Below are 56,384 nucleotides of genomic sequence, written 5' to 3'. Positions count from 1 at the left end.
TGCGGCATGCCGCCGGAGCGGAGGTGCTGGCTTGCTACGACTTCTCCGCGCAACTCGTCGGCCGGAGGGAAGTCCGCACGCAGGGCGCCGAACATCTGCCCTTCCGCATCACCGGTGGCGCAGACGAGGTCCTCTGGGAGTTCGAGGGACTTCGCGCCCGGGTGGATCTGACGGGCGTGAACGAGTTCCACGCGCATCTGCTTCTCAAGATGCTCATCAACATCCATTCCACCCTCGTCATGGGCCGTCTGGGCCGCTATCTCGACAACCTCATGACCTTCGTGAAGCCGAGCAACAACAAGCTCATCGACCGTTCCGTGCGCTATGTGCGCCTGCTCGCGCAACGCCGGACCGGCAAGCTTCCCGGCTACGAACGGGTGACACGCACGCTGTTTGAGGAACGTGCAAAACTACAGCCCGGCGAGCCCATCGTGCTCAAGACGCTCGCGGCGCTCGGCGTCACGGTGTAGCGCGTCCTATTCGACCAGGTAAAGAATGCGTCCGCAGCTCTCGCACTGCGTGAGTGATTCGGACTGCTTGAGCGACTGGATGACGCCGACGACCACCTTCATGTGGCAGCCGCCGCACTGGGCGTTTTCCATCGGCACCACGGCGGCGTCGCCCTTTTTGGTGAAGATGCGGGTGTAAAGGTCCAGCGTGTCCTCATCGATCGGGGTGGCGAGTTCCTTGCGCTCGGCATTCAGCTCCTCCAGGCGCTTTTTGGTGCCCTCGGCCCGCTCGTCGAGGGCCTTGAGCTCGTCGTTCACGCGTTTCTGCGTTTCGGCCAGCTTGGCCTGGGCCTCCTTGAGCTTCGCCTTGGTGCCTTCGAGCAGTTCCATCTGCTCCAGTTCCCCGTCTTCGAGCTTCGTGACGTCTTCCTGGTAACGTTTGATCTCATGGCCGAGGGCGGCGAATTCGTCGTTCTTCCGCGTCTCAAATTGCTGGTCCTGCAGGCGTTTGATGGTCGTCTGGCGGGTCTGGACGTCGAGCTGGATGCTCTTGATCTTCACCTCCGTCTCCTTCACGGCCTGTGTGTCGGCATCGACAGTCGCCTGGTCCCCTGCGAGCTGCATCCTGGCCCGGGTTTGCTGGTTGGGCACGTCCTTGAGGTCTTTTTGGAGCTGGCGGATGCGCTGGTCGCGCTCTTGAACCTGGAGAAGTTTCGGAATGGCCGGATGCATGTGGCCGCATGTAAGCCGAGTCGTGGAAGAAGCACAAGTTCACAGTTCTCGGTTCGCCGTTCGCCGTTCGCGGTTTCTGGGAACTGAGAACAGCGAACCGGGAACCGCGAACTTCTTGACCAGTCCGCCAGCCCACGAAAAGGTACGCCCTCACCTTCCTCTCACGTCATTAATGAAACCCACCCTTCTCATCCTCGCTGCCGGCATGGGCAGCCGTTACGGCGGCCTGAAACAACTCGATGCGATGGGGCCCTCCGGGGAAGTGGTGCTGGACTACTCCGTGTATGACGCGATCCGCGCCGGCTTCGGCAAAGTGGTGTTCGTGATCCGTCGCGACTTCGAGGAGCTTTTTCGCACGCAGATCGGCTCGAAATTCGAAGGCCGCATCGCGGTGGAGTATGCGTTTCAGGATTTGAACGACCTGCCAGAGGGCTTCTCGGTGCCCGAAGGCCGCACGAAGCCCTGGGGCACGGCGCATGCGCTGCTTTCCGCCGCGAATGTGGTGAACGAGCCTTTCCTCATGATCAACGCCGACGACTTCTACGGCCAGGACGCCTACAAGAAGATCGCCGCCGACCTCGTGCAGCCGCGTCCGAACGACGGGAAGAGCCATTGGTCCATGGTGGGCTTTTACTTGAAGAACACGCTCTCGGATCACGGCAGCGTCTCACGTGGCGTTTGCACCCGCGATGCCAACGGCATGCTCACCACCGTCCTGGAGATGACGAAGATCTTCAAACACGGCGACGTCGCCGAAAACCGCGAGGTGGAGGGCGCTTATGTGCCGCTGACGGGCGATGAAGTCGTCTCGATGAACTTCTTCGGCTTCACGCCGGACATCTTCCCGCAACTGCGCAAAGCCTTCGTCGAATTCCTCTCCAAACGCGGCACCGAACTCAAATCCGAGTGCTACGTGCCCGCCGAAGTCGATGCGCTCATCAGCGCTGGCAAAGCCGAGGTGCGCGTGCTTGAAACGACTGGCAAGTGGTTCGGTGTCACCTATCCCGAAGACAAAGCCGAGGTCGTCGCCAGCATTCGCGAGCTGATCGATGCGGGCGAGTATCCGCAGTCGCTGTGGGGGTGAAACAAGGAGCGGGGGACTCTGTCCCCCAGGATCGGAGGGGATCAGGAGATCCCCACTCCATGGATCAAACGCTCCACACTCCGCTGCGTCGCACCTTGATGCGCTTGCAGCGCTCGTTGGCCAGCTTGTCCCATCTGGATCGCCTTGGCTGAGTCTTGAAGCAAGGCGAGGCAGGCGGTGCCGAGTTCGTCGAAGTTCCCGACCTGCTGCGCGCCTTTCTTTTTGAGCAGCAGTTCGACGAGCGGTGTGAAGTTCTCCATATGCGGGCCGAAGAGAACGGGTTTCTCCGCCAGCGCGGCCTCGGCAGGGTTTTGACCGCCTTCGGCGAGGAAACTTTTGCCGACGACGACGAGCGTGGCGAGGTGCTGCCATGCGGCCAGCTCGCCGGTGGTGTCGATGATGAAGACGGATGCGTTGGGATCGACGCGTGAGGCGGGAATGCTGCGCAGGGCAGTGGAGAGGCCGATGGTTTTGAGCGCGGCGGTGATCTCAGCGCGGCGCTCGACATGACGCGGCACGATGAGCAACGCGAGGTCGCGGATTTGTTCGCGCAGGCGTTGGAAAACGCGCGCGAACTCGATTTCCTCGCCTGCATGCGTGCTGGCGGCGAGGAGGATGGGCTGTGATGTCGAAATGCCGGTTTGCGTGAGCACATTGCGCAGTTCCTCGATCTTCGCAGGTGCGACGCTCGCACCTTCGGGATCGTATTTGATGCTGCCGGTGAGATGAATGCGCTCGCGAGCGACACCCAGACCTTCCCAGCGGGCGATGTCGTCCTCCTCCTGCACGAGCACCTGCTTGAGCATGCGGAAGATCGGACCGGTCAGCCATTGGAACTTCCGATAGCGACGCTCGCTGCGCGGTGACAGTCGAGCGTTGACGAGCGACACTGGAATGCCAAGGCGCCCGGCGGAGTTCGTCAGATTCGGCCACACTTCGGCTTCCACGAGCACCAGTTGCGTCGGCTGAATCCGCTCCAGCATGAGACGGCCGACGCCGGGAAGATCCACGGGGCTGAAGATGGCGACGAGGCGGCCCGCGTGTTGTGCCGCCAGTTCAGCGGCGAGCGCATGACCCGTGGGCGTGGTGGTGCTGAGGACGATGCCGAGATCTGGCTGCGTTTTGAGCAGACGCGTGATGAGTTTTTTCGCGACGTTGACTTCGCCGACGCTGACGGCGTGCACCCAGAGGCGTTCGCGCTGCGGCAGGGCGTTGATGGCTTTCTGCGTCGTCTCATCAAAACAACCGACTCGTTGTGCCAGATCACGCCAGCGGCCGTTGCGACGGCGCATCTTGATGATCGCGCCCGGAAGCATGAACACGAGACCAAAGGGCAGCAGCAGGTTGTAGAGGGTGAGGCTAAGCGCTTTCGATGCCATGCGTGGGTTGATGCAGCCAGACGATGCGGGTGGAGCCATAGGTGCGGTCGGTCAGCACCTGCCAGCCGGGCCAGCTTGCGGTTTGTCGTTTGGAAAAGAGGCTTTCGAGAATGAGATGGCCTTTGTCAGTGAGGAGCGATGGCAGCGCCTCCTGGGTGAGCAGTTTGGCCGTGAGGTCTTCATCATCGGCACGATGCGCATAAGGCGGATCGGCGAAGATGAGGTCAAAACGGCGGCCTTCATCGCGCAGCTGGGGCAAAATGCGGAACACATCGCCCTGGCGCACCGTTCCGCCGCTGAGGCGGGTTTTGGTCATGTTGCGACGGATGACTTCGCAGGCGTTGCGGTTCTCATCGACCATTACCACCGATTTCGCCCCGCGGCTGAGGCATTCGAGACCGAATGCGCCCGTTCCGGCGAACAGATCCAGCACCTTCGCGTCGATCACGAGCTCACCGATCATCGAAAACACCGCCTGCCGCACACGATCCTGCGTGGGCCGCGTGACGGTCTTGGGAACTTCGAGCGGGATGCCGCCTGCTGTGCCGGAAATGATGCGCACGCGCTGTCTTTAGCGGTGAGGGAAGGGGATGCAAGGCGTGAAGCTAGCGGAGCCATGTCAGGAGTTTGCCTGCCCATGTGGAAGCATCGACGTGGTTTAAAATCAGGCCGACGGCAGTTCCCGTGGCTAAAACGAGATAGCTCAGTGAACGAAGAGTGGCAGGCAGGTGTGGTCCCAGCGTTTCCATGTAGCGTCGGTGCTGCTCAGGAGTCCAGGGGCGACGTTTTGTTTTCATCGCCGCATCAACTATACACCCTCGATGAAACGGCAAGGATATTGAGCGGGAAAATCCGGGTGCTTAACTGCAATGTGGTTACTTCCCATTCTTGAAGGCATACAGGACGCCGTCGTCCGCGCCGATGAGGATGTGGTCACCGGCGATGGCGGGGTTTGTTTTGACGGGGGCACCGATTTCGTTGTGCCAGACTTCTTTGCCGGTGGCGAGGTCGAGGGCGTAAACGTAGCCGTCGTCGCAGCCAAAGAGGGCGGTTTTGCCGGCGCAGATGACGGCGCTGCTGTCGATGCGGTCGCGGGCGCGGAATTCCCAGAGCTGCTTGCCGGTGACGCGGTCGATGGCGTGGAAACGCTTGTCTCTGCCGCCGACATAGACGGCTTTTTCCCAGATGGCGGGGGCGGCGTAGTATTCGAATTCGCGTTCGCCGTATTCCCAGACCTGCATGCCGTCGGCGATGCTGTAGGCACCGACGCGGTTGCCGTAGTGGCTGACGTAGATGACGCCGTCGGCGATGGCGACGTTGTTGCCGATGTAGGCGCCGACTTCGATCTGCTTCTCCTCTTTGCCGGTTTTCACGTCGTGCACATGCAGGACGCTGTCGCAGCCGCCGAAGACGACCTTGCCTTCGCCGATGGCAGCGCCGCCGTTGACGTAGTAGCCGGTTTCGGCGGCCCAGTCCTGTTTGCCGGTCTTGGCGTCGAGGCAATAGACCTTGTAGTCGTAGGAGCCGATGATGATCTTCTGCGCTTTCGTGTCGGGATCGGTCCAGGCGTTGGCGGCGGCGTGGATCTCGGCCTCGGTTTCGAACTTCCACGCTTCTTTGCCGGTGTCGGCGTTCCAGGCATAGACGAAGCCGTCCTGGCAGCCTGCGACGACGAGATCGCCCGCGAAGGCGGCGGCACCGTCGAAGGCTCCTTTGGCGGAGTTTTTCCAGAGTTCCTTCCCGGTGGCGAGTTCGAGGCAGAAGAAGTGGCCGTCCTTGCAGCCGACATAGACTTTGCCGGCACGCACGACGGCGCTGGAGACGAGCATCTCGGCCTGGCCCTTCGGTTTGTCCATGAGCTTGAACTGCCAGGCGAGATCGAGCGGGAATTTGAGCTCCACAGGCGAGGTGCCGGTCATGGCGGCATTGCCGCGTGAGTCGGGCCAGTCGGTGTTCTGGGCGTGCAGGCGGAGAGTGAGTGCGAGGAGCAGGAAAATCGTGGAGCGCATGAGTTTGAACTGTGAAACTGGTCTGAGCTGGGCTTTGTTGCAAACAAGCCGATGTCTGATCACGATCTCCAGCAGCCGCCGCCGATCCCGCCTGAACTGGGATGCGAGTACGAGGAGCGTCCGTTCCAAAACTGCACGCGCTGTGGCGAATCGCTGCCGGATTTTCCAGGCGGATTTCAGATCTCGAAGGCCTACAAGCGTGGCGAGTGCGTGATGGAGTATGCGCTGTGCGACCACTGCCGCACGAAGATGATGGAGGAGTTTTCCCAGGAGTCGAAACAGCGTCTGGCGCAGTTCCAGAATGACGAGGTCACCCTGGATCGCGGGCTGGAATCCTGCGCGGTGTGCGATGCGCGGCGGGATGCGCCCGGGATGGATGATTTTGTGATCACAGGCGTGTGCGAGGGCATCTCCCTGCTGCACAGTGTGATGATCTGCGGGAACTGTGGCGACACGGTGCAGGGCATGATCTCGCAGAAGACGCGGGACACTTGGCGGCGCTTTGTGGACGACAATTTTCCGGGTCCGCCGCCGGTGGATTCGCTGCCGGAGCCGGATGAGAGGTTCAGGCGGACGCCGGTGCCGGTGCTTTCGAAGATCGGGTAGGAATGACGATGGTGCATTGCGAGGTTTGGGCGTTGGGCCTTCATTCGGTATTTTCTGCTCTGCTTGGCATCGGGAGTTGAATCGTCCCGGTCGTTCGTTATCACAGTCCGTCCATGGAACTCATCAACAATGCTCCCAATGTGCCCGCTGCGGTCGGACCTTATTCGCAAGCTGTGAAGCAGGGCGGTTTTCTGTTTTGCTCCGGCCAGATTCCGATCGATCCGGCGGCGGGGAAGATTGAGGCGACTGACGTGGAAGGGCAGGCGACGCAGGTGCTGGCGAACATTCGTGCGCTGCTGGAGTCGCAGGGGCGGAAGATGAGCGATGTGGTGAAGGCGACGGTCTTCCTGACCTCGATGGCGGATTTTCCGAAGGTGAATCCGCTCTACGACGCGGCGTTTGAGGGCCACAAACCGGCGCGTTCGACCGTGGCGGTGGCTGGATTGCCGCTGGGGGCGCTGGTGGAGATCGAAGTGATCGTGGCGCTCGACTGAGCACCTTACAGCGCACGTTGCAGGAAGGTTTTTTCCTCCGGCAGCAGCAGCACGGGCGGGACGCGTTCGATCAATCGGAAAACGCGGCCTGCATCGCCCTTGGAAAGCTTCAGCAAGGCGGCGTACACGGTGCGCTGGCCGGGCGGGAGGTTTTCAGGCCGGGTGATTTTGGGCATGGCCGCGAGCATGTCGTCAGCGTGGCCCTGGCGATAGGCGGCGAGGGCATGGAGCAGATGGATGAAATCGGTGCGCTCCGCCGGGCCGGTGAGAGCCAGCTTCTGCAGGCGCTGCGCGGCCAGCTCGATCTCACTGCCGATGACCATCTGGAGGTAAAGCTGCTGCAATTGGAAGGCAGCGCTGTCCGGCTGAAACTCCAGCATGGCCGTGCAGGCCTGAAGCATGGCCGCGCCATCGTGCTGGAATTCGGCCAGTTCATAAAGTTTGGGCAGCAGCGAGGGCCGGAGCCGCGAGTGGCGGGTGACGACCGCCTGGTAGCAGCGCTGCGCCAGGTCCCAAAGATGAAGGCTTTCCGCGAGGCCGCCTGCTTCGAGGGCTTCTTCCGCGTTTTCTCCGCGTCCGGAGTCCTCCAGCACCTGTGAGAGACTTTGACGGGCCTGGGAGGCATCGCCTCCATCCAGGTGCCACCGTGCCTCGGCCCGCCACAGACGGATTTTCTGCACGGGGAAGGCGGCATCGATTTTTCCCGGTTTGAGAAGGCGGTCCAGCTCGTCCCAGCGTTTTTCGCCACGCAGGGCGGTGACGTAGCCCGGAAGCAGTCCGGTGTGGCGGGCAGCGGTCGCCGCAGGGACGAGACGGAGGAGGCGTGCGTGTTCGCGCTCGGCGGCCAGCCAGTTCACCAGGGGCTCCGCCTCTGCGGGGGAACGATGTGCCCAACGAGTGAGTTCCTGCTGGAGAATGTCGGTGCGCAGGTGAGGGCTGACGCGCATCTGGGCGGAGAGCACGTTCAGCCGGCCGGGAATTTTCTTTTCTGCCTGGTCCGGGTGCGAATCGATGAGCTTGAGGAGTTCGCCCGCTTGCGGTGCGGTGAGGTCCTTCGTGCCGGCGATGAGATCGATGGCAGGGAGCGCCAGATCACCCGTTTCACGGGCCGCCTTCCAGAGGCGTGCGCGGATGTCATCGCGCCGGGCCGGATCTGCACTGGTCAGATCAATCGCGGCCAGACGGAGAAGGATCACAGGATCACGCTCCAGGTCCGCCAGCATGGCGGCCCGACGGACTTCCATGGCATCATCCTTTTTTCCTTCCGCAGCGAGGAGTGATGCCTGCAAACGGAGAGCCTCAGGCCGGCTGCGATCTGCCGCTGGCAAGGCCTCATAAATCGCGCGTCCTTCACCTGACTGGCCGGAAATGACATGCAGCCGGCCCAGCAGAGCGAGATCCTCGGAGGTCGCCTCACCATTGTCCCGCAACTGGCGGACGAGCGAAATGATGGCGCGTGGATCGCCATTCGCGGCCACCATGACATCAATGCTGGCGTGGATGACGGCGGGATCATCAGGAGCCCAGCGCCGGGCAGCACGCAGAGCCGCCGCCGCCGCAGGCCAGTCCCGCTTTTGCATCGCTTCGTGGGCCGCTGGCACGTGACGGCGGCCGAGCCAGCCTTTCACGGCCGGCGCCACGTGCGGAAAAGCCAGCCAGACGCCCAGGCCGCCGCCCATCATCGCCAGGGCAAACAACAGCAGCCATCGGGCCTCCCGCCGCGTCTGTTGCGTGGCGTTGCTGGAGTCGTCTGGCGACGCGGAGGTCATCGCTTGTAGGTCAGGTCATAGCGTGCCCAGATCGAGGACACAACGGAACCCGAGGTCGGCGCGGGAGGAGTTTTTCAGAGCGTGGCTGCGGGCGGAGGTGAGCAGCGCGTCCTTGTCAAAGGCCAGCCAGCTTCCACCACGGATCACCCGTTCCTCGGGAGCACCGGGCCAGGCGTCCACGCACCATTCCGAGACGTTTCCGCCCATCTCATGCAGTCCGAGGGCGTTCGGCGTCGAGCTGTTGACCGGAGCGGTGTAGGAGTAGCTGTCCGCCGTGCCTGGGATCTTGGTGGCGTCGAGGTTCACGGCCAGAGTCGGCGGCTTCCAGTCACCGGCTTTCGGCGTCCACGGATAATGGGACTTGTCGCCGAGATGACGTGCGGCGGGATCGGCCCCCTGCTCGGACTTCAAGCCTGCGGCAGTACTCCATTCAGTGTCCCGGGGGAGACGGTAGCTGGCGTTGGCCGGAATGAGCTTGCTGGCACGGTCACGCTCCGTCAGCCAGGCGCAGAAAGCGGTGGCATCCTCCCAGGAGACACTGGCAGCCGGGTGATTTCCACCGAGCAGGAAGGACGGCCGGCTCGGCCACGACCTGCCAGTGTCCCGCAGCCAGGCCTCGAAGTCGCGCACGCTGGTCTCAGTGGCGCAGATCAGCAGCGGGCTCTTCTCGTCCAGCGGCACAAAACGCATGCCCAGGGCGTTCAGGAAGGTGCTGCCATCGGCCGCGGCCGGTTTCAGGCTGGCGGCATCGGGCAGGGCGTCGTCGCCTCCTTTGCCCTGCATCTTTTTGCGCAGTTCCTCGATGGCGGAGCTGTCCACCTTGCGGCTTTCCGCCATGGCTTTCATGCGTTCCTCCACCGCCTGTTTGTCGGCGGCGGCCGTGGCGGCCAGCAGGCTGGCGGTGCGGCGCTTGTCATCAAACACACAGCGGAAGCCGGTGGTCGGCGCACGTAGATCGACCGGCACGACGTATTGGTAGGCGGACGTGAGGCATTCCGCGCGGAAGTAGGCCCAGGAGCCGCCACGCAGGATGCCCGTCGGCTGGGCGCGGATCTCCGCCGGCTGTGTCCACTCCCAGACATTGCCAGCGAGGTCGAACAGGCCTTCTTTCGACGGGCTGAAACTGCCCACGGGCGAGGTGTAGGGATAACCATCTTTGTAACCTGGAATCTCGCCATCGGCGAAGTTGCCCGCCTTGTCAGGCGGCGGCCATTCCTGGCCCCACGGATAGATGCGGTCATCCTGCAGGTGCTCCTCGGCCGTGAGGCCCAGTTTTTTTCGTCCGCGGGCCAGTCCGACGGCGGCGTCCCACTCGTCCGGCGTGGGCAGGCGATAGGCCTGGGAGCTGTCGATCACTTGCTTCGCGCGCTCGGTTTCGGTCAGCCAGTTGCAGAAGGCCACGGCGTCCTGGAGATTCACGCCCACGACGGGATGCTCGGGCGTCTGCTGGAAGTGCGTCTGGTAGGACCAGGGGTGCTTCCGCTGGCGCAAAAACTCGGTCCACTCGGACAGCCGTGTCTCCCAGATCGCAAACATCACCGTGGTGCCCGGAACGCTGACAAAACGTGTGCCGAGGCTGCTGGTGTGGGGCGGGACCGGAGCGGCGTCGCCGGCGGGGGCGATCACCTGCGCCCGGACGGCTGAAGCGGCGGCCAGCGTGAGAACCAGGACACCCAAACCTGACATGAAGGATTGCATGGCGGATTTGCTACATGGAATGCGGGGGGAGTTCATCTAAAAAAAGCGTTGGAGCAGGTCTGACCGGCAATGTGTTCCGGCGAAGTTTGACAGGCCAGCCCGGGATCGTGTCAAAGAGTTAACGCACCCGGTGACTTTATGCTTTGCGCTGTAAATGAGCATGGTACAGTCGCGCTCTTTTTCTTGAAAATGCCGCTCCAGCCCCGGCATCCACTCCCGGCCGCACGTGGATGCGACCGATGGCGGCAGCTTGTCCGGCAGGCAGATGTGAAGCCTTCTGGCTCTGGATTCCGGTTCCAGGCGGGTTGGTTTTTGGCATCTAACACACTGTGAAAGGCATCATCCTTGCAGGCGGAGCAGGTTCCCGCCTTTACCCGCTGACGCAGGTTGCCTCGAAGCAGCTTCAGCCGGTGTATGACAAGCCGATGGTGTATTATCCGCTCACGGTGCTCATCGCCTCGGGCATTCGCGAGTTCTGCCTCATCTCGACTCCGCAGGACATCCCGCGCTTTCAGCAGCTTCTCGGCGATGGAAAACGCTGGGGCATCTCCATCGAGTATCGCGAGCAGGCCAGGCCCGAAGGCATCGCGCAGGCTTTTTTGATCGCCGAAAGCTTCATCGGCAGTGATCCCGTCACCTTGATCCTCGGCGACAACCTCTTTTTTGGTGGCGACGCCTTCCCACGCGCCGTTGCCGATTTCAAATCGGGCGCGACCATCTTCGCTTACCATGTGAACGACCCCGAGCGCTATGGGGTGGTCGAGTTTGATGCGGAGGGACACGTGATGTCGTTGGAGGAAAAGCCAAAGGTGCCGCGCGGCAACTACGCCGTGCCCGGTGTGTATCTCTACGACAACGACGTTGTCGCCATCGCCCGCGAGTTGAAGCCGTCGGATCGTGGCGAGCTGGAAATCACCGACGTGAACAAGGAATACCTCCGTCGCGGCACCTTGCGCGTGCAGCGCCTCAGTCGTGGCACTGCGTGGCTCGATGCCGGGACCAGTTCCAGTCTTCACGAGGCCTCCGCCTATGTTCAGACGATTGAGAAACGCCAGGGCGTGAAGCTTGGGTGTCCGGAGGAGGCTGCGTTGCATCGCAAGTTTCTCAGCCGGGACCAGTTTGAGAGCGTGGTCAGCGCCATGCCGGAATGTGAATACAGCAGCTATCTCAGAAGTGTGATCGAACAATCGCACTGGCTGCCACAAGGGCGGCCGGAATGATTGCGGTTCTCGGTGGAAACGGGCATGTCAGCAGCGCATTTGCGGCCGAACTGGAGCGCCGGGGACTTGCATTTCGGGTTCTTTCCCGGTCGGAGCTGGACTACACCTCGTTCGCCGCGCTCACCCGTTTTCTCCGCCGCGAAAAGCCCCGGTTTTTGATCAATGCGGCCGGTTACACCGGCAAACCCAACGTCGATGCTTGTGAGACAAAACGCGCTGATGTGCTGTTGGCCAACGTGGTGTTTCCGCAGGTCGTCGCGAATGCCTGCGAGACCGCCGGAGTGCCCTGGGCGCATGTTTCGTCCGGTTGTGTGTACTCAGGCGGCCGCATCTTGGAGGACGGCTGCTTCCGTGTGGAAAAGAACCTCGCTCTTCCGCACCTGCGCTGTCTTGTGGACGAGCGGCCTGAGTGCGTGGCTGGTTACCGGGAGGAAGATGTGCCGAACTTCAGTTTCAGGGAGCCTCCGTGCAGCTTTTACAGCGGCACCAAGGCGCTTGCGGAGGAAAGCCTCGCTGGCGCTCCCGGCGTGTACGTCTGGCGCCTGCGCATGCCGTTCGACGAAGTGCCGGGACCTGCCAATTACCTTTCCAAACTGCTGCGCTACGAGCGGGTTTACGACAACGTCAACTCGCTCTCCCACCGGGGCGACTTCGTGCGTGCTTGCATTGACTTGTGGGAGCGGCAGGCCGCGCCAGGCATCTACAACATCACCAATCCTGGATTTGTCACCACCCGTCAGGTCATCGCCTGCATGCAGCGGGTCTGGAAGCTTTCGCGGCCGTTCGCTTTTTGGGAAGGTGACGAGGAGTTCTACCGCCATGCCGCCGTGGCTTTGCGGTCCAATTGCGTCCTGGACTCCTCGAAGCTGCTCGCCGCCGGCGTGCGCATGCGACCGGTGATGGATGCGGTGGAAGATGCCCTCGACCGTTGGACCACCGGACGCCCGGACCTTTGACTGAAATGAATCTTCTCATCACCGGAGGCGCGGGCTTCATCGGCTCCAACCTTGTTCGCCAAGTCATTGACAAGGGCGGCATCGCGAAACTGGTCAATCTCGACTGCCTCACGTATGCCGGCCGGCTTGAGAACCTCGATGGCATTCACGGTATTCATCCTCGTTACGTGTTCGAAAAGGTCGATCTGCGGGACAAGGGCGAGGTCATCCGGGTTGTCCGTGAACACGACATCACTCATGTCATGCACCTGGCGGCGGAATCGCATGTTGATCGCAGCATCTCCGGTCCGGCGGATTTCATCACCACAAACATCAACGGCACCTTCCACCTGCTCGAAGCCTGCCGCGCTCACTGGTTGGATTCGTCATTCGACATTCGTCATTCGACATTGAAGCCCCGCTTTCACCACGTCAGCACGGATGAGGTTTTCGGCTCGCTCGGCGAAACCGGCTTCTTCACCGAAACCACGCCCTACGCGCCCAATTCACCTTACTCCGCCTCCAAGGCCTCCAGCGACCTGCTGGTGCGTGCCTACCACCACACCTACGGTCTGGCGGCGGTCATCACGAATTGCTCGAACAACTACGGGCCGCGTCAGTTCCCGGAAAAACTCATTCCGGTCGTCATCCAGAGCATTCTCGCCCGCAAACCGGTTCCTGTTTACGGCGATGGCATGAACGTGCGTGACTGGCTTCATGTGGGCGACCACTGCGAGGCTCTGTGGACGGTGCTGACCACCGGGAAAGACGGTGAGACCTACAACATCGGTGGCTGCAACGAAAAGGCCAACCTCGACCTCGTGCAGCAGATTTGCGACCTCATTGATGAGTTGAAGCCGGAACTGGGAGGCGATTCCCGCAACCTCATCACCTTCGTCACCGATCGCCCCGGGCACGACCGCCGCTATGCCATCGATGCATCCAAAATTGACCGTGAGCTGGGCTGGAAACCAGCTCACAGCTTTGAGTCTGGCATTCGCGAGACAGTGACGTGGTATCTGACACAGACCTTGTGAGGGCAATCGCCTCGAAGAAGAAAAACATGATCCCTGCGAAACTAGTCAACGGTCTCCGGTTGCTTTATCATCTCTTCCGTGACTACAGGCATGCGCCCCGGTGGCTGTCTGACCGGCTGGTGCGGAAAGACATGCTCGACCGGCGGATTCCGTGGCTGACCTGGGGGGCTGTGGATCATCTGGGAAAGGTCGTGCGTCCCGGCATGCGCGTGCTCGAGTGGGGCGGCGGCGGCTCCACGTTGTATTTCCTCGATCGGGGCTGCCGTGTGACCACGATCGAAACCGATTCCGGCTGGGCAGAGGGCCTGAGGTCTCGCTCCAAGTCCAGCGGAACCTCCGGACAGCTCGAATTGCGGCTGATGGCTCACCCGTCCGCAGGCGAGGCAGCGGCTACGGCCTACCTCCAGGCGGTCGAAGATCCTGCCTGCTGGGATTTGGTGCTCGTCGATGGCCCGGGAGAAATCTCCCGCGTTGAGTGCATCCGACGTGCCATGCCTTTCGTGAATGCCGGTGGGTTCATTGTGCTGGACAATGCCGACTGGCCCGCCTTTGCCGACGCACCCAAGCTCCTGGCGGGCTGGGACCGGAAAGTGTTCAGCGGATTGATCCCCTGCGCCCGGGGCACGGGCCAAACGGATGTGTATTGGAAGCCGCATTCCGCCTGCACATCCGGTTAAGCATAGCCAATTTGGTATATTTTCCTGGTAATTATCTTTTGCCACGAAACAGCCCAAACGGTTTTCTGAGGCACTAGTGAGCGCTTCCAGATAGATGTCTGCCACTCGTAGCATTTTCTTCGGCGCAACCGCCAGTTGGTTTAGTCGTGGCGTAACGATCCTTCTTGGACTCGTTCTGCTGCCTGTGCTCTTTCGCACACTTCCCAAGGAGGAACTGGGTGTGTGGTTGCTGCTCGGACAAACTTGGGCTTCATTCGGCATTCTCGACCTCGGCTTTGGGGTGACGTTGACGCGTCATATCGCATTTGCCAAAGGCAAAAGCGGTTCCGATCCGAACACACGCCTCACCGCTAGTACTCTGCAGGAGATCGCCGACCTGCTATCCACTGGCTGTCGAATCTATCGCGTGCTTTCCGTCGTCTCGCTGCTCCTGGCCTTCACCTTGGGAGCTTTCTACCTGCGCACCCTCACGCTCATTGATGTGCCCGCCGTCTCCGTCTGGAGCGCCTGGACGATCCTGTGCGTTAGTTTTGCCTTAAATATCTGGGCAACCCCCTGGACGTGTCTACTGCAAGGTGTTGGCTACGTCGGCTGGGATGCCCTGCTAAACTCGTTTGTCAACGCCCTTACCCTCGTCGGTCAAATCATCGCCGCCCTCCTCGGAGGCGGGCTCGTCAGTCTGGCCATTATCGCCGTGGCGGGCGCGTTGGCACAACGCTTTGTCTTTTTTGCGTTCGCCCGCCGTAATCGGCCGGAGCTATTCCATCTCAAGGGCACGTGGCAGGCAGACGCTTTTCGTCACATGTGCCCCCTCGCCCTGCGTGCATGGGTGACGGCAGTGGGTGGATCTTTGATTCTCTACACAGATCAGTTTGTGATCGCTTCACTTGAGGGCGCAGCAGAACTTCCTTCCTACCGGGCAGCGTGGGTGTTAGTTCACAACCTTACCATTGTGGCAATCACTTTTGGTGCCGCCTCGAGCGTGTTTGTGAGTCACCTTTGGCAGGAGCAGAAGTTTGCACAAGTGCATCGCTTGCTCCTGCGTAACATTAGGCTTGGTTGGCTGGTAATGCTAGGAAGTTCAACGGTCTTGTGCTTTGCCGGCAAATCGTTGTTTGACATATGGCTGGGGCCGGGACATTTCGTCGGCTTGCCTCTGCTCATCGCTTTTCTGATCACTGAGACGCTTGAAACTCAGTGCTATATCATCGCCTGCGCCACCAGGGCAACCGGTGATGAGGCCTTCCCGTTCTCTTCTCTTGCTGCAGGTCTGGTGAAGATCGTCCTGTCTGTCAACCTCGCTGCGCGGTTTGGCCTCTTGGGCGTAGCGTTTGGCACTCTGTTCGCCTTGCTCGTCACCAACCATTGGTATGTGCCATGGCGGGGACTCACTCGGCTGCGCTTTTCAAAGTCCCAATTCCTGCGGGACGCGGTTCTTCCCTGTGTCGCCTTCACTACGCCAGCTGCACTTCTTGTCGCCCTCTTTCAGAATCAAGTCGGCGAAGGAATGCCAAGGGTTCAGTTGGCGATTACGGTCCTAATCACAGCATTGTGTTTTGTCATGGGACTTTGGTGGCTGGTATTGGAGCGGTCTCATAGGGAACGTTTCTGGCAATGGTGCCGACGTACGCCTGTTGAAACATGATCACCCTAAGTCAACTGCGTCGCATCCGTGGTCACGCCCTTTGGATCACCCCACTAGATGCCCAGTCCGTAATCGTGGACGCCGGCGCACATGCCGGACAGTTTAGCCAAATCGTCCACGATATGTGTGGGGGACGCTGCGTATTAATTGAGGCTAACCCAGTTCTGGCCGGGCGCTTGGCGGCACCACCTGGCGGTGAAGTGGTCCACGCAGCCCTCGGGGCTGTAGATGGTGAGGCATCCTTCGTGTTTCGAGAGAATCCCGAGGGGGGGAGCATAAACAGTCGGTCATTTGATGTGCATTATCCTACCACTCCTGTTGAGGTGATTTCGCTCGGCACCTTGCGTCGCCGTTTCAATTTGAACCGGATTGATGTATTGAAACTTGACGTTGAAGGTGCCGAGTTTGCGCTGCTGGATCAGACGCCAGACCATATCTTGTCTGACATTCGCCAAGTCACCGTTGAGTTCCACGATTTTGTTCCCGAATTCCAAGGGCAACGTTTCTATGAACTTGCCCGCGCCCGCCTCGAATCCCTGGGCTTCATTTGCGCCAATTTCGCTTTCCGAACCCACGGCGACGTTCTGTTTGTAAATTCCCGACACCTTCATTTGACGTTCCTAGATCGATTTTTCGTGCAGCACATTGCTAAGTGGTTGGTAAAACTTCGTTCTGCTTAATCGCATAAGGCAATCCGTGTAAGGGAGACAAAATTTGGCTTTATAACAGGGATCCTGCCGTGTGCAGAGCCTTATCATTATGGCAGACACGCACGCAAAAGATTGCCGCGTCCTCGTGGTCCAGAACGGCGCGCGCCACAATTATGCGGTTCCGCAAGCTTTGGCTGGTGCAGGGATGCTTGCAGGTTTTTACACAGACGCGTGCGGGAATGAGGGCCTGGGGAGGTGCCTCTCTTGGCTCTCAAGTTTGGGCTCCAAAGCGCGGTTGCTGAAAAATAGAAGCGTTCCTCAGTCGGTCCTTCCCTTCACACACTCTTTTCCCTTGGCGACCGCCACGGATCACCTGCTCAATTCGGGCACGACCTTCACACCACAGTCACGCACTCTGGGACTGGCGATGACGCTGGCGGGTGACTGTGGCGCCAACATGATTTACTCCTCCCTGGGCTGGTCCACCCACTTCCTGGCAAGGGCCAAGTCACGGGGGCTCACCGTGGTCACGGAGTTTTATGTGCGTCCATCGCTCTGGCGGGTGCATCAGGAGGAGTACCTCCAGTTCCCGGAATGGGAGGAGGTCATGCCCTACGCGAATGTCGAGGAATCGACGGAGGAGGGGCTTGCTTTAAGAGACTACTCCGACCATTTGCTTGTTCCTGCTCAGGGGGTCAAAAATGACATTGTCAACGAAGGGCTCTTCGATGCCAGCCGTATCCACATCGTTCCTTATGGGATCGGGCAGGAGTTCTTCGATATCGAAAACCGACCGGTGCCTGGCCGGGTGCTGTTCGTCGGGAGTTGCACGCTCGTCAAAGGCATCCACTGCCTGGCGCTGGCTTCAGAGATTGTAGCCAAACTCCCGGGCAGCGTTTCCCCTGAATTTATTGCCGCAGGTGAGGTGACGGAACGCGTCCGGCAGCATCCTGCCTGTTCTCAGGTGAAGTTCCTGGGCCGGGTGCCGCGGATGGAGGTCAACCGCCTGTATGCGGATGCAGATGTCCTCGTCTTCCCCACTCTTTCCGACGCGTTTGGCATGGTCATGCTGGAGGCGATGGCGGCTGGCATCCCGGTCATTTGCTCCCCCTACTGCGGTGAGGTGGTGGAGCATGGCGTGAGCGGCCTGGTGGTCTATCCAAGTGACTCGGAGCGACTGGCGGACGCGATTCACACGATCATCAATGACCGGCCGCTGAGGACCCAGATGTCGGAAGCGGCAAAAGTTCGCGCACATCAATTCACCACCGAAGCAAATGCCCGGCTGCTCACCTCCACCTTGCGGGACATCCACAAGAGCGGCCAGCCAGCAGCTTCAGCCAAGGTCTGAACTCAAAATGGAAACTGACATGGTCACGAGCTTTCAATACAAGGACTTCGGCTACAAGGACGCGACAGGCTCGCACATGTTCCGGCACCTGATGCCGAAGGTTCTGGAGTTGGCCGCTCCCATCCCACCCGGCACGCGTGTGCTGGACGTTGGTTGCGGAAACGGGGCTATCTGCGGCGAAATGTTGCGTCGGGGCTGCCAGGTGGTCGGCATTGATCTCAGCGTGGAAGGCATTGCTCAAGCCCGCAGAGCGCATCCGCAGGGACGTTTCGAACTCATGGAGGCCGATGACCGGATTCTCGAACGCCTCGATGAGGCCCCCTTCGATCTGGTCATCAGCACTGAGGTTGTGGAGCACGTCTATGCTCCGCGATCCTGGGCGAAAGGCTGCTGGAGCGCCCTGAAGCCGGGCGGGCATCTGATCTGTTCGACGCCCTACCACGGTTATCTGAAGAATCTGTCACTTTCCTTGCTGGGGAAATGGGACTTTCATGCGAACCCGTTGTGGGATGGTGGACACATCAAGCTTTGGAGTAGGAAAACTTTGACGCAACTCTTGATTGAAACAGGTTTTCAGGACATCTCGTTTCGAGGTGCCGGTCGTATTCCATGGCTGTGGATGACGATGGTCCTGAAAGCGACACGGAGTGCCTCCCTTGGTGAGTAATAATCTTAGTTGGCCCTAAAATCCTCAAAAACTCTAATGACCGTCTCCGTGATGATCACTTCCCGCGATCGAGTCGCTGACTTGCGGCGGACGCTAGAGCGGCTTGGACGGCTGGAACCGGCTGCCGACGAGATCCTCGTGACAGCGGACGGTTGCACCGACGGTACCGCGCAGATGGTCCGCCAGGAATTCCCTCATTGTCGGCTCTGGGTGATTGATCCCGGCGAGGGCTCCATCCCCGCCCGTGACCACATGCTGCGTCAGGCAAAAGGCGAGCTTGTGCTGAGTCTGGATGACGACAGCTACCCGTTGGACGATGACTTTGTAGAACGGCTGCGGGAAGTTTTCGCCCGGCATCCGGAAGTAGCAGTAATGACCTTCCCAGAACTTCGGGACGGCGGTGTCTATCTCCCGGCCAACAAATCGAATCAGTCACCGGGGCACTACGTGTCTGCCTATCCGAACGGAGCGGCTGCCATGCGGCGGGACGACTATTTGAAAGCCCCTGGGTTTCCGGCCTTCTTTGTGCATGCCTACGAGGAGCCTGACTACGCCTTGCAAGCCTACAGCCAAGGTAGTGCCGTCTGGTTCGAGCCGAGCTTGGTGATTCGACATCATTTCTCACCAACGAACCGTAACAGCCTGCGCACGCATCATCTCAATGCGCGCAACGAGCTGTGGAGCGTTTGGATGCGCTGCCCCTGGCCTTGGTTGCCCTTAGTCTCGCTGTTCCGGCTCTACAGACAATTTTGCCACGCCTGCCGGGAAGGCGTCTCCTGGGTGTTCCTTGAACCGCAATGGTGGTGGGGCGCGCTCAAAGGGGCGTCCACCTCATGGAAGGCACGAGCCCCCATTTCATGGCGCATCTATCTTGCTTGGATGCGTCTGGCGCGCCATCCTTTGTTCGGCCCGGAAGAGCTGGACAAAGTCTTCGGTCCGAGGTCTCACGACACCGAGGCGGCTTCGTCATCTTTGATCAAGGACTCCTGCAAAGTGTCAAAGTGAGGTGATGCGCTGCTGCTGCTTGTTCATGTTTCTTCGTTGTCTCAATTTGAGTTCTGCTATTTCAGCCCGGACCTTCAATTTAGTTCGTCTGGCCGCCTGCGTGCTGTGTTTGCATCCCTCGCCCTCTCGGGGGGCTATGGAGCTCCTTGGGCGCGAGATGTTTGACACGCCGGTCAGCCTGACGGCCGACTCCCCTGGGGTCAACTTCGCCCAGGTGGAGGGCAATCTGATGCCGCGGCCTGGCGGACCACACCTAGCCGGCGGGCCTGCCGCAAGTGCGGACATTCGGTATTCAAATGGGCATGCGATAGGTCGCTACCTGTTTCCCAACACGCACAAGAAGATCTTTGCGTGTGGCTGGTTCTTAATCAAAGAAGTATTGGGCCAGCGTACGGACTTGATTGGCATCTGCAATGTTAATGGAGGCTTATCTCCCTCGGTTTCCATAGTGAATGGCCAGCTTGGCGCTGCCATTTCTTGGAGTCCATACACCACGTTTATGCCAAGCAACATGGAATGGACCAGTCGTTGGGTCTTCATTGGCGTGGCGGTTCATATAAGACCTGATTCCAACGCCGATGTCCGCTACTACTGTAAGTATCCCGGTGGGGCCATGCAATCCTGGGGAGCCATCAACGACAGTCCCATCGGCATGACTGACATGGCGCAGGTCATCGCTGGGAGCTGGGCCTTTGGTCCTTTGGTAAAAGGCCGTATGGGCGCACCTGCTGTTTACACCTTCGATGAGGCCGATTTTTCGGATATTGTTTATCCCACTGACCTCATTGAACCCGCCACCGGCCGTACTTGGTTCTGTGACCCCGAGTCAGGCAACGATCTGGCTGACGGCACCACGCCGCTGACTGCCTGGAAGACCGCCGCTAAAATCAATGAGGAGAGCCTAGAGACGGGCATGCTGCCGGCCCCGGGCTATGCCACAGGCGACACGTTGGTCATCAACACCGGCGGCCAGCCGCTTGATCTCAATGGGGTCGCCCTGAACCTGCGTACACCGGGGCTCAATGTTCGGGCTGCGTCCGGCCAGGAGTGGATACGCATCAAAAGCTACCGCAGCCTGCAGCCGGGCGTCTGGCAGGCGACAGGCACGCCCCACGTCTATTCGTGTGCTGACACGCAGGCAAGCGCTGTGCTATGGGAGGATGATAAGTTCATGAACCATCCAGTGGGCACCAGCTTCGCCGCCGTTGCGGCGCAGTTATCCTCCGTCCCCGGGTCGTTCTGGACAGATGGCACCTTGCTCTATGTCCACCCCTTTGGAAGCACCGATCCACGAACCGATGGCAAACGCTATGAGCGCAGCTACAAGTTCACGGAAGGCGCAGCGGTGGTTATAAACGCGCGCGACATGAACTTGCAGGACATCCATGCCGGCAAGACTTGCCTCGCAGACTGGGTCACCAACGATCCGTTGGGAAACTATTGTCTCGGCGGCTCGATGCCTCCCGGTAAGGCTGTCATCAAGCATTGCTATCTTTACTATGGAGCCAAACATATTATTGGCATCACCGTGGGTGACGTTGCGGACGACGTGCTCATCGAAGATGTGCAGGCGGAGCAGGCCTCGCCCTATCCTCCGGCTGGATACCAAACTGCGTGGGTGTCTTACAACCACCAGGACGCAGACTTGGGGATCATCCATCGCTACCACAGATGCCGTACCGTAGCAAATGCCGGACTGATCGGCTCGACCGAAGGTGTCATGAGTCTGGCCTATCCGGTTTTTTATGCGCATAATATGGGAGGGGGGCAGCAGCCTCAATTCAAGCGATTTGAGTTTTTCGACTGCGATTTCGGCAACGGCGGTATCGAAGGCGAAGCCGTGAAGCGGGTGGAACTTCAACGCACGCGGTGCGGATCGGTTTGGATGGGGGCTGAGGTCGTGGCGGAGCAATGTTTTTTCCGGGGAATGAACGTCGGGGTTCCAGGATGGTCTTTGACCGAACGCAACTGCATCCATGTCGTTCAAGGAGAGCTTCGCAGGAACCCCGCTGGAGGCGCGCTGGACCTTCAAGGCTGCACCTTTGATGCGCGCCAGATCACCGGCATCCAGGGAGGCGTGCCTCAGGCGTCACTGTTCACTCGGGAACAGCCTCTGAATTTCGTCTTCCGGAACAATCTTGTGCTCATGCCCGCCACCCCTGTGTGGGCGAATGTGTTCAGCAATTTCAGAAGCACGGACCAGCTGCAGATGAGCCACAATGCCTATTCTCTGGGAGGGAACGCTCTGGTATACCAATATCATGATGGCACTTCGGCGCAGAACCGGAGCCTCGCTGAATGGCAAGCACTGGGCTTTGACGCAAGCAGCTTTCAATCTGCCAGCATGACCTTGAACGGTCTTGCCCCGGGGCCGGGCAGTCCGCTGATCAATGCTGGGCTGAACCTTGCCACGCTAACCGACTACAGCGGTGCCACGTTCCGCAAGCGCAATGACATCGGCGCCTATGAGGCTTACCCAACAAGCTATGCCTTGTGGCAGGCGGAAAATTTCACGCCGGCGCAGATGGCCTACCCCGCTTTGGTGGGGGCCTCCGCCAGTTATCTCGGAGACGGCGTGCCCAACCTCGTCAAGTACGCCCTTGGCCTGCATGCCGATGAACTGGCATCTGCTGCTGCGCCGCTCATCAGTCTTGATAAGACCACCCCGGCGGCTCCGGTAATGAATGTCCATTATCAGCGCTCCCCCTGGGCCGGTGATTTGTCGGTCGAGCTGCAGTTCAGCGAAAACCTGGTCCAGTGGGACGCCGTGCCTGCCGGTGCTCAGCAGGTGATTGCGACCGAACCCGCTGTGCAGGAGATGCGGGCCGTGATCACACCTCCTTCCGGCGTCCGTGGTTTTGTACGACTTAGGGTTGTCCAGCCCTGAGTGCTTGGCTCCCCTTTTTTACCGGTCTTTTTGGTCATTGCCATGAGTGCCACTGAGCCTGTGAATGTTCCTCGTTTCGTGGTCGCTCAGACCGGTGCGCGACGGAGCTATGCGGTGCCTTTGATTCTTGAGCAAGCTGGTATGTTGGAGCGTTTTTACACCGATGTCTGTGGCAATGTAGGCTGGGGAAAATGGCTGGTCAGGCTGGCACGGTTTGCGGGTGGAATGGGCGGCAAGTTGCGGGGACTGGCCAACCGCAGGGTGCCTGCAGCGCTGGTGGAGCACACGGTGACCTTTGCCTGGCCCAATATCGACTGGGCCATACGCAGCCTCGGTGCACTGCGTGATCCAACGCAACGATTCCGGCTCAAGCTGAGGCTTTTTACCGAGCTTTCCAAAGCCGCCGCAGGCAGAGGTTTTGGGCGGGCCACGCACCTCTATGGAATGCTTGGGGAGTTTACCCCTCTCATGCGTGCGGCGCGGGCACGTGGCATCAAGGTTGTTTCAGAGATTTATATCCTGATGAGTTCCCAGCGCTTGCAGGAAGAAGAACGGCAGCGGTTCCCCGAATGGGAACGCGTGGCGCCAGACTGGGACGGCGTGACTAGGGCGGCAGGCTGGGAGGGGGCTCCCGTAGGGGACTGCGACTACTATTTGTGCCCCTCGGAAGCGGTGGCGGCTGATCTGGTGGAGCGCTGGGGGGTTGCTGCATCTGCCACGGTTGTGGTTCCGTACGGGATGAATGCTTCGTGGCTCGAACTGGAACCCCGGCCATGCCCGGGACGCATACTTTTCGTCGGAACAGCTGACCTTCGCAAGGGCATTCACTATCTCGCAATGGCGGCCGAAGAACTGGCCAAGCGTGGAAGGCGCTACGAGTTTCGCGTGGCTGGGAACGTCTCCACCGAAGTGCTGCGGCAGCCAGCCTGCGCGCATCTCAGTTTTCTTGGACGGGTGCCGCGCGACCGCATCCGCGATGAGTTTCAAATGGCCGATGTGTTTGTATTGCCCTCGCTGGCTGAAGGCTCAGCTGAAGTGACTTACGAGGCTCTCGCCTCAGGAGTTCCATTGGTCGTTACCAAAGCGGCCGGATCTGTGGCCCGGGATGGGGTGGAAGGGCGAATCATTCCTGAACGCGATCCCGTTGCGCTCGCCGATGCCATCGAGCAGCTTGTTGAGGACAGGACATTGCGGGACCAATTGGGACAGGCGGCAAGACGTCGCGCACGAGAGTTCACCTGGGAACAGTATGGGACAAGGCTGGTGGCAGCGTTGCAAAACATGAGATCATGACGTTCTCCATCATGATCACCACGCGAAACCGGTGTGACGACCTGCGGAGCACCTTGACGCGCGTCGCCACGCTTAGTCCCCCTCCGGTAGAAGTGATCGTATGTGCGGACGGTTGCACCGACGGGACGGTTGCCATGCTGCAGCATGAATTTCCCCATGTCCTGCTCCTGGTAAACGATGCTGGGATGGGGTCTGTCGCTTCACGCGACCGTATGGTCCGTATGGCGGCAGGGGACTGGATCCTTTCTTTGGATGACGACAGCTATCCCCTCGTGGAGAACTTTTTCAGCCAGGTCGGCTCGGTCATCGCGGCCCATCCGGAGGCGGTCGTCATCACGTTTCCCGAACAGCGTGAAGGCGGGCTCTATGCTTCATCCAGCAAGACGCCGGAGTCGCCGGGACATTACGTTCCTGCATATCCTAACTGTGCCGCGGTGATGAACCGCTCATTCTACCTGGAGCAGCCAGGGTTCCCTCACCATTTTGTGCATATGTATGAGGAGCCTGACTATTCCCTCCAATGTTACGCTGCCGGAGCGGCGGTCTGGTTTGAACCTACCTTGATCATCCGTCACCGGCTGAGTCCAGTGCAAAGACAGGCGGTGAGGCGGCATCACCAAAATGCCCGCAACGAGCTATGGAGTGTGTGGATGCGCTGTCCCTGGCCCTGGCTGCCAATGGTTTCATTCTATCGAATCGGCCGCCAGTTTTGCTATTCATGTTCTGAAGGATGGAGTTTCATTATTCGTGAGCCTGTGTGGTGGCTGGCCGCGCTAGGGGGAATCAGCAGATGTTGGAACCATCGCAACACGGTGAGGTGGAGTGACTATTGGGCCTGGATGAAACTGTCCCGTCGCCCGGTGTTTCATGCGAAGGACCTGCCGCTGGGCAGGGAGCGCGAAGGCCACAAAAGCTGACGAACACCTGGGTGGGCGCAGAGTTCTCCAGCGTTCAGAGTCGGAAGTTTCCAGGACATCCGTAAAGTCATGAAATTTGTTTATGCCCGCATTTCATTGTCTGCTGCCCGTTCGTGACGAGGCTGACATCATTGGCCAGAACCTCCAGCATGCGCTCACTTGGGCGGATGCCATCTATGTCTTCGACACAGGTAGCGTCGATGACACGTGGGACATTGTGCAGCAGGCCGCCGCCCGGGACAAGCGGGTGGTGCCGCTGCGCAAGGAGCCTGTGTACTTCTCCGAGACGCGGCTGCGGGGGGGGATGTTCCACCTGGCGCGTTCACGCATGCGGGACGGGGACTGGTTTCTGCGCATGGACGCTGACGAGTTTCATCATGTGCCTCCGCCAGAGTTCATCAAAACGCGGATGAGCGCCCACGAGACCATCGCATACCACCAATATTTCGACTTCAGGCTGCTACAGTCTGAGGTCAAAGGATGGGAGGAGGGCCAGGAGTCATTGCGCGACCGGGCAAGGCCGATTGAGGACCGGAGGCGGCACTACACCGTGAGCGTTTACGCAGAACCGCGTCTCTGCCGCTACCGCAGCACCATGCAGTGGCCCGCGACAGTCTCCTTTCCATTCAATGCGGGCTATGTGGCCCGCGAACGCCTTCCCATCAGGCACTATCCCCACCGTGATCCTGCTCAGTTGGAACGCCGGTGCCGGCTGCGGGCCGTGATGATGGCCGACAAGGAAAACCGCAGCAACTGGAGCCGCCCCGAACTCCACCACTGGGCGGAGGCGGAATGGCGCAAGTTCATCACCCCGGATGACCTGCCTGAGTTGGAAGTCTGGATGCCCGGCACCGATTTGCCCCATGTGCGGCAGCTTAATCATCTGCGCGGGCCCCTCACCAGGGCGGCGCAGCGGCTCACACACGCCTTCCTCCTGCCTCTGCTGGATGCCCGACGTCCTGCATTCAACAACGGCACCAGTCCGCAGCAGATCCCTGCGGAAATCGTTCAACGGCTTGAAGCGGAGCTTCGGCTTTGACACATGCTGCGGACTCGGTGCACTGCCGCATGAATGACTGCAATCCAGGCCCGCGTCTTTGTACCATGGCGTGGGCGAAGAGAGCTGCAGATGAACAAGGCCGTGGACAAACCATGGCGCACGCAGTTGACGAATCCAAGGCAGAGCACTGGCCGGCGCTTGACGGACTGCGCGGAACCGCCGTGCTGGCTGTGCTTTTTGAGCATGTGTATCAAAACTGGGACCCGGTGGTCTGGTTGCGTCCGGCCCACTTGGGCGTGGAGCTTTTTTTCGTTTTGAGCGGGTTTCTGATCACCCGGGTATTGCTCAACAACCGGCCTGAAGCGGTGGAGGGAGGATCATTCCGCAGGGTTCTTGGGGTCTTCTACTTGCGCAGGGCAATCCGGATTTTCCCCATCTATTATCTCACCCTAGCGGTAATGATCGCTCTGTCCCCCTGGGTGAATGGACTCCAGGGCCATCACCTTTGGCGGCTTGGCTACCTTACCAACTTCCACATGGCGCTACACAACACCCAAGACACATATTACGGGCACCTGTGGACCTTGGCGGTGGAGGAGCAGTTTTATCTGATTTGGCCGTTTGTGATCTTGTGCCTGCCGCGGCGCTGGCTGCTGCCCGCCCTGCTGCAGGTCATCGCTTTGGCCCCGCTTTGGAGGGGGCTTGCCTCCTGCATGGGTCTGAATGAGCTGTGGATCCGCAAACCGTTCTGGGCCTCGGTCGACTGTTTGGGGGCGGGTGCGCTGATGGCGCTTTACCGGTGGCAGCCGGAAGCCTTCCGGCTGCCTTCGAGATGGACCATGCGGATGATCTTGATTATGTGCGGACTGTTGTTGATTGCTGGGCTGCAGGGACGATGGGTGGAAGACGGCCAGTACTTGACGATTCCTTTCTTGAACAGAGAGGCAACGGGTCAGTCTTTGGTTGCATCGCTCACGCTGGGTACGATTGAGACGCCCTTTTTGGTCTTGCTCGTGATGATATGCATTTCAAAAGACGAGAGCTGGTTCAAGGCTTTGATGTGCTGGCGTCCGCTCAGACAGTTGGGCAAGGTCTCCTATGGTTTCTACCTCTATCACGCCTTTTGCATGTCATTTGTGGCGCTGGGCTTTCGTATTTTGAACATCCCTTATTTGTCGGGCTGGGGTCTGCACGCTTTTTTTGTGGTCGTGTTTCTTTGTTCAACAGCCGCCGCGTTTTTGTCCTGGAGATGGATCGAGGCCCCGTTTAACCAGATGAAGAAAAGATTCCGCTATGTTGGTTAATCTAAGCCATTTCACCTCCCGGCTTGTCCGCAAGATTGTTCCTGAACGGTTTCGCCCGATAGGTTACCTGAATCATTTGACGCGTAAAAACTGCCGTGGAGAGGTCAGGCAGGGGCCCTTCGAAGGAATGCGCTATGTGAAAGTCTCCCAGGGCAGCGCCTACATTCCCAAGCTGCTGGGCATCTATGAGCGGGAGCTTGTCACTCAGGTGGAAGCTTTGATAGCCCGGGCTCCCCGGTTAGTGGTGGACCTGGGGGCGGGGGAGGGATATTACGCGGTCGGGCTGGCCTGCCGCCTGCCGCAGACGCGGGTCGTCGCCTTTGAGATGGAAGCTGTGGGCAGGCAGGCCCTGCACGACATGGCCGCGCTTAACGGAGTGTCCGAACGGGTTGACATCCGGGGCAAATGCGAGGCGGCGGATCTCGCCGCCACGTTGGGGGATGAAACGGATGCTGTGGTCGTCTGTGATGTCGAGGGATATGAGGAGAAGCTGCTCGATCCGGTCGCCGTTCCGGCACTCAAGCGAGTGCCGATCTTGGTGGAGTTGCACGACTTCATCATTCCGCAGATCACCGAGGTTTTGAGCGAGCGATTTGGCGGGACGCATCACATCACCCACATCTGGCAGGAACCGCGTGCCCGTGCGGACTTTCCGTGGCGCTCGTTGGGCACCTCTCTTCTGCCGGGCCGGTATCTGGACTGGTCTGTCAGCGAGTGGCGTCCCGTCCGGATGGCGTGGTTCTGGATGGAACCGCTTCAAAGCGATGCGGCCGGATCATGATGAACTGAACGCGAGCCATTTTTTGCAACATGAAGCCTAAAGATCATACGTGGAAACAGTACGTTAGAAACGGCCTGGGGTTCAAGCTCTCGCGCCTGGGTGAGGTTCTGGGCATCGAGTCATGGACCTACAACGCGGTCATTCTAGAACTGTTTCACCGCCTTGCGCTCGAAAACGCCCCTGCGGTGGTAAAGGTTGTCCGTCAAGTGATCCCGGGATTTTCATCGGTCATTGATGTCGGATGCGGCGGAGGAGCCTTTGCAGCGGAGTTCAATCGTGCCGGTGTGAAGGCCATTGGGCTGGAGCATTCCCCTCATGGTGTGGCGCTGGCGCGGCAGCAGGGCGTGGATTGCCGGCCTTTCGATGTCGCACTGCCGGTGGAGGCCCAGATCTCGGAGAAAGCGGACTTGGTGTATTCATTTGAGGTTGCCGAGCATGTGCCGGCGGCGCTGGCGGACCATTTCGTGAGGTTTGCCTGCGCCCTCGGCCCGGTGGTGGTTTTTGCGGCGGCCCAGCCCGGACAGGGCGGCATTGGCCACATCAATGAGCAGCCGGTTTCCTACTGGGTGGAGAAGTTCGGGCGGGCCGGCTTCGAACTTGATGAGCCGACGACGCAGGCCCTGCGCACCGCCTTCCAAAGCGCTCAGGTTTCGTCCTGGTTTTCCAGCAACACCTGTGTGTATAGAAAGTCTGCACGATGACCGGTGGCAACAAGTTGCGAGTGCTGTTTTCATGCAGCAGCGTGGGCATAACTCAGCGGGGGATCGAATCCTTTTTCCGCGAGGCGTTTGACGGGTTGAAGCAGGTGCCGGAGATGGATATGCTTCTTCTGAAGGGAGGCGGTCAGGAGACGCATGATGAGAAGGTGGTGGCCTGTTTTGCCAAGACCTCATCGCTAGCGTCGGTCATTGGGAAGGCTGTCTCGCGATCCTCTTATGTCGTGGAGCAGTGGAGCAGCTTCCCCGGTGTCGTGCGCTGGATTCGGAAATTCCGGCCGCATGTGGTTTTTTACAGCGACGCGAATCTAGGCTTCCTGCTGTATCGTTTCCGCAAATGGATCGGTGTGCCGTTCAAACTTTTGTTCTCCAATGGCGGGCCATGTCATCCGCCCTTTGACCGTTACGACTTTGTCCACCAGGTGGCCCCTCTTTATCTCGAGGAGGCTCTCGCCGCAGGCGAGCCTGCGGAGAAGCACTTTTTGGTGCCCTATGGCATTCAAGTTCCGTCCGAGCCACCGATGACCGACGAGCCTGCGAAACGAGGACGGCGCGCTACGTTGGGCCTGCCGCAGAACCGGCCTGTCGTGCTCAGCGTCGGCTGGATCGCCAGACGGCATAAACGCATGGACTATGTAATCGAGGAGGTCGCAAAAATGAGTGGTCCCCGTCCCTTTCTGCAGTTGCTCGGTGCCATCGACGAGGACAGCCGGGAAGTCATCGAGCTCGGAAACCGCCTGTTGGGCGCGGAGAATTTTTCGGCACGGTCGGTCAAATATGAAGAGGTGGCGGGCTACTACCAAGCGGCGGACATCTTTGTCCTAGGCTCTCTGGCGGAAGGATTTGGCCGTGTTTACTTGGAGGCACTGATGCGCGGACTTCCGACCGTTGGCCACAGGCACCCCGTCATCGAATACGTCCTGGGAGATGTGGGCCTGCTTGCAGATCTTTCGGCACCGGGCAATCTGGCTGCGGTGTTGACGCAGGCGCTTGGGGATCCGGAGGCTGCTTCCGACGGCATGCGGGTCAGGCGCCGGGAATCCATCCGCTCCCGGTTTAGCTGGGGTGTGCTCCGTGCCGAGTACATGGCCATGTTCCAGGCGTGCCACGACGCACCGTTTCCCGCCCTCCGGTCGGTTTAGCAAGCGAGGTGTTGCTGTGGGTGTAAACGTGCTCTCCGGTGCGGTTCATTGCCCAGGATGGTGTTGTTCTAAGAGGCGCTGAAAACAAGTCATGATTCCTTTTTTCCTTTTCGTCTTATTTGCGTTTGTGGCCTGCCTGCTGGCCCAGGTGGCGGCCAAGCCCCAGCGCATCTTTGAATATCCCTATTTCATGGCGGCTGTGTACGCCGTCTTCGTATTGCCACAGGCATACTCGCTGGCCAATTTCCCAGGAGGTGTGGGCTCCGACGATGTGCAGGACGTCCTTCTCATGTGCATCCTCTGCCTCGCCGCAGCTGTGTTCGGCTATTCGCTCCGTCCGTCGGAGTCCACCGACAAGTTGTTCTCCCGGCCAGTTGACCCATCAAGGCTTCTCACAATGGGCGTCGGTCTGATTGTTGTCGGCGTGGTGTCCACCATACTGATGCCAAAGGCGGAGATTCAAATCGCTGAGCGAGGGGGACTAACAGGAGCGCTGACCATCTACATGTTTTTTGGCAGTCTTACTCTTCCCGGATTTGCCATTTGCGTCCGCCTGCTGCGGGAGAAGTTCACGAAAGGCCGCCTGGCGGCGGTGCTGCTGGGGGCTTATGTGCCAATCTCTGCTATTGTATTCGGCGGACGGCGGGAGGTGGCCGTGACCTTTGCGCTGTCACTGGTGCTGAGTTCCTTCTACAAAAATAGAAAGGTTCCCAGCCGGATTGTTATCTTCGGAGCACTGTTTTTCGCCATGATTGCCATCCCGGCCACGGGCACTTATCGGGGCTTAGTGGGACAAGGAAGAATGGATATGGTGACAAAAATCCGCCCCATAGACAACTTTGTTGACTTCTTCACCCAGGAATCGGTCCTCGAACTACGAAACGCAGCCGCGTTGATCAATTCGACGCGAATCCGGGACACGTTCGGCTGGGGGGCTGCTTATTGGAATCAGCTCGTGTTCCGGTTTGTGCCAGCGCAAATTGTGGGACGTGACGTCAAGGATGCTCTGATGATCGGAAAGACATCATCACGCCATCTCTATATCACAGAGTTGGTAAACAATTACGAGATTTCAGCGGGATCCACCAATACCGGAATGGGAGACTCTTATGAGCAGTTTGGCTGGTTTGGCTGCTTGTTTTTTGCCGTCTTGGGAATGTTCTTCAAATCCATCTGGACTTCGACGCTTTCCCACGACGCAGTCTTCCTGCAGGTGTTTTACATCATGGTCTGCAGTTCCGCCATGCGGACGATCACACATCAAACAGTCGATTTCCTGCCTGGCATGGTCTATCAAATGATCTTCCTGGGGGGGTGCTATGTTTACGCCAAAATTCCTGAGCGTGATCTGCTACTACGAGGGCAGGTGCGCGGCTCCGCTCAGGGCAGGAGACCGGTCCAGTTCAGAGGGCGCGGCCTGCGGAGGTAGCAGCGGTCGCTTGAAAAGGTATGATGAAACTGGCGGTGTTGTTTGACCATTTTGGTCCTTACCACTTGGCGCGGCTGCGTGGGGTGGCCAAGCACGCTGATGTGCTCGGCATCGAAATCCGGGGTCGCAGTCGGGACTATGCATGGGAGGTGGGGAAGCGCGGAGATGTCCCGCTCACGACCCTGGATGCTGGCGACCGTGAAACGCCGGGTGTCCTGGACGCGAAACTGGCGTCGGTGCTCGGTGACTTCGCACCGGATGCGGTGGCCATTCCAGGCTGGAGCAGTCCCTGGGCGCTGCGGGCTCTGCGGTGGTGCCTGGGGCGGCGGATTCCTGCCGTGCTGATGACAGAGAGCTCCAGACACGATGAGAGGCGCCAAGCGTGGAAGGAGTGGGTCAAACGTCGCCTGGGGGGAATGTTCTCGACGGCGCTGGCTGGTGGCAGCCTGCATGCAGACTACCTGGAAGCCTTGGGCATGCCACGGAGCCGGGTTTTCCTCGGCTACGATGCGATCGACAACGAGTTCTTCCGCAAGCGTGTGGCGGTCCTTCGGGAAACGCAAACGGAGCGGCCGCAGCCTCGTCACTTCCTGGCCAGCGCACGGTTCATCGAGAAGAAGAACCTGTTTCGTCTGCTGCAAGGATTTGCAGACTATCGGCATTCCGTGCTCCGTCTGGGCCTGGAGCCTTGGAGTCTAGTGCTCCTCGGTGACGGGGAGCTTCGGCCGGACATTGAGGCCTCGGTGAAAGAGCTTCAATTGGCTGAGGTGGTGACGATGCCCGGGTTCAAGCAGTACGACGAACTGCCCGGCTATTACGCCCGAGCTTCGGCCTTCATCCATGCCAGCACGACGGAGCAGTGGGGGCTGGTGGTGAACGAGGCGATGGCCAGCAGCCTGCCTGTGCTGGTTTCTGACCGCTGCGGGTGCGCTCCAGATCTGGTGAGGCCTGAACTCAACGGGTTTGTTTTTGATCCTTTCAATGTGAATGCCATCCGATCGGTCATGGAACGCGTGACCCGCCTGCCCGAGGAGCAGCGGGCGGGCATGGGACAAGCAAGCGGGCAGATAATCGCCAACTGGGGCCCTGAGCGTTTCGGCGAGGGGCTTTCGCAAGCCGCCAGACTTGCCAGCTCGGGTACATTCAAACCGACGTCATGGCTGGATGCCATGCTGCTGGCCTTCCTCGCACGCTCATGAAGCGCATAGCCTGTGTGATCGATACCATCTCGCGTAATGCCGGTGGATTGGCTGGAAGCTTGCAGGGCTTGATGTCCGCGATGCAGCGTCAAGGCGATGAACTGTGCATTTTTTCAGTGGCAGACGCCTACTCGTCTGAAGATCAAAAACAGTGGGCTGAATTTGAACTCTATCTGGCCAAGGCGAAAGGGCCGCGAAAGTTTGCCTATGCACCGACTTTGGATCGTGCGCTGGAAGACTATTCGGCGGACATCCTGCACAGCCACGGCCTTTGGACCTACACCTCTCTGGTGAGCATGAACTGGCAGCGGAAGACGCGAAGGCCGGTGATCATCCACCCACACGGCATGCTGGATGCCTGGGCTCTGAAAAACTCCCGGTGGAGAAAACGTCTGGCCATGCTGCTCTATGAACGACGCAATCTTAAGCAGGCGGCGTGCATTCGCGCCCTGTGTCAGCCGGAACTGGAGTCCATCCGGGCGCTTGGGCTGCGGAATCCCGTTTGCGTGATTCCGAATGGCGTGAACCTGCCTGTGCTACCGGGACCGACGGCAGTTTCACGCGGTTCGGAGCGTAAACTGCTGCTCTATCTCGGCCGGCTTCATCCCAAGAAGGGCATCGATTTGCTCGTCCGTGCCTTTGGTCAGTTGAGACAGAACGGATGTCTGTCCGACTGGACGCTGGTGATCGCTGGCTGGGACCAGGGCGGGCATGAGGATGAACTCAAGAGTTTGGCCATCGCGTCCAGACTCGATTGGAAGGATGCAAGGGAGCATCCAGACACGATGGAGGCACTGGAGCAGAACTGTCTGGATGCGCTGCCGTCCGTGGTGTTCGCTGGGCCGTGTTTCGAGGCGGCGAAGAACCGGCTCTACCAGCAATGTGACGCTTTTGTGCTGCCTTCCTTCAGCGAAGGACTCCCGATGGTGGTGCTGGAGGCGTGGTCTCACGCAAAACCCGTGGTCATGACGCCGATGTGCAATCTCCCCGAAGGCTTTTCTGCGGGAGCGGCGATCCGGATCGAATCCAGCGTTCCTTCGGTGGCGGAGGGGCTGAGATCCCTGTCGGCCCTGTCAGCCTCGGCCCGCCAGGAGATGGGTGCAAGCGGCCGTCGCCTTGCTGAGACGCGTTTCGCCTGGGATCAGGTGGCTCGTCGTATGCGCGAGGTAAACTTCTGGCTTGTGCGCAAGGGGCCGCGCCCGGATTCTGTGTTCACGCTTGAGGACGCAACCGCCTGATCTTTTATGTCCGCCCCTCGCATCGACCAGAACCGAGCCGCTGTGAAGTACAGCAAGGCGGAGCTTTTGCGGCGGGTGCTCTGGATCGCGGGAGCGTGGGTTTTCCGGCTGAGTCCACGGCCTTGCTTTGCCTTCCGCCGCTGGTGGCTGCGCCTGTTTGGAGCGACGGTCGGGCAGGAAGTCCACATTTACCCCTCAGCCATGATCTACTGCCCGTGGAACCTGCAGATCGGCGACTGGTCTGCGATTGGCGAGTGGGCGCTGATTTACAACCTGGGGTGTGTCACGATCGGTGAACGGGCAACGATCTCCCAGCGCGTGCATGTTTGCGCTGGAACGCATGACTACACGGACCCCTCGATGCCTTTGCTGAAGCCGCCAGTGGTGATCCAAGACTCCACCTGGATCTGTGCCGATGCTTACGTGGGGCCAGATGTCACGGTGTGCGAGGGTGCAGTCGTTGGCGCACGGTCTGTGGTGGTGAAGAATGTTCCTGAATGGACCGTCGTGGCTGGGAATCCTGCGAGGCCAATCAAACCCAGGACGATGAGCCCGGATGTCAAAACCCATGAATAAGGCCACGTCAGGTCTTCCAGTGTCGGTGTGCATTCCGGTCAAGAATGAGGAGGTCAATCTCGCCGCGTGCCTGCCATTGCTGGGAGATTTCGACGACGTGGTGGTGGTGGATTCTGGCAGCGAAGATCAGACCGTCGCCATCGCCCATGGCGCAGGCGCGAAAGTTGTTCAGTTTCAGTGGAACGGACAGTTCCCGAAGAAGCGGAACTGGATGCTCCGCAATCATGCGTTTGATCATCCGTGGGTTTTGTTTCTCGATGCCGATGAGCGGATGAATGGTGCTTTCGTCGAAGAATTGAGGCAGGTTCTGCCCTCGACCCCGCATGTGGGATTCCATGTGTCATTCATCAACTGGTTCATGGGCGCTCAACTGCGCCATGGGGATGTTTTTCGCAAATTGTCACTCTTCCGAATCGGCGCTGGCGAGTACGAGAAGTTCCCAGAGGTGTCCTGGACCACGCTGGACATGGAGGTGCATGAGCATCCGGTCTTGAAGGGAACGGTGGGGGATCTGAAGACGCCGCTCGAACACCATGATTTTCGCGGCCTCAAAAGCTACCTGGCGCGTCACAACGAGTACTCCACCTGGGAAGCCCAACGATTTTTGTGGCTCCAGACCGCCCCGCGCGAAGCTTGGGCTGCATTGAATGAGCGGCAGCGCTTCAAGTATGGAAATCTCCACCGATGGTGGTTTGCCGCGTTTTATTGGTTTGCCATTCTTGTGTTGAAACAAGGAATACGCGATGGGATTGCGGGTTTCAGGCTTGCTGGATTGAAGAAGAGATACTTCCACGAGGTGCGTCTGAAGATCCTTGAAGCAAGGAAGGGCGGGAACTAGCGCCTGGCCACTGACGCACGTGCCGCGTCGCAGCTGCCAGCCATTTTCAAGTTATCAGCAGTGAAGATCCTCCTCCTGAATCAATGCTTCCACCCGGATCATGTCGCCACGGCGCAGCATTTGACGGATCTGGCGCACGAATTGGTGAAACGGGGGCATCAAGTCACCGTCGTGGCTTCCTCACGAGGGTATGACAATCCGGAGATCCGCTATCCCACGCGTGAGAAGTGGCAGGGGATCGACATCCGGCGCATCTGGACTCCCGGACTTGGCAAAAAGTCGAAATGGCGCCGACTGGTCGATTTCGCGACTTTCTGGGGGAATGCGAAGCGCATTCTGTTCTTTCTGCCACGGCATGATGTGACGGTGTGCCTGACCTCGCCGCCGCTCATTTCCACCTTGGGCACGGTGGTGGCGAAGGTGAAAGGCGGGGCGGTGGTGCCATGGGTGATGGACCTGAATCCCGATGAGGCGGTCGCGGCAGGCTGGTTCAAGGCGGACAGTTGGTTTGTGCGCATCATGACGTGGATTCAAAACTGGAGCTTCCAACGTGCGTCGCGCATCATCGCGCTGGACCGCTTCATGGCGAACCGCTTGAAAGCCAAAGGAGTGCGGGAGGAGGTGATCCACACGGATGCTCCCTGGTCGCACGATCATGCGATCAAGTATGATGCGGCCGCTCGAGAGGCGTTTCGGGCCGAACACGGGCTCACGGGCAAATTCGTGGTGATGTACTCAGGGAATCACAGTCCCTGCCATCCGCTCGATGCGGTGCTGGCGGCTGCGGACGATCTGCGGACGGATGACCGGATTCATTTCCTGTTTGTGGGGGGAGGCAGCGAGTTTCAGAAGGTTCAGGCCTATGCACGCGAAAGGACGCTGCCAAACATCACCTGTCTGCCGTATCAGCCGATGGAGAAGCTCTCAGGCTCGCTGTCCGCGGCGGACCTGCACCTTGTCGTGATGGGTGATCCGTTCGTGGGCATCGTGCACCCGTGCAAGATTTACAACATCCTCACGCTGGGGATTCCATTCCTGTTCATCGGCCCGGGGGCGAGTCATGGCGGGGATCTGGTGCAGCGGCTGAATGACCCCGCGCAGGCCCGGTTTGCGCGGAATGGCGATGCTGCGGGCATCGCGACGCAGATTCACGATGCGATGGTCCTCGGTCCCCGCCCATTGAGTGAGTCCTCCAAGGCGCTGGCGGCCGAGTTTTCCCAGTCAGTGTTGTGTCCGAGGCTGGCGGACGTCATCGAGCAGGCCGCAAAACGCGGCTGATGAGCTCGTAACTGGCGTGGCGCTCGGCGTCTGGAAAGTCGTGGTCGGAGTCGGGGTGGGCGATCTGGAGGTGTGACCCGGCCTGGTGGAGCCTGAACAATGGCAGAGCTGCGTCCGCGATGCGGTCCACGCTCTGCCACTGGAAGTTCGAGTCCCGCAGCGGTGCGTTCACATAAACATGGCGTGGGGCGAGGCAGGCGATGAGCTCATAGAAGTCGAAGGGCACGTCCTGCGGTCTGCCGATGTAGCCGCCCATCTTCGACATGTAGCGCTCCTGATTCCAGCCGCGGATGTCGCCGCCTTTGTAGTCGAGGAAGGAATCGAAGCCGCAACTGGAGACAATGACCTTGATGCGGTCATCGAATACAGCGGTGTAGATCGAGTTGTGGCCGCCGAGCGAGTGACCGATGACGCCGAAACCGCGGGTCGCATCCACGAAGGGCAGAGAGTCGAGGTAGTCGAGGCCTCGGATGTTGTCCCAGATGGCCTTCATGGTCCCGCTGGGCATCTTCAAGGCGTTGAGATCCGGCTGATAGTCCGCCAGCAGCGGATAACTGGGCGCCAGGGTGACGAATCCGCGTTCTGCGAGTTCTGAGGCATATTGGCGGTGCGGTTTGCCGCCGAGGCCGACGACGACCTTGTGGCCGATTTTGTTTTCCGTCGGATGCAGACAAAGCACGGCGGGTGTTTTGGTTCCTGTGAGGGCTGTTTTAGGCACGCACAGGTAGGCCGGCACCTTGCCGCCCGGTTGCGACGTGTAATGAATGAGGCGGCGGACGTAGCTGCCGCAGTCGGTCTCCTCGATCACTTGCGGATCGAGCGCTGAGCGCATTTCCGGACCGGGCAGGGGACCGGCGACCTGCTGAAAGGCTGCCAGGGCGTCCTTCCGCCGGTTCTCCCATTCGGCGGTGGTGGTGGCGTTCTTCTTGGTGCCGTCGGCTGCCTTGTATTCGAGCAGGTTGGTGCGGCTGAGCCCGCGGAGCGGCGGAATGTCAGCGGCAAGGAGCGAGCAAGGAACTGCAAGGGCAAAAAGAAAGCGGCGCATGGGGTTCATACGCCGCTTGCCGGAGTCATTTGTCCGCGCCTGTCACTCGTTGTCGCGCTGACCGCCGAGCATGTGCATGACATAGTAGAGGAAGGTGCCGAGGGCGCTGATGAACGCCGCCACGTAAGTGAGGGCGGCGGCGTCGAGCACCTTGCTCATGGCGGCGGTTTCAGCGCCGGGGGCCACGGCACCGGTGTGGGCGAGGATGCGTTTCGCGCGGGCGGTGGCGTCGAATTCGACGGGCAGGGTGATGAGCTGGAAGACCATGACCACACCGAAGCAGAGAGCCAGGATGGGAATGGCGATCTTCGGCGCAAAGTAGAACAGACCCATGCCGACGAAAGGAATGATGTTCCCCGCGATCGTGGTGATGCCCACGGCGGCCATGCGCCATTGCAGCGGCGCGTAGAGCTGCTGATGCTGGATGGCGTGTCCGGCCTCGTGTGCGGCCACACCGAGCGCGGCGACATTTGTGCCGTAGAAGTTCTCCTCGCAGAGTACGAGCCGCTTGTTCGATGGGTCGTAATGATCGCTCAAGAGGCCCTGGGTGGGCTCGACGACGACATCGCGGATGCCGTTGAGATCAAGGATGCGACGGGCGATGTCGGCACCTGAGAGGCCGGAGCTCGCGGGGACCTGGGAATACTGCTGGTAGGCATGTTTGACCCGCCAGGAGGCCCAGAGCGCCAGCAAAGTGGTGCCGATGCAGATGAGGAGATAGACAGGATCGAAGACAATCATGGGAGGGAGGTGTTTTGGGTTTGTTTTCTCATACGCAACAACCCCGCGTTGGGAAGCGTGGAGGTGTTGCAAATGTCCGCCGGGTTTGTCACACAAAAACCTGTGTTGCGTCTGGCGCTGTCTGCGATTGAGTCGCCCCACAATGGAAACTTCAGCCCAAGGCCCTTCCGGAGCCGTATCCCCCGCCATGCATCCGACGACTCCCATCGTCTGCCGGGTCACATCCTGGTATTTCCGGCGGATGGGCATGCTGGCGGGGCTGCTGCTCGTCTTCGGGCTGGTGTTTCTCTACGATGGCTTCCGGGGCTATCCGGCCACGGTCGAGATCGCCAAAAAGAAGGAGTGGTTCACCTCCGAGTTTCTACCCTCATTTGACGTGGCGAAGAAGGAAGGGCGGCTGGAGCAGTGGATCGCGGAGCAGAAGGCCAGGGGCCTGCCGACGGGCATCGATGGAGAGCCTCCCCGCTGGGTGAGCTACGCGGCGCAGAATGGCTGGGAGGAGGATCCGAAGCTCTACAGTGAACGTGAGATCGCCGAGCAGTTCTGGTTTGGCTACGGCTGCACTGCTGGCGCGTTCGTGGTCGGTGTCATCATTCTCCTGAATCGCAGCAAGGTGCTGCGGGGCGAGGCTGATCACTGGGTGACGCCGGAAGGCGTGAAGATCGCTTACGCGGATGTGTTCCGGGTGGACAAGCGGAAGTGGGAGCACAAGGGGCTCGCCTACGCCTGGCATCGGGGCGTGAACGCCAAGGCGGGACGGGCGGTCATCGACGATCTGAAATTCGCCGGTGCAGACAAGATTCTGGAGCGGCTTTTGAGCCGGTTCAGCGGTGAGTTGATCGAGAAAGTCAGCGCATCGGGGCCGGCTGTGGACGCCCCCGCCACAGAGGTGAAATAGCGACGTTTTGCATCGCTCGAAAAAGGCCGGATTTTCCCCTTGCCAAACCAAACCGAGCCGCTAAAGCTCCGCCCCACTCACCTACCCCCCTTCTATGGCAGAAAACATCACAGACAAAGTCAGAGACATCATCGTTGAACAGCTTGGCGTGAACCCCGAGCAGGTCACTCCTGAAGCCAAGTTCATCGAAGACCTCGGCGCCGACTCCCTCGACACCGTCGAGCTGGTGATGGCCTTCGAGGAAGAGTTCGGCATCGACGTTCCGGATGAGGAAGCCGAAAAGCTTCAGTCCGTGGGCGACGTCGTCCGCTATGTCGAAGAAAACGCGGAGTAATTTCCACGCTTCAACACCCTTTTGAAAGGCCAGGTGGTTCCGCCACCTGGCTTTTTGTGTTTGGTGGCCGCACGATTTTCAGCACCAAAAGAAAAACCCCGCCCGATCGTGAGACCGGGCGGGGTGGAAAGGATCAGGAGACCTGAGGGGATCAGTCTTCGCCAGCGACCTTGCTGATCACCTGGCGACCACGGTAGTAGCCGCAGGATGGGCAGGCGACGTGGCCCGGAACGGTGGTGCCGCACTCAGGGCAGCTCTTGAGGGTGGGTGCCTTCCAGCGGTTTGCGCCCTGGCGCATGCGTTGGCGGCTCTTGGATTGTCTGCGCTTGGGATTGGCCATGAGATGTCGGGGATGGGGGTCTAGTTCAGTTTGTTCAATGCCTCCCACACACCCGGGCCCGCGCTTTGAGGTTCTTCAGCGGCTGTCTCCAGCTCGTTTTCAAACCTGCCTTCGGCGGGACACTGACGGGGGCGGACATTGCCGTCCTCGCAGCGTGGGTAGCTCGGAAGGGCCACGAGAGTATCTTCCCGGATGGTATCCGTCAAGTTGATCGTGGGGTCCTTCGTAATCTCCACCTCGGCGGAGTAATGCTTCAATGCCACCCGGTGCTCGTAGCGTTCCAGGCAGCGGCCGCATTCGAGGCTGAACACAGCCTCCAGGCTGCCCGTCACCAGCAGATCCCCGCCATCCCGTTCGAGGTGCAGGTCGTACTTGAGCGGCGAGACAGGCTGGATGCTGTCTTTCGGGTCCAGGGCGAAGAACGAGGGCGGTTCCTGGCCGGAAATGTCCCTGCCGTCATCGGGCAGGGATCGCAGATCGATTTGGAAAGGGCGGTGCATGGCGGTGAGTCAGGATTGGAGCTTGTTGCGCAGCGCTGTGGCGACATTGGGCGGCACGAACTGTTCGACATGGCCTCCGAGGCGGCAGATTTCCTTCACAAGCCGGCTGCTGATGTAGGTGTATTCTTCCCGGGGCATGAGAAACAAAGTCTCGAGGTTCGGTTCAAGTTTACGATTCATCAGGGCGAGCTGGAACTCGAATTCGAAGTCCGACACGGCCCGCAGGCCGCGCACGAGGGCGCAGGCCTGGTTCTGTCTCGCAAAATTCACCAGCAGACCCTCGAAGGGGACGACCTCGATGCCGCTGATCTCCGCCGTGGCGCAACGGATCAGTTCCACGCGTTCATCGACGCTGAAAAGGCTCTGTTTCGCGTTGTCACGTGCCACGGCGATGATCAGGCGGTCGAAAATGCCCGCTGCACGTTGCAGGACATCAAGATGACCGTTGGTGATGGGATCGAAGCTGCCGGGATAAATCGCACGTCGCATGGTGGTGAGACGCGGATTCTAACGGCGGCGTTTCCGCGTGGAAAGCGAAAGCTCAGGCCAGGATGACTTGCGCCATGGCCAGCTCGCGCGTGTGCGTGAGGCTCACCAGGCAGGTGCCGCTCCCGGCATGTTGCCTGGCCGCGCCATGCAGACGGATCGATGGGCGGCCGTTCGGATCGCGAACGACTTCGATGTCGGTCCAGATCACTCCTTCCGCCCAGAGACCGGTGCCGAGGGCCTTTGCCACGGCTTCTTTGGCGGCAAAACGGGCGGCGTAATGCATGGCGGGATCGGCGCAGGCGCTGCAATAGGCGATTTCGTCCGGTGTGAAGGTGCGTTCGGTGAAGCGCCGCCCATGTTTCTCCAGCATCTCGCGGATGCGGGACACTTCGACCAGATCAATGCCGATACCGGTGGGATTCATCCGCTTCAATCGCGATAAGTGGCCATGACTGTGAGCATTTCCCTCACGGCGGCCCGCAGTCCGATGAAAACCGCACGAGAAACGATGTGGTGGCCGATGTTCAGCTCCGCGAGATGCGGCACCGCCCACAGGTCGGGCAGATTCCGGGTGGTGAGACCGTGGCCGGCATTGATTTGCAGGCCCAGCGCATGGCCCAGCTCCGCCGCCGCGCAAAGGCGCCTCACCTCGGCTTCACGCTCCGCTCCGCTGTGGTTGGCGAAGGTCCCGGTGTGCAGTTCGATCATCGCCGCGCCGATTTCAGCGCTGGCACGCACCTGGTCGAGATCGGGGTCGATGAACATGCTCACACGCGTGCCGTTGTCGCTGAGCGCCTTCACCGTGGCTCTCAGGCTGTCTCGCTGTCCGGCGACATCAAGCCCGCCTTCCGTGGTGACCTCCTCGCGATTCTCCGGCACCATGCACACAAAATCAGGACGCACCGCCAGGGCGATGTCGAGAATCTCACGCGTGTTCCCCATTTCGAGGTTCAGCTTAGTGCTGATGCTCTGGCGCAGCAGGCGGACGTCCGCGTCCTGGATGTGGCGACGGTCCGCCCGCAGATGAACCGTGATGGAGTGGGCGCCCGCCGCCTCGGCCTCCAGCGCCGCCTGGAGCACGGAAGGTTCGGCGTTCGGCGACTCCAGCATGGCACGGTAACGCGCCTGACGCAGAGTGACGACGTGGTCGATGTTGACGCCGAGAAGCAGGTGGGGCTGGGGCATGCGCGGTATGTAGCAGAGCCGACCGGTCCCGCAAGCCGGCGTTCCCCCGGCTTTTTTGCGTAATCTTGACAGAAAAGTGTAACCATCATCCCAAGAATCTGAAGTAATCACACGCTCTCCTTCTTCGGTGGCGTTCAAACCCTCAACATCATGAAATCCCTCTTCTACACCATCCTCATCATCGGCGGCGTTTTTCTTGGCTACGACTACTTCGTGGCACCTCCTGGGACAAAGATCGTCTTCAAGAGCCTCAATCCACCGAAACAACCCAAAACGGTGGCCGCCACCACGGTGGTGGACCCTGTGCCAGTGGAACCAGATGCGGTGCCAATGCCGGTGCCTGAGGCCGCAAAACCGGTGGTCACCGAAGAAGTCAAGCCCGTCATGCCCAGCGAGGCCGCGAAACCTCCCGCGTCTGCTTCCAACGAGCCTTTGTTTGAGCCGATCGAGGCGCTGACCGGCAACTGGCTGAAGATTCCGGCGTCCGCGTTCTCGGAGCCGCGGGAAGTGAAGCTCCTTCAAGACGCCATGTTCAAGATGAGCGTCGGTGCGAGCAAGATCGCCGCCGGGGCGACAGTTTTCGCCGTGGCAGCCAGCAATGGCCTTCTGACACTCGCACCCACCAAGACCTCGCCAGCACGCGCGGAGGTGCCGATCGATGGAACTGATTTGAAGGCCCGCCTGAATGACGTGTATGAGAAATGGAAGGTGCTGCGTGCCGCCGAATTGAAGGCAGCCGCTGCCAGACGGCAGATGGCCGCAGCCCAAGGAGCCGGCGCTGTCCCTTCCAGCAGCGAAGCCGATGCGAGCGGGAAACCTGTGCGTGGTTCGGACGGCGGTTATCCGCTTTTGATCGCCAGCATGAGGCGTGGGCAGGTCACGGAGATCACGCCGGAAAACATCATCGGCTGGCAGGAGCCGCAACCCGCCACGATCCAGGGAAAAAACGGCTGGGCGGTGAAATTGAACTTCAATGCAAAGACGATCTTCGGCCCGCAGCCCGTCGAGGCCCAGGCACTCGTCCTTGATGGCAAAGTCATGGGTTGGTACTTCCTCGGTTCCGGCGAGGAGGTGCCGTGATGAATTTTCACGAGATGGAAGTTTCCGTTTGCCAGAAAGGGGGCTGCGTTTACTATCGCGGCCCCAAACGGCAAAGGAGCGGTAGTTCAGTTGGTTAGAACGCCAGCCTGTCACGTTGGAGGTCGCGGGTTCGAGCCCCGTCCGCTCCGCCACTGGGAAAAAATCGGCCGCTTTGTCAAAGAAGCGGCCTTTTTCATTCAGCGGAGCTGACACGGTGTTCGTGTCGCGGGAAAGCGGCGCTGATTACTTCAGCGGCAGTTCATAGCAGCGGCGCTCCTCCGGCAGCATGTCCGCCTTGGGGTTGATCGCCTTGATGACGCCCCGTGCCTCCTCGGTGAAGCCGCCACTGTGGGCAATCGCGGCGAAAACTGCCCGCTGGCCTTCGCTCAGGAAGTTCAGATCCATGTATTGCAGGTAAGACAGGGCCTGCTGGAAGTCTTTGAGGCGCCACAGGGCCAGCGCCACGGCGAGTCTCCGGGCGTTGTCCTTGGGCTGTAGTTTCAGGAGGTTTTTGGCGTTGCTGAGCGCCAGTTCGATGTTTCTGCCGGCCAGCAGTGTCACATAGAGGTGGCGCTCCATGAAGGCGTTGTCGTCAGGCCAGCGCTGCACCGCTTCCGTCGTGGCCTGAAGCAGGGCCTCGGTGTTGTGATTGGCGGTGCAGGCCTTGATCAGGCCGGTGAAAGCGTCGCGTTCGATGCGTGGTGCCGCGGATGCGCGGCGGGCGGCTTTCACGGTCAGCCGGAATGCGTCTTCCGCGATGTCAAAGTGGCCGCGTTCCTCGGCATAGCGGGCGATTTGCAGCAGGGAAGGGTAGCGTCCGTTCGCCTGGGCCGCGTCCTTGGCCAGGATCAGCTTCGAGCGCAGTTCCTCCGCTGGTTTTTTCAGCACGTATGCCAGGTGCGCCCGGAACATCGCGAGCGTGGTCGGATCGATGACCTTGGCGATCGCCGGATCGTTGATCAGGCGTTCCACGTCCGGGAAGCGCTGCAGCATGGTCAGCGCGTTGAGATAGTTCTCCAGCAGGCCTTGATGCGCTTTGGCCTCCTCCTCAGGCACCACGGCCAGCACCTGGCGGAATTCGCCCTCCTCCACCAGCCAGCGCACGAAAGGCAGCAATTCGTCACGCTTTTTGTCGCGATAACGGATCGTCGCCTCCATCACGATTTCCTTTTTGCGGGCGGGGAACTGCTGCACTTCCCGTTTCAACGCGGTCACATAATGCCACTCGTTGCCTTTCGGGTGCGTCTTGAGGCGCTCGATGAGCTTGTGGGCATCCCCTGGTGTCAGCGAAGGCAGGCTGTTGAGGAATTCCAAGGCTTGAAGGCTGAGCGCGTCTGACTGCGCTGCCAGCGTCCACAACGCATCCATGCCTTCGCTGATCTCGGAGGGATTTCCCGAGGCCACCTGCACTTTCGCCAGCCGGAAGACGCTCTCCTTGTCGTCAGGATGGGCTTCTGTGTAGCCTTTGAGCACATCGCGGAGCTGCTTGTTTTGATCGCGTTGTCCCCACACATCCTCCGCCAGCTTCATCAGGGCCTCGCTCGGCTGCTCGCTTCGCATCAGCTTGTCCAGGGCCACGGATGCCTCCTTCGGCCGTCCAAGGTTCATGAGGCAGCGCACATGGAGCTGCTCATCCGTCGATGTCAGGACGCCGAGGTCCTTCAGCTTGTCATAAAAAAACAGCGCCGTGTCGCGCTTCATCAATGTGAAGTATTCAAAGTTCAAACGGATGGCATCAATGCTCTCCGGCGCCTTTTGATAGGCCTCCTGCGCCTTCATCACCGCGTTCACCACCTGGCCGTTCTCCGCCATCTGCCGCGCTTCCTTCACCATGCCTTCCGCCCGCATGTTCTTGTAGGCGTTCTTGAGAGGGCGGGCGTAAAGGATGCCCAGCAGCAGCAGCGCCGTGCAGAAGCTCACGATCACGAACGTGGCGATCCAGCGCGAAAGCGGGGACTGGCGGTCCCGGTGGGCGACGGTGGGCGGGAACAGCCACTCCCAGGCGGCGATGAACGGCCGCCACAGCACGAACGGCTTCGGATTGAAATCCTTGGTGGGATCGATTTTCTGATGCCAGAGCATGAACGGAGGGTGGCGGGGGGAAACGGGAAGTGTAGGTGATCGAAATGGCCCGTCACGTTGAATTTTTGCACGGGCTTCGATCATGACCCGTTGTGAGGCGCAGGCTTCGCGGCGCTCGAAAATTCAGTTGAAAACCCATAGCGGCCTCCTAAAGCACCGCTCCGCGATGGAACGTCCGGAGCGAGGGCGAGCAAACAAGGCAGCTCTCCTGCGACGTTAACTCCCAACCCAACCGACCCAACGACGTTATGATTCAAGTCAAAAACCTTATCAAGGTGTTCGGCACCAAAGTGGCCGTCGATGACATCTCGTTCTCCGTGGAAAAAGGAGAGGTCCTCGGCTTCCTCGGTCCTAACGGTGCCGGCAAGTCCACCACCATGCGCATGGTCACCGGTTACTTCCGGCCCAGCAGCGGCAGCATCAGCCTGTGCGGCATCGACATGCTGGAAAATCCCGAGGATGCGAAGCAACGCCTCGGCTACCTGCCGGAGAACGCCCCGCTCTACTCCGACATGACAGTCGCCAGCTTCCTGGGCTTCTGCGCCGAGATGCGCGGCCTCCATGGCGCTGACCGCACCAAGGCCATCGACCGCGTGCTTGACATGTGCTTCCTCGACAACGTCCGCAACCAGAGCGTGGACACCCTCTCGAAAGGCTACCGCCACCGTACCTGCTTCGCCCAGAGCATCATTCACGATCCTGATGTGCTCATTCTCGACGAGCCCACCGACGGCCTCGATCCGAATCAGAAGCACGAGGTCCGCGGCATGATCAAGCGCATGGGCCAGAACAAGGCCATCATCTTCTCCACCCACATCCTTGAGGAGGTGGAGGCCGCCTGTTCCCGCGCCATCATCATCGACCGTGGAAAGGTCGTCGCCGACGGCACGCCGGACAAGCTCAAGAAGCTCGTTCCAGGTGCGAACTCGCTCGACGAAGTCTTCCGCAGCATCACGAAATCCGAGACGGCGCTGAAGAAGGCCGCTTAAACCCTCCCTTTTCCCATCTCCAACCCCAACCCACCTGAACATGCGCAAACGCGACCTGCAAAACACCGTGGCCGTCTTCAAACGGGAGTTCCTGGCCTACTTCAACTCGCCCGTGTTGTACGTCATCGTCGTCATCTTCCTCCTCGCGGCGATGGGCTTCCCCTTCTTTTTCTCACGCATCCTGGACAGTGAGGACGTCGCGCTCACCGAGCGCTTCTTCGTCTGGCATCCGTGGATCTACACCGTGCTCGCGCCCGCCGTGGGCATGCGCCTGTGGTCTGAGGAGCACCGCCTCGGCACGATCGAGTTGCTCCTCACCATGCCGGTTTCGCCCTGGCAGGCGATTCTGGGGAAATTCTTCGCCGCCGCCTGTGTCTGGCTCATCGGACTCACGTTGACCTTCCCCATCGTCTGGACGGTCTGCTATCTTGGCAATCCGGACATGGGGCCGATCATCAGCGGTTACATCGCCAGCTACCTCTACGCGCTGGCCTGCCTTTCGGTGACATGCGCCGTCAGCGCCATCACGCGCAGCCAGGTCGTCTGCTTCATCGTCAGCGTCGCCTTCTGCATTGTGATCGCCTTGATCGGTGACCCGGGCGTCACTCACACCATCGTCAGCACCGTTCCCTCCTGGGCGGAGGGAGTCGTCCGCTTCGTGAGCTACTTCAGCTTCATGGACCACTTCTATGAGCTCACGAAAGGCATCTTCGTCTTCCGTGACGTGCTCTACTTCCTGTCTGTCATCGTCGTGACCCTCTTCATCACCAACCAGGCGCTTCGTTCGAAGCGTGCCTGATGCTCATCAAACCAACCTCTCACCTGATTTGACCCCATGAGCGTGAATCTGAAAAGCAAACAAGCCACCACTGGCATCACCGCCATCCTGGTGATCGCCATCGTCGTCGTGCTGAACTTCCTCGTCGGTGCCCTCGGCTTCGGCAATTTCCGCATCGATCTCACCGAGGACCGCATCTACACCCTCTCCCAGGGCACGAAGAACATCCTCAGCCGCCTCAACGAGGACGAGCCAGTCACCATCCGGTTCTACTACACCACCGATGACCGCGTCATGCCGAACGTGCTCAAGCCGCACGTCCGTGCCGTGGAAGATCTGCTGCTGGAACTCGTGAAGGCCTCCAATGACAAGATCATCCTCGAAACCATCCATCCAAATCCCAACACGGAGGAGGAAGACAAGGCTCGTGAGGACGAAATCCAGGACATGGGGCCCGTGAATCAGGAAGGGGACAAGATCTACCTCGGCATGGCGATCCAGTGCCTCGATCAGAAAGAAGTCATCCCGTTCCTCAATCCGCCCGCCCCGAACGAGGGGTCATCCATCGAATACGACATCGCACGTGCGATCGCGAAGGTCAGCAAGCCCACCAAGAACGTCGTCGGCGTCATGAGCGCCATCCCGGTGATGGGCTCGCCCATGTTCCCGTTCCAGCGTCAGCGTGGTCAGGAGCCCTGGGTGGTCGTCCAGCAGCTCCGGGCTGACTATGAGGTCGTCGAGGTGCCGATCAGCACCGACAAGATCGATCCGAACATCAAAGTGCTCCTCGTCTTGCATCCGGCTGACATCACCGAGAGCGCCGAATACGCCATCGATCAGTTCCTGCTCGGCGGCGGCAAGGTCATCGCCCTCGTCGATCCGAACAGCGTCGTTGCGCAGGCCTTCAGCGGCCAGCAGAACCCGATGACCGGGCAGCAGAACATGATCAACACCACCTCCGACCTGAAAAACCTCTTCAAGGCCTGGGGCATCGGTTATAAAAACGACCTCGTCGTCGCTGACATGAACTACCGCGGCATGCTGCAGGGGCGCAACAATCCCACCGCGCTGCAACTGCCTGCGGACGCCATCAATCGTGACGATCGCATCACGTCCGGCCTCAATTCGCTCGTGATGGTCACCGCTGGCTCGTTCAGCATCGACAACCGCGAAGGCATCTCGGCCGAGACTCTGGCCACCAGTTCCGAGGAGTCCGCCATGATTGACCTCACCGAGGCTGAAAAAGCCCGTTCCCCGCAGGGCCTGAGCAACTTCACCTCCAGCGGACGCAAGCAGATCCTCGGCGTCCGTCTGACGGGCAAATTCAAGACCGCCTTCCCGAATGGCAAGCCCGCCAAAGCTGCAGCCAAGCCCGAGGCTGGCGGTGCCCAGGAGGAAGCCAAACCTGCGGCTGCCCCTGCTCCGGCCGCTCCCACGACGCCAGCGGCCACGCCTCCTGCGGCCGCTCCAGCGCCAGTCACCGTCACCACGCCGCCGATTTCGGTCACCACACCGCCGGTGTCCGTTCCTGCCGCTGCTGAGGCCGCTCCGCCTGCCACGCCTGCTCCTGCCGACCAGCCGAAAAAAGAAGAGCCGAAGAAGGATGACGGTTCGCTCAAAGAGTCCGCCAACAGCGAAGGCGTCGTCATTCTGCTCTCCGATGTGGACATGCTCTATGATGCCTTCTGCGTGCAGCAGGACCCGATGACCGGCATGCTCGTCTCCCGCACGGGCAATCTGCCGCTGATCCTCAACTCTGTCGAAGTCCTCGCCGGCGGCGGCGACCTCCTCCAGGTCCGCAACCGCAAGTCCGCCGTGCGTCCCTTCAGCACCCTCAAGGAAAAGCGTGAGGAAGTGGAGAAGCGATTCCGCCCGAAACTCATGAGCCTTGAAGCCGAGCGCCAGAAGATCGCTGAGAAAATGGGCGCTCTGCGTCTGAAGCGTGACTCCAAGGGCAAAGGCTTCATCGTCGATCCGCAGCAGCAGAAAGACCTTGAGGAACTCATGCAGAACGACGTGAAGCTCTCCCGCGAGGTCCGCGAGATCAAAAAGGAGCAGAACAAGGAGGTCGAATACATCAAGACCACCCTCAAGTGGCTGAATTTCCTCGCCGTTCCGCTGCTCGTCAGTTGCGCCGGCATCCTGCTCGCCATCCGTCGTCGTGCCGCCACTGCCGCGGTTTGATCCAGTCATTCATCTCAACCCCGTTTTCAGACCATGAATAAAATCGTCATTCTGATCATCGTGCTCGTCGGGCTCGTCGGCGCTGCCGTCTATGTGAAAAAGGACCGCAAATCCCGCCTCAGCACCGGTTCCCGCCGTGGCGTGGACATGCGCACCATGCTCATCCCTGATCTCGATGTGAACAGCATCCAGAAAATCCGCATCAAGGACGCCAGCAACGAAGTCAACGTCGCCCTCAACGGCAACGCATGGACCGTCGCCGAACGCGGCGGATATGAAGCCAGCTTTGACAAGATCAGCCGTGCGCTGCTGGCTCTCAAGGAACAGAAGATCAAGGACAAGCAGTTCGTCGGCAAGGAATCCTGGGCCAAGGTCGGCGTGCAGCCTCCCGGCCATCCGGACGGCTACGGCATCGGCACCCTCGTCGAATTGCTCGACAGCAAAGGCAACATCAAGAAGTCCTTTGTCCTGGGCAGCAATGTCACCACCTCCGGCAATCCGAACAGTTCACCCTTCGGCGGCAGCAACGAGCGCCTCGTGCGCATGGTCAATCCCGATGACGGCGAGACCATCTGGAGCGTCGGAAACACCTTCGCCGACCTCGAAAGCAAGGCCGAGACCTGGATCGACAAGGCTTTCATCGACGTGCAGAAGATCAAGTCCGTCGAGGTCACCTCGGCGAAGCCGGAGGATTCCTGGAAGGCCTCCCGTGCCAAGGAAGACGACACGGAGTTCACCCTCGAAGGCGCCAAGGCCGGCGAAAAACTCGACAACGGCAAGGTCAACCTCACCAGCCTTCTCTCCAGCCCCACGTTCAACGACGTGCTGGCCAAGGACAAGGCCGCTGAGACCTTCAAGGACGGCGTGAAGGTCAAGATCGTCACCTTCGACGGCTTCACCTACAACCTCCAGGTCGCGAAGAAGACTGCGGACGGCGGAGACAAATACTATGTCGCGTTCACCGTCAGCGCCGACATCGCCAAAGAGCGTGCTCCGGTGAAGGATGAGAAGGAAGAGGACAAAAAGAAGAACGACACGGCCTTCGCCGAGGAAAAGAAAAAGAAGGAGGACAAGCTTGCTGCCGAGAAGAAGCTTGAGGGCTGGGTTTTCGACGTCTCCGAATACACCGTCAGCAATCTGCTCAAGAAGCGGGGCGAAATCCTCGCCGAACCGGCAAAGGCAGATGCTCCCGGCGCTCCCGGAGCCGGTGCCGCCACCCCAGGCAGCCTTCCAGACATCAAAAAGATGATTCCTGGCCTCACCCCGCCATCAACACCGCCCGCGCTTACGACTCCGGCCACGCCGCTTCCAGAGGCACCCAAGCCGGAGATCAAACCAGCTCCTGCTCCCGGAGCCAATCCGGTGACGGGCGAGAAACCGGCAGAGCCTGCCAAGCCGGAAGGCGACGCCGCCAAGAAGTAGTCAGCAGCCCATCATTCATCTCGTCCAACGGCGGCTGGTTTCCCCCAGCCGCCTTTTTCTTGCCCGGTCGTCAGCCTCAATGCGCCTGCAGCCAGTTCGTGCCGGTGCCGGCCTCGACCTCGGCCTGGACGCCGTGGGGGAGCTGGATGGCGTTCTTCATGGCATCGACGATGATGGCGCGGGCTTGTTCAGCTTCGCTGGCGGGCATTTCGAAGAGAAGTTCGTCATGCACCTGGAGCAGCATGCGGGCCTGTAGGCCGGCTTTCGTCAAAGCGGCATCGACGTGGATCATGGCGAGCTTGATCATGTCGGCTGCGGTGCCTTGAATCGGTGTGTTCATGGCCACGCGCTCGGCCTGGCCTCGAACGGTGGCGTTGGCGCTGGTGATGTCGCGGATCGTGCGGCGGCGTTTGGTGAGCGTCTCCGTGTAGCCGTGCTTTTTGGTGTCGGCGACGATTTGATCCATGAAGCGTTTGATGCCGGGGAACTGCTTGAAGTAGTTCTCGATGATTGAGGCGGCCTCACCGCGTGGAATGCCCAGACGCTGGCTCAATCCGAAGGCGCTGATGCCGTAGATGATGCCGAAATTGACCATTTTCGCCGTTCGGCGCATCTCGGGCAGCACGCCGTCGAGCTCGACGCCATACACGCGCGCGGCGGTGGCCTGATGAATGTCGTGGCCTTGCGCGAAAGCTTCGATCATCGCGGCATCGCCGCTGAGCGCTGCCATGACGCGCAGTTCGATCTGCGAGTAGTCAGCGCTCATCAAAATCCAGCCGTCATGCCCGGGAACGAAGGCTTTGCGAATCTCCCGGCCGAGATCGGTGCGGATGGGAATGTTTTGCAGGTTCGGATTGCTGCTCGCCATGCGGCCGGTGGCGGCCATGAGCTGATGGAAGGTGGTGTGAACGCGGCCGGTGACCTTGGACACGGCGTGCGGCAGCGCCTCGACGTAGGTGCTGTTGAGTTTCGTGACCTCACGGTAGTCGAGGATGTCCTGAATGATGGGATGCAGGCCGAGGAGCGACTGTAGAACCTGCTCGTTGGTCTGATACTGGCCCGTGGCGGTCTTTTTCGGTTTTTCGAGGAGTTTGAGGCGTTCGAAAAGCACCTCGCCGAGCTGTTTGGGGCTGTTGAGGTTGAAGGGACCGCCGGCGCTTTCCTGAATGCGCTTCTCCAGTTCCCTGGCCTTCTTTTCGAGTTCGATGCCGTATTCGCGCAGCGCCTGAACGTCGATCTTCACGCCAAAGTTCTCCATCTTCGTCAGCACGGGCAGCAGCGGCGATTCGATGGACTCGAAGACGTAAGTTTGCTCCTTCAACTCAGGGCGCATCTTCCCGGCGAGCTGCCAGGTAACGTCGGCATCCTCTGCGGCATAGTCTGCGACCTTTTGCGCGTCCTGATCGGCTGCCTGGGCCATGGTGGTGCCAAAAAGGTCGTCTTTCTCAGTGCAGATGACCTGAGTGATGGGCACGGGGGTGTAGTGCAGATACGTCTCCGAGAGGTAGTCCATGCCGTGACGCTGATCGGGATCGATCAGTGAATGCGCGAGCATCGTGTCGAAAAACGGCCCGCGCACCTCGATGCCGTGCGCCAGCAGCACGCTGAGGTCGAACTTGAGATTGTGGCCGATCTTCTCGATGCCATCGCGCGTGAACACTTCGCGGAAATCTTCGAGCACTGCCTTCGCCGCAGCTTTTTCCCGTGGGAAGTGCACGAACCAGCCTTCGTGGGCCTTCCACGAGAAAGCGATGCCGACGATCTGCGTGTCACGTGGATCGAGTCCGGTCGTCTCGAGGTCGAAACAGTAGCTTGTCTGCCCCGCAAGCAGTTGGAGCAGTTTTTGACGTTCCTCGGCCGTTTGGACGAGGTGATACGCGTGCGGCGTGTCGGCGATGGTGGTGAGCTTGGCCTCGACGGGCTTCGTGATCTCCTCGGTGGCGAACAATTCTCCCACCGGGGCTTCCGCGGCTGTTTTGCGTCCGCGACCGGCTTTGAAATCATCGCCGAAGAGTCGGCGACCGAGGGCGTTGAACTCGAATTCGGTCAGAAAGGCCTTCAGCGCCTCGTCGTCGTGCGGTTTGACGACGAGATCGGCGAGCTCCGCCTCGAAGGGCATGTCGGTGAAGATCGTGGCGAGCTTTTTGGAGAGGATGGCGTCGTCGCGGCTGGCTTCGAGCTTTTCCTTCTGCTTGCCTTTGAGCTGGTCGAGGTTCGCGAGCAGGTTTTCGACACTGCCAAACTGCTGGATGAGCGTGGTGGCGGTCTTTTCGCCGAAGCCTTTGACGCCGGGGATGTTGTCCACCGCATCGCCCATGAGCCCGAGGATGTCGATGACCTGCGCGGGGCGCTCAATGCCCCAGCGTTCGCAGACTTCCTTCACACCGAGGATTTCCACGTCGCTGCCCTGACGGCCGGGTTTGTAGATTTTGACGTGCTCGGTCACGAGTTGCCCGAAATCCTTGTCCGGCGTGACCATGAAGGTCTCCAGGCCCGCTTTGTCCGCCCGGGCGGCCATGATGCCGATGATGTCGTCAGCCTCGTAGCCGTCGCGCACGAGCAGCGGCACGTTCATGGCCTGTAGCAGCCGTTTCACCTGCGGGATCGCCATGGCAATGTCCTCGGGGATCTCCTCGCGCTGCGCCTTGTAGGCCGGAAACATCTCATGGCGCGGCGTCGGCGCGGAGGTGTCGATGGCCACGGCCAGGTGCGTGGGCTTCTGGTTGTGCAGGATGTCCAGCAGCGTGTTCGCAAAGCCGTAGAGAGCGGAAGTGTTCACGCCATCGCTCGTGCGGATGGGGTTTTTGATGAAAGCGAAGTGGGCGCGATAGATCAGCGCCATCGCGTCGAGGAGGAAAAGCCGGTCGGACATGTGATCGCGAGGGTAGGCGGATGCGAGAGAGGCGCAAACGAGGATGGGACGTTCGTCACCCCGGATTCAGCTTGCCGTGGGAAGTTTCCAATGACGGGGAGCCGGTGATCAAAGCGGTGATGGCGCGGCTTTACACGCCCCTCACAATCTCGTCGCGCTGGCGACGATTTCTTCCGGGAGACCCGGGATAGCGGCCAGAGTTTTCGCTGGTGGCTCACGCATGGCGGGGACGCGGAGACCGTCGGTGTCGATGGTTTGAAGAAGCTGGTCGAGTGCTCGGCCGAAGGCGGTGACGGCGGCGGTCTCTTCTTCAAGATCGTGATGCAGGCCGTTGAGAAGTGCGACGTGTTCGTAGCGGCTCAGCCATTCAGAGGCGCGTGGACGATAGCGTTCGATGATGCGGTCCATGAGGCTGTGCGCGGAACGCGGTTCGGCCTCTCGCAGCACTTGCCAGGCCAGACAGCGGGCCACGTCGGCGGCGGCGGAGACCAGACCGGGTTCGTTCACGCCGACCTGTTCGTGCGTGAGGTTGCGATGGCGGTGCTCGAAGTGGAAACCGAGGTCCACCTGGCACTGCTGCTCTCCCGGCAGATGGCGGAAGACTTCGCAGAGCATGGCGACCTCCAGCCCCCAGCCGCCGGGTAGGCTGAAGCGCTCAAGGGCGCTCATGTCGGCGGCGAATTCACCCGACAGGGGATAGCGGAAGCTTTCGAGGTGTTCGAGCAGCGGCTTGGTGCCGAGGACATCGCGACAAGCCTGTACGAGAGGAAAGATGAGCAGGCGTGTCACGCGGCCATACAGGCGGTCGGAGACGCGGCTGTAGTAGCCTTTGGCAAAGTGGTAACCCATGCGCGGATGCAGCAGCGGGTAGCACAGGCGCCACAGGACATCACGGCTGTAGTTCAGGATGTCGGTGTCGTGGCTGACGATGATGCCGTTGAAGCCGCGGGCGTGGAGGTAGGCGATGCCCATCCAGATGTTGGAGCCCTTGCCCGCATGCGAGCCAGCGAGCCCCGCCTCCTCCATGCGTTGATAAACGCGGGTGAGCTGGGGACCGTCATTCCACAGGAGGTGGGTCGGTTTGCCTCGAAGATGCTGGCGGCAGATGCGCAGCGCGCGTTCGTGCTCGGCAGCATCCATGCCGTTCATGCTGAGGATGACCTCGCTGATGTGGCCGGCCTGGGAGACCTCCTCAAGGATGCGGGGCAGCGCGGGACGCTCGCATTCGGCGTAGAGGGCGGGCAGCAGCAGCGCCACCGGCTTGTCCGCCAGGGACTGCATCTCTGTCTCGCGCGCGGAGCTGTCCGCGTGGGCGAGGTGGTGCAGGGTCGGAACGCGGGCGTGCTGGTAGAAATCTGCCATGTGGTCGGTGGGGAATCCTCAATTACCCGACGCACGCATTTGTGAAACGATTTTGTTCAAATCTGCGCTGCTGGATCGCTCCTGCCGACGGATTCGCTCTCGTCGTCGATCTCTCCCGTGAGGATGCGGGTCTCCACCTCTGGATCGACCTCGGGTGATTCAGGCTCGATTTCGATTTCCTGCCGCCACTTGCGGGAGATCCAGGGCCGGACGAGGCCGTAGAGCAGATAGGTCACGAAGATGACCGAGGGCATCCAGTGCCAGTTCATCACCGTGAAGGCGATGGCGACGATGCTGATGAGCACCCAGTGAAAGGAGCGCTTCGTGCGCCAGTTCACCGCCTTGAAGCTCGGGTACTCCAGATTGCTGACCATCAGATACGACAGCAGCGCCATCAGACCCGCCAGGGCATACTTCCAGTTGCCGATCTCGCGCTCGTTGCTGTCCAGCCACAGGATCAGCAGCGTCAATGAAGAGATGACACCGGCTGCGGCAGGGATCGGGCAGCCGCGGAAGCTCTTGCTGCTGCTCTTCACATCCGCCGCGGCCAGGCAGTTGAAGCGTGCCAGCCGCATCGCACCACAGACGAGGTAAACGCATGAGATGAGCCAGCCCAGGCCCTTGGGCGTGTCGAGTTCCTTCAAAACGATGTCATGCACGAGCAACGCCGGCGCCACGCCGAAGCTCACGATGTCCGCCAGCGAGTCGAGTTCCCGGCCGAAGGGGCTCTCCGTGCCACCCATGCGTGCCACACGGCCATCCAGCGCGTCAAACAGGCAGGCCAGCAGGATGAACACGATCGCATAGTGGTAATGCGCGGTCACCTCGTAGTATTTGCCGTCGAAGATGTGTAGGATGGCGACAAAGCCGCAGAGAATGTTTCCCGCCGTCATCAGAGTCGGCAGCACCGGAATGCGAGGTTCATGGGCCTGGGGCATGAGGGCGGAAGGTGAATGACGAATCACGGAATGTCGAATGACGAATGCGGCCCGAATGACGGTTCAGGGCACTGAACACTTGTGCTCCGCCCTCGATGCTCCATGCTGCCCACCCCATGCCCGACGCGCTTCCCCCTTTGAACGGCGACATGACCATGAGCCAGGTGCTCCAGGCCTACCCTGGCGCGCAGCGGGCGCTGTTCGCACGTTACCACATCGGTGGATGCCGCAGTTGCGGCTTCCAGCCGGGGGAGACGCTCGCGCAGGTCTGCCAGCGGAATGAAAACATCCCGGTGGCGGAGGCCGTCGCCCACATCCAGGAGAGCCATCAGAGCGATTCCTCACTTCAGATTTCCCCGCATGACTTCGAGCAACTCCGCCGCGCCCTGCCAGATCTGACGCTGCTGGATGTCCGCACACGGGAGGAGCATGACGCGGTGAAGCTTCCCGGCGCCCGTCTTCTCACGCAGGAGCTGGTGCAGGAAATCTTCACCCACGGGGACAAGACGAAGCCCATCGTGCTCTACGATCACACCGGTTCCCGTTCACTCGATGCCGCCGCCTACTTCATCGGCCACGGCTTTGGCGAGACGAAGTGCCTCACCGGTGGAATCGACGCCTACAGCCAGGAGATTGATCCGACGCTGCCCCGCTATCGTATCGAAATCGAAGCCTGATCGCCATCATGGACGAAGCCGCCCTCCAGCAAGCCCTCACCAACACGCAAAACCTCGGCGAAATGCCCGATGCGGATGCCGTCGGCACCGTCGGCAGCCCGGACTGCGGCGACATGGTGCGCCTGTGGATCAAATACAAGGACAAGGACGGCCAAAAGGTGATCGACAAAGCCAGCTTTCAGAGCTTCGGCTGCCAGACCGCCATCGCCGTCGCCAGCATCGCGACCGAATTGATCCGCGGCAAAACCAAGGACGAGGCGCTCGCGATGTCTGCCGAAGAATTGAGCCAGCCGCTCGGCCCCCTGCCACCGATGAAGATTCACTGTGGTCAGATGGTCGAAGGCGCCCTCCGGGCCGCGCTGGAAGCCGAGGGCAGAGAGCAGAGGGCGGAGAGTTCAGAATCCAGCCCCGCTGCGCCTCCCGACCAGTCTGGCACGCTTGCCGACGCGCTCAGCGCCGCCGG

Annotated in this window: 53 protein-coding genes and 1 tRNA gene (1 of these 54 running past the window's edge); 37 read left to right on the top strand and 17 right to left on the bottom strand. The window is 60.3% G+C overall.

All coding sequences use genetic code 11. The features are described from left to right. Positions 1–470, top strand: the end of a protein-coding gene (locus IAE77_RS25810; RefSeq protein WP_294232973.1) for an SIS domain-containing protein. It extends 1,060 nt beyond the left edge of the window; 470 of the gene's 1,530 nt are visible here — the last part of the coding sequence; the start codon falls outside the window, past its left edge; the stop codon is at positions 468–470. A 6-nt stretch (positions 471–476) separates the two neighbouring features. Here IAE77_RS25810 and IAE77_RS25805 read toward each other — a convergent pair whose 3' ends face one another. Continuing rightward, a complete protein-coding gene (locus IAE77_RS25805) occupies positions 477–1,181 on the bottom strand; it encodes a C4-type zinc ribbon domain-containing protein (protein WP_294232970.1) in 705 nt (234 codons plus the stop codon). A 172-nt stretch (positions 1,182–1,353) separates the two neighbouring features. Between IAE77_RS25805 and IAE77_RS25800 the strand changes: the two genes are divergently transcribed. Continuing rightward, positions 1,354–2,265, top strand: a complete 912-nt coding sequence (locus tag IAE77_RS25800) for a sugar phosphate nucleotidyltransferase (protein ID WP_294232966.1) — start codon at positions 1,354–1,356, stop codon at positions 2,263–2,265. Positions 2,266–2,306: 41 nt separating this feature from the next. Here IAE77_RS25800 and IAE77_RS25795 read toward each other — a convergent pair whose 3' ends face one another. The 3 genes from IAE77_RS25795 to IAE77_RS25785 form a co-directional block, all read right to left on the bottom strand. Continuing rightward, the gene (locus IAE77_RS25795; protein WP_294232964.1) at positions 2,307–3,644 is read right to left on the bottom strand and encodes a 3-deoxy-D-manno-octulosonic acid transferase; all 1,338 of its coding nucleotides are present in this window, start codon (positions 3,642–3,644) and stop codon (positions 2,307–2,309) included. Further along, positions 3,625–4,206, bottom strand: a complete 582-nt coding sequence (gene rsmD, locus IAE77_RS25790; protein ID WP_294232961.1) for a 16S rRNA (guanine(966)-N(2))-methyltransferase RsmD — start codon at positions 4,204–4,206, stop codon at positions 3,625–3,627. The genes IAE77_RS25795 and rsmD overlap by 20 nt, the downstream gene beginning before the upstream one ends. Before the next feature lie 313 nt (positions 4,207–4,519). Next, on the bottom strand, positions 4,520–5,653 hold the full coding sequence (locus IAE77_RS25785) for a PQQ-binding-like beta-propeller repeat protein (RefSeq protein ID WP_294232958.1): 1,134 nt from the start codon (positions 5,651–5,653) through the stop codon (positions 4,520–4,522). Between the two features lie 51 nt (positions 5,654–5,704). Between IAE77_RS25785 and IAE77_RS25780 the strand changes: the two genes are divergently transcribed. Continuing rightward, complete coding sequence (locus IAE77_RS25780) at positions 5,705–6,259, top strand: hypothetical protein (protein ID WP_294232956.1); 555 nt, start codon at positions 5,705–5,707, stop codon at positions 6,257–6,259. Between the two features lie 113 nt (positions 6,260–6,372). Next, on the top strand, positions 6,373–6,753 hold the full coding sequence (locus IAE77_RS25775) for a Rid family detoxifying hydrolase (RefSeq protein WP_294232953.1): 381 nt from the start codon (positions 6,373–6,375) through the stop codon (positions 6,751–6,753). Positions 6,754–6,758: 5 nt separating this feature from the next. Here IAE77_RS25775 and IAE77_RS25770 read toward each other — a convergent pair whose 3' ends face one another. Next, on the bottom strand, positions 6,759–8,522 hold the full coding sequence (locus IAE77_RS25770) for a hypothetical protein (RefSeq protein WP_294232950.1): 1,764 nt from the start codon (positions 8,520–8,522) through the stop codon (positions 6,759–6,761). 15 nt (positions 8,523–8,537) lie between these two features. Then, the gene (locus IAE77_RS25765; RefSeq protein ID WP_294232947.1) at positions 8,538–10,220 is read right to left on the bottom strand and encodes an SUMF1/EgtB/PvdO family nonheme iron enzyme; all 1,683 of its coding nucleotides are present in this window, start codon (positions 10,218–10,220) and stop codon (positions 8,538–8,540) included. Between the two features lie 329 nt (positions 10,221–10,549). Here IAE77_RS25765 and rfbA point away from each other — a divergent pair, with 329 nt between their 5' ends. The 23 genes from rfbA to IAE77_RS25650 all read left to right on the top strand — a co-directional run bounded on the left by rfbA (position 10,550) and on the right by IAE77_RS25650 (position 36,005). Then, positions 10,550–11,440 carry a glucose-1-phosphate thymidylyltransferase RfbA gene (gene rfbA / locus IAE77_RS25760; protein WP_294232945.1) on the top strand — a complete coding sequence of 297 codons (891 nt, stop codon included), beginning with the start codon at positions 10,550–10,552 and terminating at the stop codon, positions 11,438–11,440. Next, positions 11,437–12,396 (top strand): sugar nucleotide-binding protein, encoded by a 960-nt coding sequence (locus IAE77_RS25755; RefSeq protein ID WP_294232942.1) that lies wholly within the window; start codon positions 11,437–11,439, stop codon positions 12,394–12,396. The genes rfbA and IAE77_RS25755 overlap by 4 nt, the downstream gene beginning before the upstream one ends. Before the next feature lie 5 nt (positions 12,397–12,401). After that, a complete protein-coding gene (gene rfbB / locus IAE77_RS25750; RefSeq protein ID WP_294232939.1) occupies positions 12,402–13,412 on the top strand; it encodes a dTDP-glucose 4,6-dehydratase in 1,011 nt (336 codons plus the stop codon). A 26-nt stretch (positions 13,413–13,438) separates the two neighbouring features. Next, complete coding sequence (locus IAE77_RS25745) at positions 13,439–14,089, top strand: hypothetical protein (protein WP_294232935.1); 651 nt, start codon at positions 13,439–13,441, stop codon at positions 14,087–14,089. Positions 14,090–14,183: 94 nt separating this feature from the next. Then, the gene (locus IAE77_RS25740; RefSeq protein WP_294232932.1) at positions 14,184–15,734 is read left to right on the top strand and encodes a polysaccharide biosynthesis C-terminal domain-containing protein; all 1,551 of its coding nucleotides are present in this window, start codon (positions 14,184–14,186) and stop codon (positions 15,732–15,734) included. Then, positions 15,731–16,414 (top strand): FkbM family methyltransferase, encoded by a 684-nt coding sequence (locus IAE77_RS25735; protein WP_294232930.1) that lies wholly within the window; start codon positions 15,731–15,733, stop codon positions 16,412–16,414. Before IAE77_RS25740 ends, IAE77_RS25735 begins: the two co-directional genes overlap by 4 nt. A gap of 79 nt (positions 16,415–16,493) precedes the next feature. Continuing rightward, positions 16,494–17,735: a glycosyltransferase family 4 protein gene (locus tag IAE77_RS25730; RefSeq protein ID WP_294232927.1), complete on the top strand. Its 1,242-nt coding sequence runs from the start codon at positions 16,494–16,496 to the stop codon at positions 17,733–17,735. Between the two features lie 76 nt (positions 17,736–17,811). Then, positions 17,812–18,402 carry a class I SAM-dependent methyltransferase gene (locus tag IAE77_RS25725; protein ID WP_294232922.1) on the top strand — a complete coding sequence of 197 codons (591 nt, stop codon included), beginning with the start codon at positions 17,812–17,814 and terminating at the stop codon, positions 18,400–18,402. Between the two features lie 51 nt (positions 18,403–18,453). Beyond that, positions 18,454–19,407, top strand: coding sequence for a glycosyltransferase (locus IAE77_RS25720; protein ID WP_294233031.1), 954 nt, complete (start codon positions 18,454–18,456; stop codon positions 19,405–19,407). 157 nt (positions 19,408–19,564) lie between these two features. Next, positions 19,565–22,294, top strand: coding sequence for a hypothetical protein (locus tag IAE77_RS25715; RefSeq protein ID WP_294232919.1), 2,730 nt, complete (start codon positions 19,565–19,567; stop codon positions 22,292–22,294). 42 nt (positions 22,295–22,336) lie between these two features. Continuing rightward, positions 22,337–23,587: a glycosyltransferase family 4 protein gene (locus IAE77_RS25710; RefSeq protein WP_294232917.1), complete on the top strand. Its 1,251-nt coding sequence runs from the start codon at positions 22,337–22,339 to the stop codon at positions 23,585–23,587. Continuing rightward, a complete protein-coding gene (locus IAE77_RS25705; protein ID WP_294232914.1) occupies positions 23,584–24,504 on the top strand; it encodes a glycosyltransferase family A protein in 921 nt (306 codons plus the stop codon). Before IAE77_RS25710 ends, IAE77_RS25705 begins: the two co-directional genes overlap by 4 nt. 82 nt (positions 24,505–24,586) lie before the next feature. Next, complete coding sequence (locus IAE77_RS25700; protein WP_294232911.1) at positions 24,587–25,543, top strand: glycosyltransferase family 2 protein; 957 nt, start codon at positions 24,587–24,589, stop codon at positions 25,541–25,543. A gap of 29 nt (positions 25,544–25,572) precedes the next feature. Continuing rightward, positions 25,573–26,808 carry an acyltransferase gene (locus IAE77_RS25695; RefSeq protein WP_294232908.1) on the top strand — a complete coding sequence of 412 codons (1,236 nt, stop codon included), beginning with the start codon at positions 25,573–25,575 and terminating at the stop codon, positions 26,806–26,808. Between the two features lie 127 nt (positions 26,809–26,935). Further along, on the top strand, positions 26,936–27,589 hold the full coding sequence (locus IAE77_RS25690) for a hypothetical protein (RefSeq protein WP_294232905.1): 654 nt from the start codon (positions 26,936–26,938) through the stop codon (positions 27,587–27,589). A gap of 29 nt (positions 27,590–27,618) precedes the next feature. Next, a complete protein-coding gene (locus IAE77_RS25685) occupies positions 27,619–28,290 on the top strand; it encodes a methyltransferase domain-containing protein (protein WP_294232902.1) in 672 nt (223 codons plus the stop codon). Between the two features lie 41 nt (positions 28,291–28,331). After that, the gene (locus IAE77_RS25680; RefSeq protein WP_294232897.1) at positions 28,332–29,447 is read left to right on the top strand and encodes a glycosyltransferase family 4 protein; all 1,116 of its coding nucleotides are present in this window, start codon (positions 28,332–28,334) and stop codon (positions 29,445–29,447) included. Positions 29,448–29,538: 91 nt separating this feature from the next. Next, positions 29,539–30,876: a hypothetical protein gene (locus tag IAE77_RS25675; protein WP_294232894.1), complete on the top strand. Its 1,338-nt coding sequence runs from the start codon at positions 29,539–29,541 to the stop codon at positions 30,874–30,876. Positions 30,877–30,896: 20 nt separating this feature from the next. Next, positions 30,897–32,075, top strand: a complete 1,179-nt coding sequence (locus IAE77_RS25670; protein WP_294232892.1) for a glycosyltransferase family 4 protein — start codon at positions 30,897–30,899, stop codon at positions 32,073–32,075. After that, complete coding sequence (locus IAE77_RS25665) at positions 32,072–33,313, top strand: glycosyltransferase (RefSeq protein WP_294232889.1); 1,242 nt, start codon at positions 32,072–32,074, stop codon at positions 33,311–33,313. Before IAE77_RS25670 ends, IAE77_RS25665 begins: the two co-directional genes overlap by 4 nt. A 6-nt stretch (positions 33,314–33,319) precedes the next feature. After that, positions 33,320–33,889, top strand: a complete 570-nt coding sequence (locus IAE77_RS25660) for a putative colanic acid biosynthesis acetyltransferase (RefSeq protein WP_294232886.1) — start codon at positions 33,320–33,322, stop codon at positions 33,887–33,889. Next, entirely contained in the window at positions 33,870–34,727 is an 858-nt protein-coding gene (locus tag IAE77_RS25655; protein WP_345781021.1) for a glycosyltransferase family 2 protein, read from the top strand. Before IAE77_RS25660 ends, IAE77_RS25655 begins: the two co-directional genes overlap by 20 nt. Positions 34,728–34,787: 60 nt before the next feature. After that, a complete protein-coding gene (locus IAE77_RS25650) occupies positions 34,788–36,005 on the top strand; it encodes a glycosyltransferase family 4 protein (RefSeq protein WP_294232880.1) in 1,218 nt (405 codons plus the stop codon). Here the strand turns inward: IAE77_RS25650 and IAE77_RS25645 are convergent. Both IAE77_RS25645 and IAE77_RS25640 read right to left on the bottom strand, forming a co-directional pair. Further along, positions 35,977–37,050: an alpha/beta hydrolase gene (locus IAE77_RS25645; protein WP_294232877.1), complete on the bottom strand. Its 1,074-nt coding sequence runs from the start codon at positions 37,048–37,050 to the stop codon at positions 35,977–35,979. The two genes, IAE77_RS25650 and IAE77_RS25645, sit on opposite strands and share 29 nt — an antisense overlap. Positions 37,051–37,092: 42 nt before the next feature. Next, positions 37,093–37,791 (bottom strand): zinc metallopeptidase, encoded by a 699-nt coding sequence (locus IAE77_RS25640; protein WP_294232874.1) that lies wholly within the window; start codon positions 37,789–37,791, stop codon positions 37,093–37,095. 187 nt (positions 37,792–37,978) lie between these two features. On the opposite strand from IAE77_RS25640, the gene IAE77_RS25635 reads away from it, so the two are divergent. Together IAE77_RS25635 and IAE77_RS25630 are read left to right on the top strand one after the other, a co-directional pair. Next, the gene (locus IAE77_RS25635; protein ID WP_294232872.1) at positions 37,979–38,689 is read left to right on the top strand and encodes a hypothetical protein; all 711 of its coding nucleotides are present in this window, start codon (positions 37,979–37,981) and stop codon (positions 38,687–38,689) included. 94 nt (positions 38,690–38,783) lie between these two features. After that, entirely contained in the window at positions 38,784–39,023 is a 240-nt protein-coding gene (locus tag IAE77_RS25630; protein ID WP_294232869.1) for an acyl carrier protein, read from the top strand. A 151-nt stretch (positions 39,024–39,174) separates the two neighbouring features. Here IAE77_RS25630 and rpmF read toward each other — a convergent pair whose 3' ends face one another. The 5 genes from rpmF to IAE77_RS25605 are packed head-to-tail and all read right to left on the bottom strand — an operon-like array spanning position 39,175 to position 41,537. After that, positions 39,175–39,363, bottom strand: a complete 189-nt coding sequence (rpmF, locus tag IAE77_RS25625; RefSeq protein ID WP_294232865.1) for a 50S ribosomal protein L32 — start codon at positions 39,361–39,363, stop codon at positions 39,175–39,177. Between the two features lie 20 nt (positions 39,364–39,383). Next, complete coding sequence (locus tag IAE77_RS25620) at positions 39,384–39,863, bottom strand: DUF177 domain-containing protein (RefSeq protein ID WP_294232863.1); 480 nt, start codon at positions 39,861–39,863, stop codon at positions 39,384–39,386. A gap of 9 nt (positions 39,864–39,872) precedes the next feature. Next, positions 39,873–40,352, bottom strand: a complete 480-nt coding sequence (coaD, locus tag IAE77_RS25615) for a pantetheine-phosphate adenylyltransferase (RefSeq protein WP_294232860.1) — start codon at positions 40,350–40,352, stop codon at positions 39,873–39,875. Positions 40,353–40,404: 52 nt separating this feature from the next. After that, entirely contained in the window at positions 40,405–40,776 is a 372-nt protein-coding gene (gene acpS, locus IAE77_RS25610) for a holo-ACP synthase (protein ID WP_294232858.1), read from the bottom strand. 5 nt (positions 40,777–40,781) lie between these two features. Continuing rightward, positions 40,782–41,537, bottom strand: coding sequence for a pyridoxine 5'-phosphate synthase (locus IAE77_RS25605; RefSeq protein ID WP_294232855.1), 756 nt, complete (start codon positions 41,535–41,537; stop codon positions 40,782–40,784). A 150-nt stretch (positions 41,538–41,687) separates the two neighbouring features. Between IAE77_RS25605 and IAE77_RS25600 the strand changes: the two genes are divergently transcribed. Then, positions 41,688–42,617: a hypothetical protein gene (locus IAE77_RS25600; RefSeq protein ID WP_294232852.1), complete on the top strand. Its 930-nt coding sequence runs from the start codon at positions 41,688–41,690 to the stop codon at positions 42,615–42,617. Positions 42,618–42,692: 75 nt separating this feature from the next. Beyond that, positions 42,693–42,769, top strand: a tRNA-Asp gene (locus tag IAE77_RS25595). Between the two features lie 91 nt (positions 42,770–42,860). Here the strand turns inward: IAE77_RS25595 and IAE77_RS25590 are convergent. Continuing rightward, positions 42,861–44,699, bottom strand: a complete 1,839-nt coding sequence (locus IAE77_RS25590) for a hypothetical protein (RefSeq protein WP_294232849.1) — start codon at positions 44,697–44,699, stop codon at positions 42,861–42,863. Between the two features lie 248 nt (positions 44,700–44,947). On the opposite strand from IAE77_RS25590, the gene IAE77_RS25585 reads away from it, so the two are divergent. The 4 genes from IAE77_RS25585 to IAE77_RS25570 are packed head-to-tail and all read left to right on the top strand — an operon-like array spanning position 44,948 to position 50,072. Beyond that, on the top strand, positions 44,948–45,688 hold the full coding sequence (locus IAE77_RS25585; RefSeq protein ID WP_294232846.1) for an ATP-binding cassette domain-containing protein: 741 nt from the start codon (positions 44,948–44,950) through the stop codon (positions 45,686–45,688). Between the two features lie 40 nt (positions 45,689–45,728). Further along, the gene (locus IAE77_RS25580; protein WP_294232844.1) at positions 45,729–46,487 is read left to right on the top strand and encodes an ABC transporter permease; all 759 of its coding nucleotides are present in this window, start codon (positions 45,729–45,731) and stop codon (positions 46,485–46,487) included. A gap of 36 nt (positions 46,488–46,523) precedes the next feature. Then, the gene (locus IAE77_RS25575; RefSeq protein WP_294232841.1) at positions 46,524–48,650 is read left to right on the top strand and encodes a GldG family protein; all 2,127 of its coding nucleotides are present in this window, start codon (positions 46,524–46,526) and stop codon (positions 48,648–48,650) included. 33 nt (positions 48,651–48,683) lie between these two features. After that, entirely contained in the window at positions 48,684–50,072 is a 1,389-nt protein-coding gene (locus IAE77_RS25570) for a DUF4340 domain-containing protein (RefSeq protein ID WP_294232839.1), read from the top strand. Positions 50,073–50,148: 76 nt separating this feature from the next. Here IAE77_RS25570 and polA read toward each other — a convergent pair whose 3' ends face one another. The 3 genes from polA to pssA all read right to left on the bottom strand — a co-directional run bounded on the left by polA (position 50,149) and on the right by pssA (position 55,244). Continuing rightward, on the bottom strand, positions 50,149–52,944 hold the full coding sequence (gene polA, locus IAE77_RS25565) for a DNA polymerase I (RefSeq protein WP_294232836.1): 2,796 nt from the start codon (positions 52,942–52,944) through the stop codon (positions 50,149–50,151). Positions 52,945–53,085: 141 nt separating this feature from the next. Beyond that, positions 53,086–54,306, bottom strand: a complete 1,221-nt coding sequence (locus IAE77_RS25560; RefSeq protein WP_294232833.1) for a hypothetical protein — start codon at positions 54,304–54,306, stop codon at positions 53,086–53,088. A gap of 56 nt (positions 54,307–54,362) precedes the next feature. Further along, positions 54,363–55,244 (bottom strand): CDP-diacylglycerol--serine O-phosphatidyltransferase, encoded by an 882-nt coding sequence (gene pssA / locus IAE77_RS25555; protein WP_294232830.1) that lies wholly within the window; start codon positions 55,242–55,244, stop codon positions 54,363–54,365. A 116-nt stretch (positions 55,245–55,360) separates the two neighbouring features. Between pssA and IAE77_RS25550 the strand changes: the two genes are divergently transcribed. Both IAE77_RS25550 and IAE77_RS25545 read left to right on the top strand, forming a co-directional pair. Next, complete coding sequence (locus IAE77_RS25550; protein WP_294232827.1) at positions 55,361–55,921, top strand: rhodanese-like domain-containing protein; 561 nt, start codon at positions 55,361–55,363, stop codon at positions 55,919–55,921. An 8-nt stretch (positions 55,922–55,929) separates the two neighbouring features. Then, on the top strand, positions 55,930–56,384 hold a 455-nt coding region (locus IAE77_RS25545; RefSeq protein WP_294232825.1), incomplete at its 3' end, for an iron-sulfur cluster assembly scaffold protein.

It is taken from the genome of Prosthecobacter sp., from assembly GCF_014879935.1.
Taxonomy (GTDB): Bacteria; Verrucomicrobiota; Verrucomicrobiia; order Verrucomicrobiales; family Verrucomicrobiaceae; genus Prosthecobacter.
Note: the sequence above shows the minus strand (reverse complement) of the source record. Positions and strands in the feature narration are given on the sequence as shown.

What these genes read in the sequence shown, in the direction of transcription:
- IAE77_RS25785 (WP_294232958.1), bottom strand. Translation starts at nt 5,653, where the DNA reads ATGCGCTCCACGATTTTCCTGCTCCTCGCACTCACTCTCCGCCTGCAC.
- IAE77_RS25805 (WP_294232970.1), bottom strand. Translation starts at nt 1,181, where the DNA reads ATGCATCCGGCCATTCCGAAACTTCTCCAGGTTCAAGAGCGCGACCAG.
- IAE77_RS25580 (WP_294232844.1), top strand. Translation starts at nt 45,729, where the DNA reads ATGCGCAAACGCGACCTGCAAAACACCGTGGCCGTCTTCAAACGGGAG.
- IAE77_RS25560 (WP_294232833.1), bottom strand. Translation starts at nt 54,306, where the DNA reads ATGGCAGATTTCTACCAGCACGCCCGCGTTCCGACCCTGCACCACCTC.
- IAE77_RS25660 (WP_294232886.1), top strand. Translation starts at nt 33,320, where the DNA reads ATGTCCGCCCCTCGCATCGACCAGAACCGAGCCGCTGTGAAGTACAGC.
- IAE77_RS25665 (WP_294232889.1), top strand. Translation starts at nt 32,072, where the DNA reads ATGAAGCGCATAGCCTGTGTGATCGATACCATCTCGCGTAATGCCGGT.
- IAE77_RS25620 (WP_294232863.1), bottom strand. Translation starts at nt 39,863, where the DNA reads ATGCACCGCCCTTTCCAAATCGATCTGCGATCCCTGCCCGATGACGGC.
- pssA (WP_294232830.1), bottom strand. Translation starts at nt 55,244, where the DNA reads ATGCCCCAGGCCCATGAACCTCGCATTCCGGTGCTGCCGACTCTGATG.
- IAE77_RS25550 (WP_294232827.1), top strand. Translation starts at nt 55,361, where the DNA reads ATGCCCGACGCGCTTCCCCCTTTGAACGGCGACATGACCATGAGCCAG.
- IAE77_RS25585 (WP_294232846.1), top strand. Translation starts at nt 44,948, where the DNA reads ATGATTCAAGTCAAAAACCTTATCAAGGTGTTCGGCACCAAAGTGGCC.
- IAE77_RS25745 (WP_294232935.1), top strand. Translation starts at nt 13,439, where the DNA reads ATGATCCCTGCGAAACTAGTCAACGGTCTCCGGTTGCTTTATCATCTC.
- IAE77_RS25775 (WP_294232953.1), top strand. Translation starts at nt 6,373, where the DNA reads ATGGAACTCATCAACAATGCTCCCAATGTGCCCGCTGCGGTCGGACCT.
- IAE77_RS25705 (WP_294232914.1), top strand. Translation starts at nt 23,584, where the DNA reads ATGACGTTCTCCATCATGATCACCACGCGAAACCGGTGTGACGACCTG.
- IAE77_RS25685 (WP_294232902.1), top strand. Translation starts at nt 27,619, where the DNA reads ATGAAGCCTAAAGATCATACGTGGAAACAGTACGTTAGAAACGGCCTG.
- IAE77_RS25770 (WP_294232950.1), bottom strand. Translation starts at nt 8,522, where the DNA reads ATGACCTCCGCGTCGCCAGACGACTCCAGCAACGCCACGCAACAGACG.
- IAE77_RS25795 (WP_294232964.1), bottom strand. Translation starts at nt 3,644, where the DNA reads ATGGCATCGAAAGCGCTTAGCCTCACCCTCTACAACCTGCTGCTGCCC.
- IAE77_RS25800 (WP_294232966.1), top strand. Translation starts at nt 1,354, where the DNA reads ATGAAACCCACCCTTCTCATCCTCGCTGCCGGCATGGGCAGCCGTTAC.
- IAE77_RS25655 (WP_345781021.1), top strand. Translation starts at nt 33,870, where the DNA reads ATGTCAAAACCCATGAATAAGGCCACGTCAGGTCTTCCAGTGTCGGTG.
- IAE77_RS25640 (WP_294232874.1), bottom strand. Translation starts at nt 37,791, where the DNA reads ATGATTGTCTTCGATCCTGTCTATCTCCTCATCTGCATCGGCACCACT.
- IAE77_RS25605 (WP_294232855.1), bottom strand. Translation starts at nt 41,537, where the DNA reads ATGCCCCAGCCCCACCTGCTTCTCGGCGTCAACATCGACCACGTCGTC.
- rfbB (WP_294232939.1), top strand. Translation starts at nt 12,402, where the DNA reads ATGAATCTTCTCATCACCGGAGGCGCGGGCTTCATCGGCTCCAACCTT.
- IAE77_RS25695 (WP_294232908.1), top strand. Translation starts at nt 25,573, where the DNA reads ATGAATGACTGCAATCCAGGCCCGCGTCTTTGTACCATGGCGTGGGCG.
- IAE77_RS25645 (WP_294232877.1), bottom strand. Translation starts at nt 37,050, where the DNA reads ATGCGCCGCTTTCTTTTTGCCCTTGCAGTTCCTTGCTCGCTCCTTGCC.
- IAE77_RS25740 (WP_294232932.1), top strand. Translation starts at nt 14,184, where the DNA reads ATGTCTGCCACTCGTAGCATTTTCTTCGGCGCAACCGCCAGTTGGTTT.
- IAE77_RS25765 (WP_294232947.1), bottom strand. Translation starts at nt 10,220, where the DNA reads ATGCAATCCTTCATGTCAGGTTTGGGTGTCCTGGTTCTCACGCTGGCC.
- polA (WP_294232836.1), bottom strand. Translation starts at nt 52,944, where the DNA reads ATGTCCGACCGGCTTTTCCTCCTCGACGCGATGGCGCTGATCTATCGC.
- IAE77_RS25670 (WP_294232892.1), top strand. Translation starts at nt 30,897, where the DNA reads ATGATGAAACTGGCGGTGTTGTTTGACCATTTTGGTCCTTACCACTTG.
- IAE77_RS25735 (WP_294232930.1), top strand. Translation starts at nt 15,731, where the DNA reads ATGATCACCCTAAGTCAACTGCGTCGCATCCGTGGTCACGCCCTTTGG.
- IAE77_RS25590 (WP_294232849.1), bottom strand. Translation starts at nt 44,699, where the DNA reads ATGCTCTGGCATCAGAAAATCGATCCCACCAAGGATTTCAATCCGAAG.
- IAE77_RS25780 (WP_294232956.1), top strand. Translation starts at nt 5,705, where the DNA reads ATGTCTGATCACGATCTCCAGCAGCCGCCGCCGATCCCGCCTGAACTG.
- IAE77_RS25710 (WP_294232917.1), top strand. Translation starts at nt 22,337, where the DNA reads ATGAGTGCCACTGAGCCTGTGAATGTTCCTCGTTTCGTGGTCGCTCAG.
- IAE77_RS25570 (WP_294232839.1), top strand. Translation starts at nt 48,684, where the DNA reads ATGAATAAAATCGTCATTCTGATCATCGTGCTCGTCGGGCTCGTCGGC.
- IAE77_RS25700 (WP_294232911.1), top strand. Translation starts at nt 24,587, where the DNA reads ATGCCCGCATTTCATTGTCTGCTGCCCGTTCGTGACGAGGCTGACATC.
- IAE77_RS25725 (WP_294232922.1), top strand. Translation starts at nt 17,812, where the DNA reads ATGTTCCGGCACCTGATGCCGAAGGTTCTGGAGTTGGCCGCTCCCATC.
- IAE77_RS25720 (WP_294233031.1), top strand. Translation starts at nt 18,454, where the DNA reads ATGATCACTTCCCGCGATCGAGTCGCTGACTTGCGGCGGACGCTAGAG.
- coaD (WP_294232860.1), bottom strand. Translation starts at nt 40,352, where the DNA reads ATGCGACGTGCGATTTATCCCGGCAGCTTCGATCCCATCACCAACGGT.
- IAE77_RS25715 (WP_294232919.1), top strand. Translation starts at nt 19,565, where the DNA reads ATGTTTGACACGCCGGTCAGCCTGACGGCCGACTCCCCTGGGGTCAAC.
- IAE77_RS25755 (WP_294232942.1), top strand. Translation starts at nt 11,437, where the DNA reads ATGATTGCGGTTCTCGGTGGAAACGGGCATGTCAGCAGCGCATTTGCG.
- acpS (WP_294232858.1), bottom strand. Translation starts at nt 40,776, where the DNA reads ATGAATCCCACCGGTATCGGCATTGATCTGGTCGAAGTGTCCCGCATC.
- IAE77_RS25635 (WP_294232872.1), top strand. Translation starts at nt 37,979, where the DNA reads ATGCATCCGACGACTCCCATCGTCTGCCGGGTCACATCCTGGTATTTC.
- IAE77_RS25730 (WP_294232927.1), top strand. Translation starts at nt 16,494, where the DNA reads ATGGCAGACACGCACGCAAAAGATTGCCGCGTCCTCGTGGTCCAGAAC.
- IAE77_RS25575 (WP_294232841.1), top strand. Translation starts at nt 46,524, where the DNA reads ATGAGCGTGAATCTGAAAAGCAAACAAGCCACCACTGGCATCACCGCC.
- rpmF (WP_294232865.1), bottom strand. Translation starts at nt 39,363, where the DNA reads ATGGCCAATCCCAAGCGCAGACAATCCAAGAGCCGCCAACGCATGCGC.
- IAE77_RS25630 (WP_294232869.1), top strand. Translation starts at nt 38,784, where the DNA reads ATGGCAGAAAACATCACAGACAAAGTCAGAGACATCATCGTTGAACAG.
- IAE77_RS25675 (WP_294232894.1), top strand. Translation starts at nt 29,539, where the DNA reads ATGATTCCTTTTTTCCTTTTCGTCTTATTTGCGTTTGTGGCCTGCCTG.
- IAE77_RS25690 (WP_294232905.1), top strand. Translation starts at nt 26,936, where the DNA reads ATGCGCTATGTGAAAGTCTCCCAGGGCAGCGCCTACATTCCCAAGCTG.
- IAE77_RS25600 (WP_294232852.1), top strand. Translation starts at nt 41,688, where the DNA reads ATGAAATCCCTCTTCTACACCATCCTCATCATCGGCGGCGTTTTTCTT.